Below are 55711 nucleotides of genomic sequence, written 5' to 3'. Positions count from 1 at the left end.
CCTCCTCTATCCAGTTGCAGTTTCTCTCTACGCCTACAGAACCCCCGTCCTCGTTTCGGTCATAGCCATCGGCTCCGCCTACTACGAGAGCGCAAGGGAGCGGGGCGAACTCGACCTCAAAAGGCTCGCGGGAATCCTTGCGGGAGGTATTGCACTTTTCCTGCTCATAACCTTCCTCAGAGGAAACGCGCTCTCAAGCCTCTGGGTTCGCTTTCAGAGTACGGTGTCGGCGCTCGACGTGATAGTCTGGCGCGGGGACTGGAGCGGGACATACAGGGGAGCACTCCAGTGGGCGGGAATTGCCTCGTATCTATGGGGCGGATACTCGCCGAGGGGCCTCATCGCAAAGTTCCTCTACGTCCACACAGGCTCAACGATAACTGCAACCCTGCTCGGGGGGATGTACCTGGACTTTGGAGTCTTTGCAATAGTCGAGGGCTTTCTCCTCGGGCTTTACTACGGGGCCATTTCGAACGCAACTCACCCGACGACGAAGGCACTCTATTACTCAACCCTCGCATACGGGATAGTCGGCGTTGAGACCGGAATTCTCGACCTGCCCGTCTACGTCCTGTTTCTCCTCGGGGCGTACGCTGTTTACAGAGGGTGGAAGGTGATGAGGAAGGGTGAAACCCCGTGAAATCTTCGCCCTAACTGCAGGGGCATATCTCTCAATGGCGTGGCTCGGAAAGCTCCTCTACTTCAACGGGATAGAGGCGCTTCCTGCCCTTTACGCCCTGACCTTCCTTGCCCTTCTATTCACGGGTTGGAGCCTTGATGTAAAAGTGCCCGATTGGACATTTCTCCTGGCGTTTCTCCTGCTCATTCCACTCGGGCCGGGGTATCTAATCGGCGGACTCCTCAGCTTTGCGTTCCTGTTCATAGCGATGAGAAAAGACCTCCTTGAGAAGGCCGTTCCCTTCGCAGTCCTTCTGGCGGTTGTTCTAACGACCATCGCCTGTGCCATGTGGGGGATTCCCCTGCTGAAGCCGGAGCTAAGGTACACTACTGCAAGTGTGCCTTTTCTCGTAGCTGGAGACCTGCTCATTGGAGCCATCGCTGTTTTTCCGGACTTCAGGCTTCTGCTCCTTGGCGAGATGATTGCACTCATCGGAGCTTCGAGGACGGTTGGGCTCGGCATAGCCGTGGCGTACATCCTGAGATTGGCATACGACGGGAGGATAAACACGGGAGAAATCAAGAAACACCGAACTCAACTCGTACTCGGTGCAGTCCTTCTCCTGGCGGTGTTCCTGGCGAGGTACTACGTTACGGTAAGCGAGTATCCCACCTGGAAACTCGGCTTTTTCGGAAGCCTTCTTTACAGGCCCGCCTCATCGTACACCGTCTACGAGAGGCTCTTCCACTTGGGAATGCCACTCGGGAACCGGGCGCTTCTCTTCAACCCGGACCCCACCGGCTACGTTGGGAGGCTTTTTGGGAAGGAAATCGGATACACGTACACTCTCTTTGGACAGCCGGTCTACGACTTTGGGATTCTCGGGCTAATTGAGGCCTTAATCCTTGGGCTCGCCCTGGGAAGGGCTTCGAAGAACCCATTCACGGGAACCTTCGCGCTCACCGTTGCAATCATTGCCCTCGACATTGGAATTGAGGGACAGTTCCTCGTTGCAATCCTCCTGATGGCGTACCTTGCAGGGGTGAAGAGAAATGGATAAGAGAACCCTAACCCGGAAAGTCCTGCCAGGAATACTCTTCCTTTTCGCACTGGGCGTTGAACTCGCCACTTTTCCACCCTGGGACACCCTGAGCTACGACGGAGCGCTTTACATTGACATCGCGAGGAACCTCGCTGTCAGCCCAACCAACTTCACATACCAGGGCGTCTACGTTATGTATCGCCCCCCGCTTTATCCGTACACGCTCTCCCTCTTCTACCACTTCGTTCACGAACCCCTTAGCCAGCTAAGGGTTGCAAGGCTCGTGTCGGTCGTTTTCTTCGCCCTGACGGCGGTTCTAGTTTACCTGTTAACCCTGGAGCTCTTTGAAAGGTTCGTCAAGGGGATCCTTGCCTCGGCCTTCTTCATCTTCAACGCCCTTGCCTTCACAATGGGGACCAGGGAGCTCGTCCACAGCGAGTTTACGTTCTTCTACACCCTGGCCATCTACCTCCTCTACACCGGAAGAAAACGCGGAAGCCCCACGAGGATTTATCTCGCCTTCGTTTCGGCCGGCCTCGCGATACTGACGCGCTATACCGGGCTCTCAATAATAGCGGTTTTCGTCGCTTACCTCTGGCTCACCGAGTACTGGAACTGGGTCAAAAAGAGGGAATATTGGATTGGCTTCGCCCTGCTCCTCCTCACCGTTAGTCCCTGGCTCTACCTAGGCCACCTTCACTACGGGGGGGTGCTGAAGCCGTTTGAAATAGCGAGCAGGACGGTAACGGCAGACAGGCCGGTCTCGGTTTCAACGTTTCTCAAATGGCTTGTTGATGACATCGGAGCTGTACTCCCTGCCCTTGCACTCCTCGGGTTCGTTAGGCAGAAGCAGGACGAAAAAGGATGGCTCCTGATAAGCTGGGCCCTCATCGGGTTTGCCATGATAATGACGGTCACCCACAAGGAGACGCGCTTCATAACGTTCCTCGCCCCGGTGATGGGAATACTCGCCGTTGAGGGGGTTTCCCTAATCGTGGACGGGATTGAAAAAGCCCTTGAACTCGCTGGACGGCCAATAAAGCCGTGGAAGAAGGCCATCACAATAGGCCTCGCACTTCTCCTCCTCATCCCGGTGGGGGGAAGTGCGTTCCATCTGAAGGAACGGTGGAACACGACTGGAAAATGCGAATCACACACCCTCCGCTACGCAAGCGAGAGGTACAGTGCCAGAACTCTGCTCGTCTCTCCGACGCTCTACACGATAGCTGGCTTTTACTACCCCAGAGCCAGAGTGGACGCCATAACCAGCAGGATAAACGTCGAGGATAGGCTCAAACATGGGTACTACGACATGGTCATAACAAAGACAGAGTCAGAGGAGCACCTTGTTGAGGAGAGCGGAGGGTACCGTCAGGTGGGGGAGTTCTGCGGAAGGTTCAAAATCTTTATAAAGGAAGGTTTCGGGGCGAATTAGGGCGCCCTATTTCCAAATGAACACATCCCCTCTCTTTTTCAACCTTATACACTGAGGAACAGGCCTGGATAGTTAATTTTAAAAGCGACCTTTCGATATATCACCCGCAGTAATTAAACGGAGGGAATTGCCATGAGCGAATACAGGTTTATAAGGTGGTTCGAGGAGCTCAGCAAGAAGGATGTCCCCCTTGTCGGAGGCAAGGGCGCCAACCTTGGTGAGCTTACCAACGCCGGAATACCGGTTCCGCCCGGATTCTGTGTCACCGCTGAGGCCTACAAGTACTTTGTTGAGAACGTTAAGGTTGAGGACGGTAGGACCCTTCAGGAGTGGATTATGGACATCATAAGCAAGACCAACGTTGATGACTCCAAGCAGCTCCAGGAGAACACCGCCAAGATTAGAGAGAAGATAATGTCCATGGAGATGCCCGAGGAGATTGCCAAGGAGATTGAGGACGCCTACAAGAAGCTCAGCCAGAGGTTCAACAAGGATGCCGTTTACGTCGCCGTTCGCTCTTCTGCCACCGCCGAGGACCTTCCGGAGGCTTCCTTCGCCGGCCAGCAGGAGACCTACCTCGACGTCTACGGTGTTGAGGACGTCATAGACAAGGTCAAGAAGTGCTGGGCCTCACTCTGGACCGCGAGGGCTACCTTCTACAGGGCCAAGCAGGGCTTCGACCACAGCAAGGTTTACCTCAGCGCCGTCGTTCAGAAGATGGTCAACAGCGAGAAGAGCGGTGTCATGTTCACCGCCAACCCGGTCACCAACGACAGGAACGAGATAATGATTAACGCCAGCTGGGGCCTCGGTGAGGCCGTCGTCAGCGGAAGCGTCACCCCTGACGAGTACATCGTCGAGAAGGGCACCTGGAAGATAAAGGAGAAGTTCATCGCCAAGAAGGAAGTTATGGTCGTCAGGAACCCCGAGACCGGCAAGGGCACCGTCTACGTCAAGGTCGCCGAGTACCTCGGCCCCGAGTGGGTTGAGAAGCAGGTTCTCACCGACGACCAGATTGTTGAAGTTGCGAAGCTCGGTGCCAAGATTGAGGAGCACTACGGCTGGCCACAGGACATCGAGTGGGCCTACGACAAGGACGACGGCAAGCTCTACATCGTCCAGAGCAGGCCGATTACCACCCTCAAGGAGGCCAAGAGCGAGGAGGGCGCCGAGGTTACTGAAGAGGCCGAGGTCATCCTCAAGGGTCTCGGTGCCTCACCGGGCATCGGTGCCGGTAGGGTCGTCGTCATCTTCGACGCCAGCGAGATTGACAAGGTCAAGGAGGGCGACGTTCTCGTCACCACCATGACCAACCCGGACATGGTCCCGGCCATGAAGAGGGCCAGCGCCATCATCACCGATGAGGGTGGAAGGACCAGCCACGCCGCCATCGTTAGTAGGGAGCTCGGTATCCCGGCCGTCGTCGGTACCAAGGAGGCCACCAAGAAGCTCAAGACCGGCGACTACGTCACCGTTGACGGTACCCGCGGTGTCGTCTACAAGGGTATAGTTAAGAGCCTCGTCGAGAAGAAGGAGGAAGAGAAGACCGCCGGAGGGCAGGTCGTCGTTGCCGGTGCCCCGCTCGTCACCGCCACCAAGGTCAAGGTCAACGTCTCCATGCCCGAGGTCGCCGAGAGGGCCGCTGCCACCGGCGCCGACGGTGTCGGCCTCCTCCGCGCTGAGCACATGATACTCAGCATCGGCCAGCACCCGGTCAAGTTCATCAAGGAGGGCAAGGAGGAGGAGCTCGTCGAGAAGCTCGCCGACGGAATAAGGACCGTCGCAGCTGCCTTCTACCCGAGGCCGGTCTGGTACAGGACCCTTGACGCCCCGACCAACGAGTTCAAGGAGATGCCCGGTGGAGAGGACGAGCCGGACGAGAGGAACCCGATGCTCGGCTGGCGCGGAATCAGGAGGAGCCTTGACCAGGTCGAGCTCCTCAAGGCCGAGTTCAAGGCCATCAAGAAGGTCGTCGAGGAGGGCTACGACAACATCGGCGTCATGCTCCCGCTCGTCGCCAACCCCGAGCAGATAAGGAAGGCCAAGGAGATAGCCCGCTCAGTTGGCCTCGAGCCACACAAGGACGTCGAGTGGGGAATCATGGTCGAGGTTCCCGCGGCCGCGCTCATCATCGAGGACCTCATCAAGGAGGGCCTTGACTTCGTCAGCTTCGGTACCAACGACCTCACCCAGTACACCCTCGCCATCGACAGGGACAACGACAGGATTGCCTACCTCTACGACGAGAAGCACCCGGCCGTTCTCAAGCTCATCGAGAACGTCATCAAGGTCGCCAAGAAGTACGGCGTCGAGACCAGCATCTGCGGACAGGCCGGAAGCGACCCGAAGATGGCCAGGATTCTCGTCAGGCTCGGCATCGACAGCATCAGCGCCAACCCCGATGCCGTCGAGCTCATCAGGAAGACCGTTGCCCAGGAGGAGCAGAAGATACTCCTCGAGGCGGCCAGGAAGAAGCTCCTTGAGTGAGTTCTCTTCCCCTTTTCTACTTAGTTTTGCGATAAGGCCTTCTACCACTAACCCAGAGAGCCCAGCAGACTGGCCCTTTTATCCATCTCAAAGTTTTTATACTAACGCTTCGATGGTAATCTGATTGCTATGTCCATCGAGCGGGCCAGGGAGGAAATTCTGCACGGGCCGATTGAGAGAACACTTCTCAGGTTAGCGGGCCCGCTTATAGTCAGCAACATGGTTCAGGTCCTCTACAACCTCATAGACACGTTCTGGCTCGGGAAGCTCGGCAGGGAGGAGCTCTCGGCACCCGGAGCCAGCTGGCCCTTCATAGCCACCCTCATGAGCCTCGGAATGGGGTTCGCCATAGCCGGCTTCGCCTTCGTGACGCAGTACATAGGCGCGAAGGACTTCAAGATGGCGAACCGCTCGGCCGGGGCGCTCTACTCGCTGAGCCTGCTCTTCTCCGTGGCTGTGGCGGTTATAGGTTCGCTCTCGGCCCCTTACGTTCTGAAGCTCATGGACGTCTCACCCGATGTCTACCCCTACGCGCTCAACTACACCCTCGTCATATTCATCGGAATACCCTTCGCCTTCACCTACTACGCCTTCACGTTCCTCCTGAGGGCCGTTGGCGACACGAAGACGCCCATGGTGATAAGCTTCTTCACCGTCGGCCTCAACACCCTCCTCGACCCGGTTCTAATCTTCGGACTCGGGCCGTTTCCAGAGCTTGGAGTTGTTGGAGCGGCGATAGCGACGATGTTCTCGAACAGCGTGGGTTCGGTCATCGGGGCATATTACCTCATCACGGGCAAGAAGGGGATAAAGTTCACCCGGGAGGACCTCAGGCCCGACCTTGAGTTCTACAGGAAAATCTTCCGCGTTGGCCTGCCCTCAGCGCTCGGCCAGTCCCTCAACGCCTTCGGCTTCATGGTTCTGACAAGGATAATCTTCCAGTTCGGAACCGTGGCGTTCGCCGCTTATGCGATAGCCAACAGGCTGACCAACTTCATGTTCGCGATAGCCAACGGCATAGCTCAGGCGATGGGCACGATGGTCGGGCAGAACATTGGGGCGGGAAACTTCGAGAGGGCGAAGAAAATAGCGGAGAGGACGATGCTCATAAACCTCGCCGTCCTGACCGCGGGAACCGCCTTCATAGTAGTCTTCAACCAGCCCGTGTTCAGGGCGTTCATAGACGACCCCGCGGTCCTTCACGAGGCCTCGCTCGTGGCGAAGTACTTCCTCACGTCCCTGCCCTTCTTCGGGATATTCTCCGTCGTCACCGGCGTCTTCCAGACCGCTGGGAAGACCAAGGTCAGCATGACCCTCGGACTGATAAGGCTCTGGGGCCTCAGGATTCCTCTGAGCTACGCACTCGGCCTCATTGTCGGGGCGAGCTGGGGTGTCTATCTCGGCATGGGATTGAGCAACGTCCTGTCGGCCATTGTGGCGCTGGCGTGGTTCCTCAGGGGAGGCTGGATGGAGAAGCTCATAGAGGAGTAGCTTTATATAGGAACCTTTCGACGGCGGTCTGATAGGCAATGAAGCTCTCGGAGATGAGGGAAGAAATCATCAACGGGCCGATAGAGAGAACCTTACTCAAGTTAGCGGGGCCTCTCGTGGTGAACAACCTCGTCCAGGTCGTTTACAACATAACCGACACGTTCTGGCTTGGAAAACTCGGGAGGGAAGCCCTCTCAGCTCCGGGAGTGGTGTGGCCCATCATCGGAACCCTCATGGCCCTCGGCATGGGTTTTGCAACCGCGGGTTTCGCCTACGTCGGCCAGTACATCGGCGCAGGAAACTTTGAGAAGGCCAACCGCTCGGCGGGGGCGCTCTACTCCCTCATGCTGTTCTTCTCCGCAATTACGGCCATCGTGAGCGTTCTAATCCTCCCCTATGCGCTCCGCTTCATGAAGGTCACGCCGACTCTCTATCCCTACGCGAAGACCTACGCGACCATAGTGTTCCTCGGCGTCCCCTTCGCGTTCACCTACATGGCCTTTTCCGCCCTGATGAGAGCAAGTGGTGACACCAAAACGCCGATGAAGATAACCCTGCTCACGGTATCCCTCAACATAGTCCTCGACCCGATTCTAATCTTCGGGCTCGGACCCTTCCCAAGGCTCGGCGTTGCGGGCGCGGCTCTGGCAACGGTCATTGCGAACGCCACGGGGGCAGTAATCGGGTTCTACCTGATGTTCTCTGGAAAGGTGGCGTTAAAGCTTGGCCTCTCAAGCCTCAAACCGGACTTTGAGTTCTACAAGAGGCTCTTCCGCGTTGGATTGCCGTCGAGCATCGGCCAGTCGGCGAACAGCTTCGGCTTCATAGTGCTCACGAGGATTATAATGGGCTTCGGCGACGTCACCTACGCGGCCTACGTCATAACAACCCGCCTCGTCAACTTTCTGACGAGCATCTCGCGCGGTATAAGCATGGCGATGGGCACGATGATAGCTCAGAACGTTGGAGCTGGCAAGTTCGAGAGGGCCAAGAGGATAGCCGAGAGAACGATGCTCGTCAACTTCACGATAGCGAGTTTAGCCGTTCTAATCATCGGAATCTTCCGCGTTCCCATTTTCCGCGTCTTCCTTGACGACCCGAAGGTCATAGCCGAGAGCAAAATCGTCCTCGAGTACTTCCTAATCTCGGTGCCCTTCTTCAACGGAATCTTCATAGTCGTCAACAGAACATTCAGCTCGGCCGGACACACGAAGAAGACGATGCTACTCGGCATAATCCGCCTGTGGGGCCTCAGGATTCCGCTGAGCTATGCCTTCGGCTACGTCGGTGCGATAACGCTCCTCAGCCTCACGATTCCCCTCGCCCAGCTGTTCGACTTCACGAGCAGGGGAGTTTTCTTCGGCATGGGACTGAGCAACTTCATTGGCGCGCTGATAGCCCTCGCCTGGTTCCTCCGCGGTAGCTGGATGAAGGCGATAATCGAAAAAACGCCCAAAGAGAGTGGAAAGTCGGGCCAGGTTAGACATCCGGAAGGCTAATAAAGGCTCGCCCCGAGTGGCGGGCGGTGAGAGCATGAAGGCCGAAAGGTGGGAAGGTGTTTATTCCTTTGAAGACAGCCCGTTTTTGATGGAGATTCTGACGGAGCTTCGCGATGAGAGAACCGGACCGATAGCCTTCAGGAAGGGCCTCGTCAAGCTCGGCCGTTACATGGCCTACGAGCTGACGAAGACGATGGAAACCGAAAGGGTTCCCGTTAAGACCCCACTTGAAGAAACCGAGGGCGTAATCGTCAGGGACAGACGAAACGTGGTCATAATAACCGTTCTCCGCGCGGCGATTCCGCTGATGGAGGGCCTCATCAAGGTGCTCGACCATGCGCGCGTCGGCATCGTCTCGGCATCGCGCGGAAAAGCTCCAAAGTTCGAGATTGAGATGAATTACGTCAAGATTCCGGAGATAAGGCCAGAAGATACTGTCATCGTTGCCGACCCGATGATAGCTACCGGCTCGACGCTGATTAAGGTTCTCGACGAGGTCAAGCGCTACGGGAAGCCAAAGCGCCTGATTGTCGTTGGAGTCCTCGCGGCTCCCGAGGGAATAGAGAGAATAAAGGGTAAGCACCCCGAGGTCGAGATATTCGTTGCCAAGGTCGACAGGGAGCTGAACGACAAGGGCTACATTCTGCCGGGCCTCGGAGATGCCGGCGACAGGGCCTTTGGCGCGCCCATAAAGCTTCAGTAAAGCTTCCCTCCCTCTTCCCTCAGCTTCTCTTTCTCCTTTTCGAGCTTCTTGTCATCCTCCAAGAGCTTGGAGCGGTTTATGAAGGAAAGCCTGCTCGAAAGCTGAAGGCTCGTGTTCATGAACTTCCCAGCGTAGGCTCCGATTATCGAGGCACCCACAAGGAGTGCAATGAAAAAGCCCGCCTCATCCCATGTATACCTGCCCAGTGTGTGGAGACTGTAACCGAGGGCACCCAAAATAAAGGCAAAGGTTCCTATAATCCACACCACGAGTAAAATCTTATATCCATAACGCTCCATGAAGAGGGCAAAGTCCATGCCCATCACCTGATTAAATTTTGAGAAGAACAACTTTTACGCTTTTCGGTTGGGGTCGGCCAGTGCCAGTCTCTTCATCCGGTAGCAATCCGACCGGTAAACGCTCCTCATCCCCCGGGCTCAATTCTCCAGTGCCTTTTTAAACCCTGTGGCGAACAAGCCTCGGCCGATGACGAGCGTTAGCCACGCTGACGGTGATGAGAAGAGGGTTAGCCGAGGCCACTTTTTGAAACGAACTCCAAAAACTCCCTCAGGAACTCAATTCCCGGTCTGTTGTTCACCGCCTTCGGGTGGATTGAGAGGAAGAACGTCCCGTTTGTGTTAACGTAGGCGCTCTCGGCACTGGTTAGCTGGTACGGGAGAAGGAAAGAGGGCACGTACCACGTGTATTCCCTGTTGTAAATCGGCTCAACGGTTCCGTTCGGGAAGTAGATGAAATTCCTTCCAATGACGGTGATGTTGTGGTCGAGCAGAACCTCGAGCGCCCCGTTGGAAAGGGCGTAGCGCGGGGCGATGAAGTATTCGGGGGTGACATTGAGATACGACAGGGCCCTGAGCCCGAGCTCAAGCTTTTTCTCGGCGACAGTCGCGTTGCAGTCGAACTCATCGCCGATGTGGGTGTAGCCGTGAAGCTCGATGTGGTAGCCCTCGCGCTCGAGCTTCGCAAGGAACTCCATGAAGTCCCTGTACTTCCAGACGGGCATCTCACCCCCGTGGTCCGGAATCACGAAGAGATAGGTCTCGTTCTGGAGGCCGTACTCATCGATAACGGCCGTTATCTGCCGTAGCTGTGGAAGGTAACCGGGGCTGACGTCGTGGACGAGTATCGCAAAGCGCCCGAAGGCTGGAACGTAAGCCGGACTGGAGATGGAGCTCGAGGAGAGCAGTACGAGAAAGAGCACGGCGAAGGTGAGTGGCCTCTTCATCGAAGAAAGGGGGAAAGAATGCGTAAAAACCTTTCTAAAGGTGTTTCCTGAGAAAGTCCCTAACCCGGGCCTTCCACTCCTCCGGGTGGAACTTCAGCGTTCTGACGTGGGGCGCGTCGCTGACCCAAAGCTCGACGTCCGGGTTCACCTTTTTGTTCCGCTCGTAGAACTCCCTCACTTCTTCGGGCCTCACAAGGGGGTCCTTCTCTCCGGCTATGAGAAGGAGGGGCTTTCTAACCCTATCAGCGTATCCCAGAACGTCGATGTCCTTGGCCCCGCTGAAGAGGACCGTGAACGGCTTGACGAAGGTGTAGAGCCACTCCGGGAGGTTCGCGAAGTACTTCAGGCCCCTCGCGCCGGTTTTGTCAAGGTAAATCGGGGGCGAATCCGCGACACCACAGGTTATTCTGTCATCTTCGGCGAGGGCCCTTATGGTGACGACCGCACCCATTGAGAAGCCGATGAGACCTATCTTCTCGGCCTTCTCGGGGTGGTTCTTCTTCAGCCAGTCAACTGCAGAGAGAACATCAATCAGCTCCCTGTCGCCGACGGTGGTGAACTTCCCCTCGCTCTTCCCGTGGGCGCGGAAGTCGAAGACGAGAACGCTGTAGCCCTCGTTGAGAAGGAACTCGGTGGTCTGCTTCATGTAAACCTCGTCCCACCTGCTCCTCGTGTAGCCGTGGAGGGGCATCACGACGGGGCCCTCGTTGGGAACCCACCAGGCGCTGAGCTTCAGCCCATCTCTCGTCTCAATTGTCACGTCCTCGTAGTCGTAGCCCAAGTCCTTCGGCGTCCATTCACCGACGAAGCGCGGGGGCTTCACCATCTTGTAGCCGACGAAGGCCGAAAAGGCCAGGAACAGAAGGAGGAGAAAAATCAAAACGCCCCAGAGCACGTCTCATACCCCCATCTCGGTCTCTTCTATGGCCTCGACTTTTGGCTTCTCCTTGGATATCTCGTCGAGGTTCTTCATGCCCCAGATGAGGGGCAGGGCGATTATGACGAAGATTGCGCCGACCGGGAACAGGACCTTGTAGTTGCCACCGGCGAGCTGGACTATCGCTCCACCAACGAGGCCCGCGATGAGTATCGGGAAGGACTTGGTGGCCTCGAAGAAGCCGTAGTAACGGCCGTTGAAGGCCTCGCGCTCGTACTTGGTGAGCAGGTCGCCGATGACGGGCCACGAGGTCGACATGAGCATTCCCCAGCCGATTCCTGCGAAGCCTATCAGCGCGGTTATCTGAAGCTTGGTGTGGACAAACCAGCCGGCAAGGAAGGGCATCAGGAATATGAGGCCACCGAGGATTATTGACTTCCTCCTGCCCATCCTGTCGTAGAGCACTCCACCTACAACCGCACCGACGAGCACGAGAACGTTGAACAGGGCCATTATGGCGTTTCCGAGGGCGGTAACGTCCTTGGTTCCAAGAACGGACTCGAGGATTCCGAACATGAAAACCGCCACGAACTCAAAGCTCATCCACCACAGTATCTGGGCCGAGTAGAACTTGAGGAAGTCCCTGTCGGCGACTATCGAGCGCAGGTAGTCGGTGAGGCCCTCCTCGGGCATCTCCTCGGGGAAAGCCGGTTCCTTGACCTTGGCGTATACTATGAAGGCAGACAGCATCAGAAATCCGGCAACGACGGCGAAGGGAATCCACATATAGCCGGCCTTTATGAGGGCCTCAATCTCGTTGTCGATGCCAGTAACCTTGGTGGCCTTGATTATGAGGAATGCGAGGCTTCCGAAGAGGAAGAGGTTGCCCGCCCACTCGAAGAGCGTTATTATACCGCTGGCCCTTCCGCGCTCACCGCTCGGAATCACGTCGGGCATGAGAGAGCGGTACTGGGCGACGTAGAAGTACATAGCGAAGTAGAACAGCGCCAGCATCGTTGCAAAGGCGAGCAGTGGAACCCGTGCGATGTAGCTGAAGTAGACCCCGAGAACGACGAGACCGGCGAAGATGCCACCGGCGAGTATGAACGGGGTCCTCCTGCCCCTTCCAAAGCGACTGGTATCGCTGTAATAGCCCATAACGATGGGCACGAAGATTCCCATAAGGCCCTGGAGCGAGAGCACGGCGCCGATTATAAACGCTGAGTTTGTGTAGCCGTTCTGAAGCAGTTTAAAGGACAGACCCTTGTTCAAGGCCCACCCGGTGCTCATGCTGAAGCCAAGTAACGCCAAACCAAGAACCGTTCCCCAGTTAAACTTTTTCTCCATATTACACCACCTCTGTCGATGGGGTCACAAGGTACATCCGGGGTTCCGAAGACAGCATTACCAACGTCCCCTGGCGTGAACTCCATTCTCCCCACTCAAATAGTGGTAGGAAGTTTGCTCGGAGGGGCTTTTAAGGATTTTGAGTTCATGTATGAGCGGTAGTAAAGATGACATATTCGGACAATGAGATTACTCTCATATTATACAGCACTTTGAACTTCAAAACGTTCTTTAAGCCCCTTAGGAGATGGGAAAACCATGGACAGGTGGACCATTGCAACAGTGGCGGTAGTCCTTGCGATATTAATCACGGGGCTGGCCTGTTATGAAGTGTCGGAAATACAAACCGGCTGGAAACCCTAGGGAAACCCAACGTGGAGCGGGGATGGGATTAAAATCAAACTCAGGTGTGTCAACCCCAGAGTAAAGTTCGGGAATACGTTGATGTGCGTCGCAACGGTCAAGCTGACAACGCCCAACGTGACGAAAACGATAAAGGTTACAGAAGTTCTCCTTGATGGACGGCCAGTTTGGCCATGTAATATCGATGGGCGGAAGGCCAGTACAAACCCTTACGTCGTCACTCCTGTTATAAAGCTCAAACCAACGAACGTTTATGAGGACACCACCATCACCATGACCTTAAACGATAACTTCGAGGTGTACTACTTCGGGCACGACTACCTAAGAGAGGCCATCTGCGGGGAGTTGAGGCGGGGAACGCACCTGATAACGGTCATCTTTGACAACAACGCCTCTATCAGCGAAACGTTTGAAATAAAAGGGTAAAAATCAGTCCATGTCCGGAACGTAGTCCAAGGCATCCCCCTTCGAGCGGACGACGTCGCCCCTCCTGACGAACTGCATCGCCAGCACCGCGAGGGCGAAGAATGCCACCGCAAAGGGGAGCAACGTTTTGTAGCCGATGAGGTCGAGGAAGACTCCCGCCAAAGGAGGTGCGAGCAGGTTCGCGGCCTGGCTAAAGAAGTAATAGAGACCTGTGTAGCCACCGAGCTTCTCCTCGGTCGTCATGTCGACTACCATCGGCAGGGAGTTCACGTTGACCATCGCCCAGCCGATTCCACCGAGGAAGAACAGCCCCATGAAGGTCATCACAACCGGGTCGCTCAGCGAACTTGACTGCGGGCGGGAGCCCTCGCCGACGATGTAAGCTCCGAGGAGTATCGCAATAACGAGTATGAGGCCAATCGTTATCGTTCTCTTCCTGCCAATCCTCGCCCCTAGGAAGCCAGCTGGAATTGCGAAGAGCATGAAGCTGAGCGAGAACAGGCCGAGCATGAAGGCACCTGTGCTCTCCTCGATGCCGAGGTAGTACTTGGCGTAGCTCGTGAAGAAGGTTTCGAGGGAGTTGAAGGCCACGAACCAGAAGAACACCGCGAGGAGTATCGCTAAAAGGCTCCTCTCGTGGCTGGCAAAGACGTCCTTGAGGTTCTCCTTGAGTTCTCCGAAGCTCTTGTGAGAGGTTTCAGCCAGCAGTTTCTTCAGGCTGAGCTTCTTTCCAGGCTTCCGGTATTCCTCAGGCTCGGGAACCGCGAGAACGACGAGCAGGTTTGCGAGGAGCATTATGACCGCGCCGAAGTAGAAGGGGTAGGCATAGTTCATGTCGTAGAGTACCTTTCCGCCGAAGTAAGCAAGAAGCGCCCCGAGACCGCCCATGAAGTTGATTATACCGTTGGCCTGGCTCCTCTTCTCGCTCGGGGTTATGTCCGGCATGAAGGCAACGACCGGCGAGCGGAAGAGTGCCATGAAGAAGTTCATGAGGATTATCGTTCCCATGAAGAGGGCAAGGTTCTCGTGCTCCCTTGCAACGGGAATCAGGGCGAACATCAGGGCGGCTGAAGGTGCACCGAGGAGTATATAGGGTTTTCTCCTGCCGAGCCTCGTCCGGGTCATGTCGCTGAGCGCGCCGAGGAACGGGAGCAGTAGAACCGCGAAGAGGTTGTCAATGGTCATAATGAAGCCCGTAACCGTCTTGCTGAGGTGGAAAGTGTCCTGAAGGAAAATCGGAATGTAGGCGTTGTAGAGGGCCCAGATAATGCTGATGCCGAAGAAGCCAAAGCCGAGGATGAATATCCTGCTGTATTTAAACTCCATCTCCCTCCCCCCGTATGCATCAATATAGGCTTATAGTGTTGGGAGGGAGACTTTTAAGGCTTGTGAGTGCATCTTTGGTCGGTAGTGGAGATGCCAATTTCGAACAATGATGCCAGTTTCATCTTACTGGGACACCGTGGGGTTAGGGGCCCGCTGGAGAACACCATCCCTGCATTCAGGCGAGCTCTAAGGCACGCTGACGGAATAGAACTCGACGTTAGGATAACCGCGGACGGAAGGTTGGTGGTGCTCCACGACGGAGAGTTCAGAGCGGGCAGGGAAAAGTACCTGGTTCGTGAGCTAACCTACGGGGAGCTGGTAAAACTCCATCCGCTTGGACGGCTCGTTCCAACGTTCAACCGCGTTCTGAAGCTCTCTCCCGGAGTTCTGAACGTGGACATCAAGGAGATGGAGACACTCGAGTCAATAATCGGTGTTCTTGAGCGTACAGGATACCTTGAGCGCGCCGTGATTTCCGCGGACGACCCGGAATGGGTAAGAACCATTGTCAAGGAATGCCCGAACTGCCGTGTGGGGTTCTCGATAACCTGCGCCAGAAACGCGGTGATGAGCCTGAAACCACCAGAGGGAGTCTATTCAATCCACGTCCCCCTTGACCTCGCCGGTTACATCGGGTTTAACGGGTTAATTTCCCTCCTGAGGTTTTACCGCAGGAAAAGAGTTCGAACGTGGCTGTGGAATTACAGAATGAACGAGCTGTCATTTGTGCCAAAACTCACGTCTCTGGTGGACGCTGTAATCTCGGACGACCCTGCGAGGCTGAAAAGGTTTATATCCTTCGGGAGCATCAAAGTTGAGGCGACCTGCCATGTGGGAAAAGGACGGAGTTATAGTTCTCGGCCATAGGGGTTGCATGGGAAAGTTCCCAGAGAACAGCATACTGGCCTTTAAGAAGGCAGTTGAAGCCGGAGCAGATGGCGTCGAACTCGACGTATGGCTGACCAAGGATGGAAAGGTCGTCGTTATACACGACGAGACCATCGACAGGACGAGCGACATGAGCGGAAGGCAGAAGGACATGACCCTTGAGGAGCTGAAGAAGGCAGACATAGGCATGGGCGAAAGGATACCCACCCTTGAGGAAGTGTTCGAGGCCCTCCCTGAGAATGCGCTTATCAACGTCGAGCTCAAGGACAGGGACGCCGTTGAAGAAGTGGCTAAAATCGTCAAGGGGAACAATCCCGATAGGGTTCTTATCTCGTCCTTTGATGTCGAGGCCCTGAAAGAGTACAGAAAATACGATAAGGACACGAGAATGGGACTTTTAATCAACAGGGAGGAAGCCGTCGCACTCATACCCAAGCTCAAGGAGGAGCTTAACCTCTGGTCAATTAACATCCCGATGGAAGCGATACCCCTGCTTGGCTTCGAGAAAACGGTTCAGGCCATCGGCTGGGCCCGCTCCCTCGGGCTCAAGGTCGTCCTCTGGACAGAAAACGACGAGCTGTTCTACAAGGACGACAACCTGCTGAAGCTCAAGGGGCTCTTCGAGGTCGTGATAGCGAACGACGTCGAGAGGATGCTCTCCTACCTCCAGGACGCTGGACTCAGGTAAACTTTTTAAGGTTTTTTATTTTACTTCTCCTGGTGGGGTACGTGAGAAAGGCCGATTGGCTACTCCTTGTAATCACAGCGCTTCTCACGGTTTCCCTCACGATTCCCTCTTACACGTACTCCCCACCTTACGCGGGCTTCTTTAAGGGCACCATTGAAACTTATGATGGACCACCGAGGTGGGTTGGCTACGTTGAGTGCACCGCGGACACGAGTTCCTACTACAGCTACGTAGTGAACTGGACACTGAGCTATCCACACGACTACGGCGTCTCCAAACCTGGGATGTTCAAAACAACGGTTCTCGTGAGGAACTGGAGCAGATTTTTTGAGGAGATACCCTCGGGGTGCTACGTCCTCGGACGGGACTCACTCAGTTACGATGACAAGCTTTACAGGGCGTCGGAGAGGCTTAAGAACTTAACCGCAGGCACGCCAGACTACGAAAAGCTTGAGCCGTTCTTTGACTTTGCGGGTTCTCCGGAAACCCCTGTCAACGTGACGTGGGTTAAGGTTACGGTCTTTTTCACAGGGATGATGGAACCCGTGAAGCTACCGTTCGTAGCCATTTGGCTTGGGATTCTTATCGTGAGCGTTGCAGGGATTATAGTGAGCCACAGGAGAAGCAAAGCTCTCCTTGCGGTCTTCTTAATTACCCTTCTCCTGAGCGCCCTTTTTCTCAGGGATTATCTACAGATGGAGAGAAAAATCTCCGGAACGGCGGAGGCGTTTAACGAGCTACTGGCCCTAAACTCCACCGGCGGATGGTGCACCGAGATAGGAGGTGCTCAAGGAGATTTCAGCTCCCGCGAAGATGTCAACTGGTTCCTCAAAACAGTAAAGGAGAACAACGCGACGATTGGCTCTGTCAGGTGGGAGGACACGGTCCTGAGAATCCACGTTAAGGTGAATATGAACAACTACAAGAGAATCATTGATGCGTTTAAAGAGAGGGGCTGGGAGACCTCAGTGATTGACTCTGAATCCCTCAATGCCCTCCTGGAGGAGAGACACGGGACACGGGAGATAAACGAGACACTAACGACGCTTGAAAAATATCTGCCGTACCTAACCCCCGACGAGAGGAAAGCCGTCGAGGATTATATGGCCGACCTAAAAGAGACACTTCACCAGGATAGAGACCAGAAGAACTTATGCATAGCCGTTTTTGCCACCAGCCCCGAGGCGATAATTCCAGACTACGGAGGCTACTCCGATTTCCTTGCCAAATTCGCCCTCGTTGCCGTGTTTGTGGGACTCGCGCTGGGGAGGCGCCGGGGCAATGAAACACGATAAAACCATCTTCATCTGCATCGTTGCCCTTTTGTTCATAGTGCTCGCGACAGCCATCCCACCGGAGAGATACCCAGGTCCAGGCGACCGTTTCATCCCCACCAACGGTGAATTCAACGAAGTCCTCCGCTCGTTCAACACCACGAGTCTCTGGAACTGCACCCCCCGGGCCTTGATGACAGTCGAGTGCAGGGCCTACACCAATGATGAGCTCAACGGAACGCTGTCGTTCTTCGAAAGTCTACCTCACAATAACATCGCCCTGTACGCCGGGGATGGGGGCTCGTTCAATGTTCTACTCACCAACGAGACCGGATTTGAGAAACGGCTTCCCCGAAATTGCATTATCACAGACTACAAGGAAACGAGAGTCGCCTTCAGCAGGGAGGAGCAGGAGAAACTCAGGAGGGAACTTCAGGCCTTTAAGGAGCTTGAGAGCGTTATTCAAGACCCGGAAGAAAGGGCAGTTATCCACAACAAAACCGTTGACCTAACCATTACCCTGGAGTATGCCCTCGGCCTGCGGAGCAAGGGCAAACCCTGCAACATCACCCTCGCCACCGTCAATATAAACTATCCAAAGCCCGAGAGCAACGTTCCGTTCATGGTCCTCCTCTGGGCCGGTGCGGGAGTTTTAGCCCTTGTTGGGGTTATTTTAAGCAGGAGCAGGGACAAAAAGCTCGTCTTCGGTGTCCTCATTGCCCTCTCGATAATTTTCGTTGGCACCTATGTCTACGATTCGTGGGTTCAGTGGAATTCAGGGAGGGCCATTTCAATAATCGAAGCGCTCAACCAGAGCAACGCAACCCTAAAAGATTCGAGCAACTTGGTCTTTCTCCATGTTACACTCGACGACCCCGAAAAGGCGAGAAAACTCGCGGAGCTCCTCAAAGAGTTCAACGTTAGCGTCCGGGTCAGACGGGACGGGCCCAAAACCCTCAGGCTCGACGGAACACTGCCTCTTCGGGAGCTGGGGGCTTTTAAAAACGCTTCCGGAGAAGTTGGCTATCTCTTAGTCGACAATGAAAGCCATTTTTATGAAGAGTTCATAAGGAAATACGAGCTTGAAGACAAGATAATCGAGGAATACCTAAACGAGGTATCCCCGGAAAGCAGGGAAGTGCTGAGGGAAGTCATTCGAGAAAACCAGCAGGCCATTAAAAACCTAAGAACGGCCATGTACGACCGGGCTCAGCTGGTAATCTTGGTTTATCTTCCATATACTGCCTCACCGGAGGCCTACCATGACCTCTCCTCAAAGCTAGCATTCGTCGGTGTTTTTCTTGGCCTCGGTTGCATCCTCACCGGCATTACAGGGAACGAGCGAAACCGTTAATACCCCTTAAAACATTTTTAATTCTGGTGGTGGTATGGAGAGGTTCGTACTATCGCTCGACGAGGGAACCACTTCCGCGAGAGCGATAATCTTCGACAGGGAGAGCAACATCATCGGCCTCGGTCAGTACGAGTTCCCCCAGCACTACCCAAAGCCCGGCTGGGTGGAGCACAACCCGGAGGAAATCTGGGACGCGCAGTTCAGGGCCATAAAGACAGCCCTTGAGAGGGCAAAAATAGAACCGGACCAGATAGCGGCGATAGGCGTTACGAACCAGAGAGAAACTACTATAGTCTTTGACCGCGACGGAAAACCGCTCTACAACGCGATAGTCTGGCAGTGCAGGAGAACGGCCGAGATGGTGGAGGAGATAAAGCGCGAATACGGGGACGTGATAAAGCAGAAGACCGGCCTCGTTCCCGATGCTTATTTCTCCGCGAGCAAGCTCAAGTGGCTCCTCGACAACGTTCCAGGCTTAAGGGAGAAGGCGGAGAAGGGCGAAGTTCTCTTCGGAACCGTCGATACGTTCCTAATCTACCGCCTCACCGGAGAGCACGTAACCGATTACTCCAACGCCTCAAGGACGATGCTCTTCAACATAAAGAGGCTTGACTGGGACGACGAGTTGCTCGAAATCTTCGGGATTCCGGAGGAGGTTCTGCCGGAAGTGAAGGAGTCGAGCGAGGTCTACGGCTACACCAAGAAAGAACTCCTTGGGGCAGAGATTCCGGTGAGCGGTGACGCTGGTGACCAGCAGGCGGCGCTGTTCGGACAGGCAGGGTTCGAGACGGGAATGGTAAAGGCTACCTACGGAACGGGAAGCTTTATCCTTGCCAACACGGGAAAAACAGTCCGCTACTCCAACAACCTGCTCACGACGATAGCCTGGGGACTCAACGGAAAGGTCAGCTATGCCCTCGAGGGAAGCGTTTTCATAACCGGGGCAGCGGTTCAGTGGCTCCGCGACGGGATAAAGATTATCAAACACGCCTCCGAAACGGAAGAACTCGCGAGGAAGCTCGAGAGCAACGAAGGAGTTTATTTTGTCCCGGCTTTCGTCGGCCTTGGAGCACCGTACTGGGACCAGTTCGCGAGGGGGCTGATAATCGGCATAACGCGCGGAACCGGCAGGGAACACCTCGCGAGGGCAACTCTGGAGGCGATAGCTTACCTGACGCGCGACGTCATAGAGGAGATGGAGAAGCTCGTCGGGATAAAGGAGCTCCGCGTTGACAGTGGAGCAACGGCGAACGACTTCCTGATGCAGTTCCAGGCAGACATACTGAACAGGCGCGTCGTCAGGCCCGTAGTCAAGGAAACCACCGCGCTCGGCGCGGCGTATCTGGCTGGACTGGCCGTCGATTACTGGGAGAGCCTTGAGGAGATAGAGAGCCTCTGGAAGGCGGAGAAGGTGTTCGAGCCGGGAATGGATGAGGAAACGCGGAGAAAGCTCTACCACGGCTGGAAGGAGGCGGTGAAGAGGGCCATGGGCTGGGCGAAGGTTGTCGGAGGATAATTTACTATTCTTCAATTCCCCATTACATTTTTACTCATAAGAAGGACAATTAGGGGGGAAATCATGAGGAAGAAACTCGTCGTTATCTGGGTGCTTGCAGTTCTCTTAATTCTCGGCTACGCCCTGAAGGGGGATACTAACGGGAAATACAACACCTCCACCTTATCCCAAACAATATCCACTGAGGAAAACATTACACAAACAGTCGGGGAGAAGGCACCGTCAATCACTCAAGTACTGGTCAAACTGGGCTCTTATGAATCCTTCTGCTGGTCAATGAAGGGAACGTCGCTTTCAGTCCTCAGCGTTCCCGCTGAGAGTTTAAAGGCCTGCATAAACTACTCAAACGGCTCCGCCCTTTACTGGATTAACACAACGGACGGGAGAAGCTTTCCTTATGTGGTAAACTCTACTTCGAATGACCTTGATTGGTCAATAATTACTCACACATATTCCCCAGAACTCAATATCATGAACTTCCTTTGGTGGATTTTAGAAAACGGAAATGTCACAGATGTCAAAAGAATAGGAAATCACTATGCGTTCCACATATCCCTAAAATATGAGGAGGAATCAAACGCTGGGACAATTGAGAATCCGTACCTCGTGAGGGTAATTAGAATGTGGAACGTTACACTAATTGTAACCGCCGATGGAAAACCAATCGGAGGGCACTTAGTGGGGAGGAGTCACGGCCCCTCCAACGTTGTGGGCGCTAACTGGTTCAAAGAGGGAAACTTTACGCTCCTCGGTGAATGGAGACAATGAACATCTTCGCCCATTCGAACCCTGTCCTCCCCTGTCCTTTTTTCTAATGCGCTTAAGAGTTCTTTCCTCGCCTTTTCGCCAAACTAAAGGTTAAGGAAAGCTTTAAAACATCCAAAACCCTTTCTCAAGTTAAATCGAGGTGAAGGTTATGAAGACGAAAGTCGCTATAATAGGGGCAGGAATTAGCGGGGCGAGCATAGCGAGGGTTCTCAGCAGGTACGAGAACCTCGAAGTCCACCTGATAGAAAAAGCTCCAGACGTCGGCTGGGGAGTGAGCAAGGCCAACACAGCGTTAATTCACGGTGGCTACGACGACGACCCCGAGAAGTATCCGACGAGAGCCAAGCTGTGCATAAGGGGAAACAGGCTCTGGCACCAGTGGGTCAAGGAGCTTGAGATTCCGCACGTCTGGAACGGGGCATTGATAGTCGCGACGAAGGATGAGGACTTTGACGAGCTTGAGAGGCTTTTGGAGCGCGGGAGGAAAAACGGCGTTCCTGAAATGAGAATCGTCGATAGGGACGAACTCTTCCACCTTGAGCCCAACCTCACGAGGGAAGCGATTGGAGCGTTATGGGTTCCAATAGTGGGCCAGATTGGACCGATTCCGGCCGTTATCGCGATAACCGAGAACGCCGTTGCGAACGGCGTGAAGACGCACCTTGAGACGGAAGTTACGGGCATAAAGGTCGAGAACGGCGAGGTTAAGGGTGTAGAGACGAACAACGGCTTCATCGAGGCGGACATCGTTATCAATGCAGCGGGTCTTTACGCGGACAAAATAGCGAGAATGGCAGGTATAGACTACTTCGAAATCCACCCGAGGAAGGGTGAGTACTGGATTTTTGACGATGACGTTCCCGGGCCGAAGCGCGTCCTCTTCCCGACGCCGACGCCGATAAGCAAGGGAATAGTCGTGACCACCGAGATTTCCGGCCATCTGATGATAGGGCCGAACGCCCAGGATTTACCGCCCGAGGAGAAGGAGAACCTCGCCACGACCAAGGAAGGCCTTGAGCAGGTCTGGGAAGGGGCCAAGAAGCTCTGGCCACAACTGCCCCCGAGGAGCAAGGTAATCAGAACCTTTGCCGGTCTGAGGCCCGAGCCGACGGGAGGGGACTTCATAATCAAAGCCGAGGAAGAGGTCTGGGGCTTCATCAACGTCGCTGGAATACGCTCACCAGGCCTGACGAGCGCCCCTGCGATAGCCTACGAGGTTGCTGAAATAATCGAGCGCGACCTTGGAATCGAGCTGAAGGAAAAGGAGAAGTGGAACCCCTACCGGAAGGAAATCAGCCACTTCTTCATGATGACGCCCGAGCAGGTGAACGAGGCCGTGAAGAAGAACCCCGCCTACGGAAAAATAGTGTGTCGGTGTAACTCCGTCAGCGAGGGCGACATTCTGGAGGCGATTGAGAGGATGAAGTTCATAGGCGTTAAAACGCCGAGCGTTGATTCCGTCAAGTTCAGGACCAAAGCCACAACGGGAACCTGTCAGGGAAGCTTCTGCAGGCCGAAGATAGTCCAGCTTTTGGCGAAGGAATACGGAGTGGAGCCGTGGGAGGTTACGCTGAAGGGTAAGGGAAGCGAGATTGGAATAGGAGACGTCAAGGTTCTCCTCAGGGGGGATGCCTGATGTTCCCGAGGATTCCGATGCTGAGCTACGACGTCGTTGTCATCGGTGGCGGTCCGGCCGGAATGGCGGCCGCGATTAGGGCCAAGGAGCTGGGTCTAAAGGTTTTGCTCCTCGACGAGAACGACTACCTTGGAGGAATACTTCCCCAGTGCATTCACCCCGGCTTCGGCCTGCACTATTACAAAGAAGAGCTGACCGGGCCTGAGTTTGCCTCGCGCCTCGCGAAGAGGCTGGTTGAGCTTGGCGTGGAGTATAAAACCGCCACGAGGGTTCTCGAGATTAAAAACTACTCCGACCTCGAGAAGGTCGTAATCTTCACCTCGCCGAGCGGGGCTTATCAGGCCTGGGCGAAGGCAGTAATCTACGCCGCCGGCGCTCGCGAGAGGCACGCCTTCGAGATTGGAATCGTCGGCGACAGGGTTTCGGGAATCTACACAGCAGGGGAGGCCCAGACGCTGATGGACATCTACGGGATAATGCCCGGCAAGGAGATAGTCATCGTGGGTTCCGGCGACGTTGGCTTGATAATGGCGCGCCGGTTCGCCCTTGAAGGCGCGAAGGTCAAGGCCGTTGTCGAGCTGATGCCCTATCCGGGAGGACTTGCGAGAAACGTGATGATTCTCAGGGACTTCAACATACCCCTCTACCTCAGTCACAAAGTCGTGGAAGTCCGCGGAAAGGGTCGCGTTGAGCGGGTAAAGGTTGTCAGGGTTGATGAGAACCTCAACGAAATCCCCGGAAGCGAGTTCTGGATTGAGGCCGACACCCTGATAATATCGGCCGGCCTCGTCCCGAGCGTTAAAAAATTGAAAGCCATAGGCGTTGAGATTGACCCGGCAACGGGCGGACCGGTCGTGAACGACAGACTGGAAACCAGCGTCCCGGGAATATTCGTCGCCGGGAACTCGCTCCTGATAAACGACCTCGTTGACTACGTCGCGGAGCAGGGCGAACTGGCGGCGGAGGGAGCCAAAGAGTTCATCGAGAACGGGGGAATCGAGAGCAGGAAGTGGGTTAAGGTAGAGAAGGGTGAAAACGTCCGTCTGCTGGTCCCTCACTACCTCAGTGGAGATAGAGACGTCTACCTCTACCTGCGCGTATCTAAGCCGATGGAGGACGTCGAGCTCAGAATTCCGGAGATAGGCAAGAGAATGAAGCTCCCGGTTGTCAAGCCGGCCGAGATGCTGAGGATAAAGCTCAGAGCGGAGGAAATCAGAAAGGCCAAGAAGCTCACCGTGGAGGTGGTGAAGGCATGATTTACCGCTTCACATGCATCGTCTGCCCCCTCGGCTGTTCAATCGAGGTCGAGATGGAGGACGGAAAGGTCAAGGAAGTTCGCGGTTGCACCTGCCCGCGCGGGAAGGAGTGGGCTATTCAGGAGGTCACCAATCCGAAGAGGGTCGTGATGAGCGTCGTGCCGGTTGAAGGAGGGGCCCTGCCCACGGTGAGCGTCAAGACGGCCGAGCCGGTGCCTAAGGAGAAGATACCCGAGCTAATGAAGTTCCTCTCAAAGCTGAAGCTCAAAGCCCCGGTGAAGGTCGGAGAAACGGTTGCGGAGTGGGAGGGAATAAAAATAGTGGCAACGAGGGGAGCTTAGCTCCAGAGTCCCTCAAAACGTGGGGCGTTTTCCACCCCTTTCGGCTTTTCTATTACCACGGGCTCGTTAATCTTGTTAAGGGCCTCGCTGTCGTGAACTATCACGTGGACTGGAATCGTGTCGTTGGTGAGTGGATGGGGGATATTGAGGGTGAGGTCAAAGTAAGTCTCGATGTAGTATGGAGTGCCATCCTTCTTGAGCTTCACGAGAACCCATCCCTCGTGAGTCTCGACGGTGCCGTTTATCTCGAAGAGTCTGTCCAAGGCATAGGTTCTCCCCGTGGCGTTGGCGAACTGCTCGAAGGTAACGTTGAGCTTGAACTGGTAACCGCCATCAACGGGCATTATGCTCACGTTGGTCGAGTTGAGGATTGCCCGTATCGCGTCGAGGTTGTAAGAACCGGAGCCGGTTTCCTGGCGGTCGGTCGCGTTGTACCACTTGCCGTCAACCTTGAGGTATGTGCCGTTGCCTTCGATGTAAAGTGGCCAGTTGAACGTCATGTTAAGACCACTATAGTAAACCCAACCGGTGTAGTTGCCAAGGGCCTTTTTATTCACGCGGTCCATCATGGCGTTTATCCTGAAGTGCATGGTCATGTTGACGGTGGTATTGTCGTCAGGTATCGTGAAGTCCATGGCCATCGTGAAGTTCTCATCATAGTGGGCCGTTTTTATGTTCTTTATGGCATTGATGACCTTCTCTTCGGTTAGGCCGGTGCTCTTACCAACGCATCCAGCGGCGAGGACAACAATCGCAACGAGGAACAGAGAGAGCGCAACCTTCCTCATCACTACTACCTCCACTCGTTTTCATAGGGGAAAGGAGAATCGAGTTTAAATACTTTTTGATTGAGGAAAAATTGAAAATCATACTGGATAAAACACCCTCATTGTAAGTGGTTACAACCAGGGAATATCGTTCTTGAGAGAGAAGGAGGTTAACTCCACTCCCCGAGAACCGTAAAGTTGCCCGTCAACAGGCCCTCACTTCCCCCAGCGGAAGTGCAAGTTCTCTCCTCAAAACCACCTCAAGAGGTCTCCCTTTGGAATCCACACCAAGAGCAAGCCTCATACACGGTTGAAGGCCAAATCTCTGAGAAAAGTAAAGCTCATACAGGCATAAATCGATTTGTTTGCAGTCCAGTAGATGGAATCGGGACTGTAGCTGGTGAGTGCTTCAAGAACCCCCAGAAGTGCGTCAAGTTGTGAAAGGGGCTGGGACAGTACAAAAGAGATGGAAGAAGCGTAGGGAGAAAAACAACAAAAACTGCCAGAGAACGCGTCTCATCAGTTACCCTCTGAACTTCTGGAGGAAAATCTTCAAATCCGTTTTGAAGGGCTCTTCCGCCCGCTGGAGTTCCTCGTTCAGAAGCTGGAGGAAGTTCTCCTCATCGGTCGCCTCCTCCCAGAGTCTCCTAACAAGGTTCTCCAGCCTGTCCCAGTACTCCACGTAGGGGCGGGCTTCAAAGAGAGCCCTTTCAAGCTTTTCGTCGTTCTTCACCGCCATCCCCTCCTGACGAGGTAATACCAGAACCTCTGCCTGTCTTCTTCCTCCCCCAGGAGGAGGAAATAGCGGAGGATTGAGAGGTTCACGAGGAGGAGGAATATCAGCATTATGTTGTAGGCCGGAACAGTCACACTCAGGAAGGCGAAGTAGTCCCAGGTGAAGTGCAGGAGTATTGCAAGGGCGTAGAACTGGGCGAGGGAATCAACCTTCCCCTCAGCTTTTAGGCCGTAACCAACACCGATTATGGCCGTCCAGGTGCCGTGAGCAAAGGGCGTCAGGAATGCCCTCGTCAGCGTTACTGCGACGCCCCAGCCGAGGCCGTAGAGGAAGTTTTCGGTGGCGGCGAAGCCGAGACCCGCGGCGACTCCGTAGACGAGGCCGTCCATTATGCCGTCCATCTGGCCAGCCTTGTAGGGGAACCTGACCGCGAGGGCTTTGGCCGGCTCCTCGACGAGACCGGCAACGAGGGCAACGTAGAAGGCCGTCGTTGGAAGGATTGGCTGTATGAGTCCGCCGACGGTGAGGATACTCTCAAGTATGTAGGCGATGCCAACCGAGAGCGTTGCGCCGAGCAGGAAAGTCATTATAACGTAGCGCTTCGGTTCTGGCTCGTATTTATCCTTGTGATAGAAGTACCAGAGTATCGCGAGTGCCGGAGCGTAGGCGAAGAACAAGAGTGTTGTCAGCACGTCCATCGCTATCACCCATGAGGGTAATCCAGGGAGGGTTTAAATCTTTCGTTATAACCGTGAGAGAACCTCCCGAAGCCGGGACAGTCTGCCGAAGTTGAGGAGTTCATTATCAAGGGGCACCAGGACCGTAAAATCCTCCGTATAGAAACGCAGAAATGGCGAGACGATTTCCCTGAGGACGTCGTTGCCGTAGGCCCAGGGGCTGAACGCGGGCAGGACGATGAGTTTCTCGCCGAGGAGGAAGGCCGGAACCTTGACGATGGCACCGACCTCGTCCCTCAGCCTTATCGCTGGGTGCTCGTGGCCGATTATGAAGCGCTCGCCCTCGACGACCTTGTGTCCGTGAACAAGCTTCCACTTGCCGAGATCAAGCTCGTCAACGACCTCAACACCGAGCTCTCTAAGCCACAGCGTCCCAACGTCGTGGTTTCCCCTGACGAGGACAACCTCATCGACGAGCGGGACAATCTCCTCAAAGAATGCCTTGAGCTCCGCCCTCTCACGCCACTCCGGAATGAAGGAGTGCTTCAGGTCGCCGTTTATGATTAGCCTCTTCGGCCCCTCGCGCTTTATCAGTTCCTTTAAATCTCCGACGACCTCGTGAAAAACCCTTGGGAGGTAGAACCCCTCCCTGGCCATCGCTATCTCGTAGCCGAGGTGCAGGTCGGCTATGATGAGATTTCTTCCCATGAGCAGTGCCTTCTCCGGAAGGGGCTTTGGTTCCATGGTTGTAGGTTCGTTTAAATGCTTTTAAACTTTGTTAGGAGAACCGAAAAGGTTTTAAGTCCGCCCATCAAGGTAACAATGGTGAGTAAAAATGGCCTATATTGGGTTTGCGAGGAGTCCGCACGGGCCCGCAAAGACCTACGAATTAATCCTTGAAGAACTCAAGAAGAGAGGTTTCACAGTGGAGTTTTCAAAGCATCACTGGATGGGGGACGTTCCATTTGGGCTCGTCATCGCGGAAACGGATAACGGAAAAATAGCGGTCAGATGGAATCTTGGACAGGAATTCGGTCTCAAAATCGAAGAGGTAAGCGACGAGGACTGGGACGAGTTCGTGGAGGACACCCTGGAATACCTCAGCGGCGATTGATGTAGTGAATTCCGGTCTGGTTCACCATTTTTCTAACCGCTTCGAGGTCAAGAAGCATGTAGTTCTTGTTCACGGGTGGGGCGATGTAGCCTATGTACGAGCCGTTTACGAACTTCCAGCTACCGAGCTCGACGAAGTAAACCTCGTTTCCACTCGAGGAGCTCTTACTTGTCCACACCACTATTGAGAGGGTATCGAGCTTCTGCGTGAAGTTAACTGCCAGGTAACCGTAGCCGAGACTGCCCTCGCACTCGGTATAGTTCGTGGTGAAACCCAGGGCCTTCAGAGTCCCCGCGTCTATCTCGTACACCGTCAGGACGCCGGTGGGTGTAAAGTTGTACACGTATGCCACGGCACACTCGTCGAGCAGGCGGTCTTCAACGGTAAACTGCCACTTACCCCCGGGGGGCACTGAACCAAGGTATATCGCGCTAACGTTGGGCGGTGTGGGAGTTATGTCCCCCATGAGGTTTTTCCACCACGGACCCACTGAGAGAGCAAGGATTACAGCGAAAGCCACCAGCGACAGTATCACTACCCTGCTCTTGAAGGGACTCTTCATGGGCATCCTCCAAAGGTAGTTGGAAAACATCCTAAAAATAGTTTATCCTTCTGTAAGTTTTCTCTTCTTGACGTTCTCAATCACATCGAACAGGCTCCACAGGTCCCTTATGACGTGAAGGTGCGGAATTAGGGCCAACTTCTCCCGGTTACCCTCAACGAACTTGGCCGTGAACGGGAAGTAATACCACACGAACTCCGTGTTCTCATCCCCACGCCCGATGAAGCGCCAGGGCTTGTCGTCCACCCAGATGAAGGTCTCGTTCCCATACTTCTCGCGGACGAGCTGAAAGGCCTCGTCGAGCGTCATGGTTCTGCCAAAGACGATTACATCATCAAAGAGGTTATAGATGCCGGCCATCTTCAGCCGTTTGACCTTCATACCGTCTATGAAATCCTCGGCCGAGAATGAGATAACCGTGTGACCCTCTTCCTTGAGCTTTTTAAGTAGCTCGGGGGCATCGTCTATGGGTCTGCTCAGCTTCGCCCTCTCGATGAACCACGTCTCGAAGAACTTAGTCCTCAGGAAGAACGGCGGTTTGTGGGTCTTCTTGTGGCCACCAAGGCTCGGCCTCTCGAACTGGAGCTCGATTTTGGTGAGCAGTTTCGCCCACAGGGACTTTCCAGGGAGCCAGCGATAGCGCTTCTCAAGTGCCCTCTTGAAGGCCTCCTCTATGCAGGAGTAGCTGTCCACGAGCGTTCCGTCGAAGTCGAAGCCGATTATCACCTTTGCTCCCCCTTATCGGGGATTTTAGAACCATTTAAAGTTTATCCTCGAGGAACGTTTTGCGATGCCCCAGTTAACGTGTGTAAGTTTATAATCCCTTCATATAACTATTGTCACTCGAAAAATTTTTATCATTGGTTTCCCCATCCACAATCCCATCAGGAGGGTTGAACCATGAGAAAGGCTCTAATCGTGGTGTTTGCCATCGTCTCCCTGATGGTGTTCAGCACCTACGCCTCGGCTTGGCCCACCAACGGACCGAGCCTCGACGATAAAATGAACGTCCACCAGAGGCTGACCTACATGGCAATAAAGGCGGTCTACAACGACGACCCCCAGCTCGGTGAGATTCTAATGAAGTACCAGAACCAGCTTCTGTACGGCGCCTACGACGAGGACTGGCGCGGTGGAAGCGTTACCGTCGGCGGAAAGACCTACACCCTCGAGAGCCAGTACCACTTCATAGACCCGATGGACCATGCGGGCCTCTTCGTCACGGACATTGCAACCGGCCACGACGTCTCGGCAGCGGATAAAGCCCAGGAGCTCTACGAGAAGGCAGTCCAGCTCTGGAAAGAGGGCAATTACACCGGGGCCATGCTATACCTTGGCAGGACCGTTCACATCCTTGAGGACGCCTCGATGATTATCGCCCACAACACGCCCCACCTCTTCGAGGTCCTCGAGGAGTTCAAGTACGCCGAAGATGCTCACGACTTTGTTGAGAACAACGTCTCGCCGATAGTCGCTGACGACATACTCAACGGTAGGGTTCCGCTCAACCTGACCCCGATTAAGTGGTGGCAGATTCCCCAGGAGAAGGAGAAGTTCATTCAGGGCGAGGACATCTACCGCGGGCCCCACGAGAACGGGCACATGAGCCTCGCCAACGGCGTCGCCTGGGCCTACGTTGACCTTGCCGCCCACAACTCCTGGCGCTACATGGCCTACGCCACCGGAAAGGACATCAACCTCTGGGGACCGCTCGGGCACCTCGGACCCTACTTCTGGACTAAGGAGCTCAAGAAAGGCGACTGGAGCGTCCTCAAGCTTCAGTTCCTCGGTGCAAGCTCGATAACTCTCGTGTTCTACGACATAGACATGCAGAACTCCTACTTCAAGACCCTCGGCTACGTGGAAATCTACGACAAGGACCACAACCTCATAGCCAAGTACTCCCAGGACCCGAACCTCATCGGTCCTACGGAAGTCACCGTTCCGGGCGATACCGTCTACATATACACCCACGTTGACAAGAGCGACTGGCTCGACAGCACCGTTGACGGCTGGTCGATGAGGAACATAATAGTCCACGCCGACTTTGACCCCAACTCACCGAGCAACTTCAAGACCCTCGACGGCAGGACCTACACCAAGGTCCAGTGGGCGGTCTACGAGACCATGCAGTACGATATTAGACTCGTCGCCGGGCTCATGGAGCGGTTCTTCCAGGACGTCGGCGTTACCGGCTGACTTCTTCTTTTTTCCCTTCCCATACAGCACAAAGCATATATTCCACCCGGCCAACTTTTAAACGACCGTCTTAACCTTTCGAGGTGATTGCCATGGGAAAGCACTACCTTCCCAACCTCGCCCAGAGGGATGAAATGCTGAAGGAAATCGGCTTCAACTCGATTGACGAGCTCTTCTCCGATGTTCCCGAGGGAATGGTCAAGGAGTTCAACCTCCCGGAGGGAAAGAGCGAGTACGAGGTCTTCATTGAGCTCAACGAGGTTCTCTCGAAGAACAAAACCGTTCTCGAGATGCCGAGCTTCCTCGGAGCTGGAACCTACTTCCACTACGTCCCGGCTCACGTTAAGTACCTCATCGAGAGAAGCGAGTTTCTAACCGCCTACACCCCCTACCAGCCCGAGATAAGCCAGGGAATGCTTCAGGCGCTCTTCGAGTACCAGAGCATGATGGCCGAGCTCTACGGCCTGCCGGTCGTCAACTCCTCGATGTACGACTGGGGGACGGCGATAGCTGAGGCCGCTTTGATGACAGTCAGACTCCACAGGGGCAAGAGGAGGCGCTTCGTGATTCCGAAGGCGATAAGCCCGGAGAAGAGGGCCGTCATCGAGACCTACACGCGCGGTGCGAACCTTGAGATAGTCGAGGTTCCCTGGGACGAGAGCGGTAGGCTCGACATCGAGAAGCTAAAGGAAGCCGTTAATGACTCCGCCGGAGTTTACGTCGAGATGACCAACTTCTTCGGTCTCGTTGAGGAGAACGTGAGGGAGATAGGCGAGATAGCCAAGGAAGCAGGAGCCTACTTCGTCGTTGGGGCCGACCCCACGATGCTCGGAATCTTTGAAGCACCGGGCGAGCTTGGGGCGGACATAGCGGTCGGCGAGGCTTCGTACCTCGGCAACCCCATAAACTTCGGCGGGCCGAGGGCAGGGGTTTTCGCGGTGAGGGACGACAAGAAACTCATCCGCCAGATGCCGGGCAGGATAATCGGAATGACGAAAGATGCCGAAGGAAAGAGGGCCTTCGTCATGACGCTCCAGACGAGGGAACAGCACATCAGGCGCGCTAAAGCTACGTCGAACATCTGCTCCAACGAGGCACTCGTTGCCGTTGCTTCCGCCATACATCTGGCCAGCCTCGGGCCGAAGGGCCTGGCTGAGCTCGGCGAGGTCATACTCAAGAACACCGCCCACTTAAAGAAGAGGCTGAGCGAGGTTGTCGAGATTCCCTTTGAGGGCCTCTACTTCAAGGACGTTCCCGCTCGCTTCGAAAAGCCATACAGCGAGATACACGAGGCCCTTCTCACGAGGGGAATCCACGGTGGCTACTACATCGGTAAGCACTTCCCGGAGCTTGGCGAGACCGCGCTCTTCTCTGCAACCGAGACGACGAGGAAGGAATGGGTTGATGCCCTTATCGAGGCCCTCAAGGAGGTGGCCTGAATGTTCCGCCAGGCTAAGTGGGACGAACCCCTCATCTTTGAGCTCTCCCGCGAGGGGCGGGTCGGCTATACGTTGCCGAAGCCGATTGAGGATGTTGATGTCGAAATCCCAGAGAAGCTCAAAAGGAAGAGCACCCTCAACCTCCCGGAGCTGAGCGAGCCGGGGGTAGTGAAGCACTACACTCGCTTAAGCGAGATGAACTACGGCGTCGATTCCGGAATCTATCCGCTCGGCTCGTGTACCATGAAGTACAACCCCAAGATAAACGAGGAGATTGCCGGTCACCCCGGAGTCGCCTACGTCCACCCCTACCAGGACGAGAGAACCGTCCAGGGCGCGCTTAGGATAATGTGGGAGCTGGAGCAGTGGTTGAAAGAGATAACCGGAATGGACCGCTTCACCCTTCAGCCGGCAGCTGGAGCAAACGGCGAATTCACCGGGGTTTCCATAATAAGGGCTTACCACCTCGACAACGGCGAGCCGCAGAGGGACGAGATGCTGGTTGCCGATTCCGCCCACGGAACGAACCCAGCCAGCGCGGCGATGGCCGGCTTCAAGGTCATCGAGATTCCCTCGACGGAAGAGGGGACGATGGACTTAGAGGCCCTTGAGAACGCCGTGGGTGAAAGGACAGCGGGATTAATGCTCACCAACCCCAACACCCTCGGCATCTTCGAGGACGAGATACTCGAGATAGCGAAGATAGTCCACAAGGCCGGTGGACTTCTCTACTACGACGGGGCAAACCTCAACGCAGTCCTCGGAAAGGTCAGACCTGGAGACATGGGCTTTGACGTCGTTCACCTCAACCTGCACAAGACGTTCTCAACACCGCACGGCGGAGGCGGGCCGGGAAGCGGACCGGTTGGAGTTAAGGACTTCCTCAAGGACTACCTGCCCGTTCCGCTGGTGGGCTACGACGAGGAGAACGACCGCTACTACCTCGACTACAACGTGCCCAAGAGCATAGGAAAGGTGAAGGAGCTCTACGGCAACTTCGCGGTGATGGTGAGGGCCCTGGTTTACCTCAAGGTCATGGGCAGGGACGGGCTGAAGAACGCGAGCGAGATAGCTGTTCTCAACGCCAACTACCTGACGAGGAAGCTTCTGGGAACGAGAGGCTACGAGTTACCCGGCAAAAAGCTTAGAAAGCACGAGACCGTCTTTTCAGCAGAGCCTATGAAGAAGGAAACCGGCGTTACCGCGATGGACGTGGCGAAGAGGTTGCTCGACTTCGGACTGCACGCGCCAACGGTTTACTTCCCGCTGATTGTGCACGAGGCCCTGATGATTGAGCCGACCGAGACGGTCAGCAGGGAGGAGATTGATGCGTACGTCGAGGCGCTGAAGAGGATAAGCGAGGAGGCCTACACCAACCCCGAGGCCGTCAAGAGCGCTCCCCACAATACCGCCGTGAGGCGCGTTGATGATGTCTTGGCTGCCAAGAAGCCAGTTCTCAGCTGGAGGATGTACCTTGAGCTGAAGGAGAAGGGCGAAGTGGACTACTGAACTGCCCTTTTCTACCCATTTTTGCCCAGAAAGGTTTTTAAAGTTAAAGAGGAAATATGTAATAGAAAACTTACACATGGGTGATTCGTATGACAGTTGGGGTCGGACGTGTTGAAAACACCGGATATGATGTGGGGTTTGATGAATACGTGGTCCCAGTGAGGGGCTTTCTGCTTCAGAGAGGCAAGCTAGCCGGGATATACGTGAAGGACGGAATAATCCCAGTCACGGAAGAGCTCCCAAAAGAGGTCCACAAGGCCGTAGTGAAGGGGCGCGTGAAGAAGGAGATAACTGTAAGGGAGATACGCTACGGAGAGGAGGACGTCCTTGAGGTTCTCATCGAGGCTGACTACCAGAGCTGGACCGTCTTCACGACGAGCTAAAGGCTCCCAACCCTCTGATGTTAGTTTGAGGTTGACCTGCTCGAAAGCAACTGGAGGTTCTCCTTACTCAAACCTCCGCGGGTAACGAGAAAACCCAAAAATAATCTAAAATCCTTTTCAACTTCCACCAAACCTCAGCGGGCTTTTACAGGCCGGGAGAGTCCCCACTTCTTTCCAGCGAGTCTCGCGCGGGATGTAATTATGCAAGCTACAACTTTTGGAAAACCTGTTCTGTTAAACACCTCACACGCTCCGGCGAAAAACTTAATAAGGGATTTCGTGATGCACCTACCGCGAGGGGCCGTAGGGTAGCTTGGCCCATCCTGCGGGCTTTGGGAGCCCGTGACCCGGGTTCAAATCCCGGCGGCCCCACCAGTTACAAACTTCGCCTGCGCGAAGTTTGACCAAGGTTCGTGATTCTTCCCCAAAAAAATGAGATTTCTAAGAAGTTTGCGTTTATACTCTTAAAAGACAGTGTTATCAGAAGAATTCTCTTCAAAGGAGCCATTTGGAAGGAGTTCCTCCAAGAAGCGCTCCTTTGGAGCGCGGGTAAATGGAACCCGCGTGAGAAAGCTTCCAAAATCTAAGAATTCGCATTCTATAAGAGTCCATTAAAAGCGCAAACACTCCAAAAGAAACCCTTGATGGAAGAATCACAAACTTTGATGAAACTTTGCCAACAGCCATTGGGAAAGGCTGGCGAAAAGCTATTTTTCCACCAACGAGCAAGAAGTCAGTCGTGCACTAACCAAAGAGCAAATCCCCAGAGGGTTTAACACTACAACAAACCCCTGAGAGAGTTTCAGCTTCCTATCAGCACCCTTCGGGCGCCTTCTTAGAGAGAAACTCTTCCCCCAAGAGCACATGAAAGAGAAACCAACTCTCAAATGGACACCTTAAGAATCAGCACACTACATTCCGCCAGCGCTTTCGTCAGAAAGGGCTGTAATGGTGGGCCCGGGGGGCTTTGAACCCCCGACCACGCGGTTATGAGCCGCGCGCTCTGACCAGGCTGAGCTACGGGCCCACTGATGGCGCCGCCGCCCGGATTCGAACCGGGGACCGCCGGATTAACAGTCCGGCGCTCTACCGACTAAGCTACGGCGGCTCGACCCAATGTAGGGGATACAGGGGACGTTTATAAATTTTGCGGTTGGGGAGGGGAAAAGGTTTATAACTCCCAAGGGAGTCCCCTAAAGCGAGTCTGCCCCGGTAGCCTAGCCTGGCGGGGCGGCGGACTTGTAATCCGCCGGTCGCGGGTTCAAATCCCGCCCGGGGCTCCAAAATGTCAATTTCATTTCTCGAGCAGAGCCTCAACAAGGGCAACAATCTGCCCGTGAACGCCTTCAACGTCCTCCAGCGCGTTAACGATTTTAATCTCGGGAAAGCGCTCCGCAAGCTTCAGATAGTTCTCACGAACCTTCTTCTGGAGTTCAACTATCTTATCGAACTCGCTTTTTATGCTCCTCGTCTTTATGCGTTTCATGCTCTCCTTAACGGGTAGGTCGAGGAGCAGAACAAGGTCGGGTCTTATTGCAAAGCGGTTGAGGTCTATCAGCCACTCAAGGTCGAGTCCCCTCGCCCACTGGTATGCAAGGGAGGAGTAGAAGTAGCGGTCTGAAATCACAACCTTTCCGGATTCGAGCGCGGGTTTTATGAGCTTGTCAACATGCTCGGCCCTGTCCGCCGCGAAGAGTAAAGCCTCGGCCTCGTGGCTTATTTTAGCCCCGTCAATGATGCCCTCCCTTCCACCCGTCAAAACGAGTTTTCTGATAAGCTTTCCGAAGGGAGTGTCCGTCGGTTCCTTGGTGAGAACGACCTCGTAGCCTTTTTCCTCAAACCACAGCTTGAGCAACTTTGCCTGGGTTGACTTTCCAGCGCCGTCTATGCCCTCAAGCACAATGAATATCCCCAAGCCCGTCACCCCCAAAATGGAAGAACGTGTAAACCCCTCGGCGAGGGGCTTATAAAACTGCCGTTATACCGAGAGCCTCTTCATGTAGTCAAAGAGTGACCACATGCTCACGAACTCCTTCTGCTCGTCCCCTTTGTAGAACTCGACGACACCATCTGGCCTGAAGCGCATTCCAAAGTCGTAGTCGCCCTTGTTCAACTTGTGAAGGAAGACCTCCTTGGGCTTCGGTGGCAGGTAGCTGGTCATCATGTCGTTCATGAGCTCGACCTCAAAGCCGAAGTGCTCGTTCATCCTCGGGAAGAAGAGCACCGCAGGGGTGTTCATTGCATCAACGAGGGCTTTTCCCTCAAGCTTGAAGTTGTAGTGCTTGAAGACGTCGTGCATGAAGTCGTCAAGGGCGTTGGGGTAGTAGACCGTCGCACCAATGTCGTTGGGCTGGGCCTCGATGAAGCTCCTGCTCTCGAGGATGGCGTTTATCTCGTCGACGTCGATTCCGCTGACGTAAACCCTAACGCCCCCGTAGTAGTAGACGTAAGCGAGCGGGAGACCCTTCTTGTGGGCGAAGTCCTTGAGGGCTATGAGCGGAATCAGGCGGACGTCCATTATCGTTGAACCGGTGCTGACTATGCCAACGACCATAGCCCTCTTTCCGTAGCGCGAGATGGCCCTTCCGTCCCTGCCCACTATTATCGTTCCGTGGGAAACTGTTCCTATGGCCCTTCCAAGGAGGGCAAGCTCCTCGGGATTAAACCTCTGCGAATAATACACTTCCACTTCCACCACCTCAATCTGGGAGTATTATACTCTCCCGGCCAATCCTTGACTCAACCCAAATCTTCACGTTCGAACCTATCTTGCTGAAGTCCTCGATGAGCGTGTTGTCGCCGATGACACTACCGGGCTGGATGACGACGCCCTTACCTATGTGAACGTTTTCCCCTATGATGGCCTCCTTAATCTCGGCCCCGTCCTCGATGGTCACACCTGAAAATATTACCGAACGTTCAATTTTAACGTTTCTGCCTATCTCCACATCGTCGCCTATAACGGCGAAGCCCCTGATTTCCGGCTTCCGCAGAACGCAACGCCTGCCCGTGTAAAGCGCTCCCCCGTGCTCAAGGTTACCTTTAAGGCTTTCGGTCTTCACCTGAGGCAGAATGAGCCGTCCGAGGAACACGTCTTCCGTCGCCTGAAGGTAGCTCGACGGCCTTCCCACGTCGTTCCAGTACTCCTTGAAGGGGAACCCGTAGAGCGGAAGGTCGTTTTCGAGCATCCTCGGAAAGAGGTCCTTGGAGAAGTCGAAGTTCTTGTTCTTGGGGACGTGGTCAAACGCTTCGGGCTCAAAGACGTAGATGCCAGCGTTGACGAGGTTGCTGAAGACCTCCTCGGGCCTTGGCTTCTCCTTGAATTGCTGAATCCTGCCGTCCTCGTCTATTATCGCTATGCCATACTGCGTCGGGTCGTCGACCTCGGAAAGCGCTATCGTGGCGAGGGCCTTCTTCTTTCTGTGGTACTCGTAGAGCGCCCGCAGGTCAAGGTTGGTGAGAACGTCGCTCGAGACAACGAAGAACGTATCGTCCATGTGCTTGACGACCTTCTTGGTGGCGCCGGCGGTTCCCAGCTTTATGTTGTCCTTGTTGGAGTAGTGAATCTCTATTCCCCACTCGCTTCCGTCACCGAAGTAGTCAATTATACGCTCCTTAAGGTAGCCGACGAGAACGTAAACCTCGTCGACCCCGGCCTTAATGAGGCTCTGAAGGGCGTACTCCATAAGGGGCCTGTTGAAGAAGGGTATCATTGGCTTTGGCCTGTAAACCGTCAGCGGGAGAAGCCTCGTTCCCTTGCCTCCGGCCAAAATCACTGCCTTCATCTTGCACCGCACCGCTCTATTGTATCACTCCCAGTTAAAATACTTTGCGCCCGTCGTCGTTTATTCACATGAATGCGTGCATGGGCCCATCGATGACCATTACTCGGTTCAGTAGTTGACAACTCTACCCAAAAAATTCGACGTTACATCAGACGATGGCCGTTTAATCGCCCAGTTGATGGTCACAACGACGAAGGAACTTTAAATAGGTAAGACGCACACATCCGATGGAGGCGACAAAAATGGACGCCCTTGAAAAGCTTAGGGAACTCCTCCCCGAGGAACAGTTCGAGAAGGTTAAGGCGATAGACAACCCCGAGCTTCACGCTTTTTTGGCGGAGTGGATTGAGTGGCTCGAGCCGAGCAAGGTTTTCGTTTGCACCGACAGCGAAGAGGACGAGCAGTACGTCCGCTGGAAGGCCCTCTACTACGGCGAGGAGAAGATGCTCGAAACGCCGAACCACACCGTCCACTACGACAACTACTACGACCAGGCCAGGGACAAGGCCAACACCAAGCTCCTCGTTCCAGGAGGAAAGGAGATTCCCTTCCTCAACACCAAGGACCGCGACGAGGGCCTGAAGGAGATAAGGAAGCTCATGAAGGGCGTCATGCGCGGAAAAGAGCTGTTCATCTGCTTCTTCGTTCTCGGTCCAAAGAACTCGATATTCACCATTCCGGCAGTTCAGCTCACCGACTCGGCCTACGTCGCCCACTCCGAGTTCATACTCTACAGGAAGGGCTACGAGGAGTTCAAGCGCCTTGGAAGGAACGCGAAGTTCTTCCGCTTCGTCCACTCGGCGGGAGAACTTGACGAGAGGAAGACGAGCAAGAATCTGGACAAGAGGAGGATTTACATCGATTTGATGGACGATACCGTTTACTCGGTCAACACCCAGTACGGAGGAAACACCATCGGCCTGAAGAAGCTCGCCTTCAGGCTCACCATTCAGAAAGCGGTTAAAGAGGGCTGGCTCAGCGAGCACATGTTCCTGATGCGCGTAAACGGCCCTAACGGCAGGAAGACCTACTTCACCGGTGCATATCCAAGCATGTGCGGTAAGACCTCAACTGCCATGATTCCCTGGGAGAACATCGTTGGAGACGACCTAACGTTCATCCTCCCGGTCAACGGTGTAGCGCGCGGTGCCAACGTCGAGAAAGGTGTCTTCGGCATAATCCAGGGCGTCAACCCGGAGGACGACCCGATAATCTGGAAGGTCCTCCACTCGCCGGTCGAGATAATCTTCTCGAACGTCCTCGTCAAGGACGGAAAGCCCTACTGGAACGAGATGGGCGTTGAGATTCCTGAAGAAGGCGAGAACCACAGCGGAAAGTGGTGGAAGGGCAAGAAGGACGCGGAAGGAAACGAGATACCGCCGAGCCACAAGAACGCGCGCTTCACAGTTTCGCTCGAGCACTTCCCGAACGTTGACCTCGAGGCGCTCCACCACCCATGTGGCGTCGAGGTCGGCGGAATGATTTTCGGTGGCAGAGATAAGGACACCTGGCCCCCGGTGAGGGAGGCCTTCGACTGGAAGCACGGAGTGGTAACGATGGGGGCATCACTTGAGAGCGAGACGACGGCGGCGACGCTCGGAAAAGAAGGTGTTAGAGCCTTTAACCCGATGGCCATACTCGACTTCATGAGCGTCCCGCTCGGCGAGTACATCGAGAACTACCTGAGGTTCGGCGAGAAGCTGAGGAAAACGCCGAAGATATTCGCCGTCAACTACTTCCTCCGCGACGAGAACGGCAACTGGCTCAACCACAAGCTCGACAAAGCCGTCTGGCTCAAGTGGATGGAGCTCCGCGTGCACGGGGACGTCGATGCAATCGAGACGCCGATAGGCTACATTCCAAAGTACGAGGACCTGGCAAGGCTCTTCAAGGAAGTCCTCAACAAGGACTACAGCAGGGAAGCCTACGAGAAGCAGTTCACGATAAGGGTTCCGGAACTTCTCGCGAAGATTGAGCGCATCGAGAAAATCTACCGCGAGAAGGTTAAGGAAGTCCCCGAGGAGCTCTTCCGGGTTCTTGAGGAGGAGAGGAAGAGACTCCTTGAGGTCAGAGAGAAGTACGGCGACTACATAAGTCCGTTCGCGCTTGAGGGCGCGTGACTTCTTTTTTCTCCTTTCGTTGAACCCGCTGAACGTCGAGCGACAGGGTTTTTAAGGTTGCGATGAGAAGTATCACCATCGGTGGTTTCTATGGCTAAAGTTGACGAGTGCACTTACGAGACGATTCGTGAGAGACTCCCGAGTCCGCTCAGGGGACTCGCTGATTTGGCCTACAATTACTGGTGGAGCTGGAACAGGAGGGCGACGAAGCTCTGGGAGAAGATAGACCCCGAGCACTGGGCCGAATACAAGAACCCGGTGAAGCTACTCCTTGACACTCCGGAGAGCAGGTTCCGCGAGCTCCTCCGCGATGACGATTTCATGAACCTCTACGAGCTCGTCATGGAGCAGTTCGAGGACTACATGAACCCGGACTCAACCTGGTTCTCGACCAACTACCCCAAGTGGGACAAGCCGATTGTGTATCTCTGCATGGAGTACGGCATAAGCAAGAGCCTGCCGATTTATTCGGGTGGGCTCGGTATCTTGGCTGGCGACCACGTCAAGACCGCGAGCGACCTTGGCTTGCCATTCATAGCCGTCGGCCTGCTCTACAAGCACGGCTATTTCAGGCAGGAGATAGACGAGAACGGCAACCAGATTGAGGTTTTCCCGGAGTACAGACCCGAGGAAATGCCGATAAAGCCCGTCCTCGACAGGAACGGTGAAAGGCTCCTGATAGAGGTGCCGATAGAGGACAGGACTGTCTACGCAAGGGCCTTCGAGGTTCAGGTCGGCAGGGTGAGAATTTACCTCCTCGACACGGACGTCCCCGAGAACAGCCCTGATGACAGGACAATTTGCGACTACCTCTACAACGCCGAGATGGACAAGAGGATAAAGCAGGAAATCCTCCTCGGCATCGGCGGAATGAGATTGCTAAGGGCTTTGGGAATAGAGCCAGGCGTCGTCCACCTCAACGAGGGGCACCCGGCCTTCGCGAACCTCCAGAGGATTGCGTGGCTCATGGAGGAGGGCCTCACGTTCACCGAGGCCCTGAGCATCGTAAGGGGAACAACGGTGTTCACGACCCACACGCCGGTTCCGGCTGGCCACGACAGGTTCCCGGTTGAGGAAGTTCGGAAAAGGCTCGCCAGGTTCCTTGAGGGAAGGGAGGAGCTCCTCGACCTCGGACGGGAGGGCGACCACCTCAACATGACCCTGCTCGCGATTAGGACGTCAAGCTACGTGAACGGCGTCAGCAAGTTGCACGCGGAAGTGAGCAGGAGGATGTGGCAGGGTCTCTGGCCCGGCGTTCCGCTCGACGAGATACCAATAGAGGCCATAACCAACGGCGTCCACACCATGACGTGGGTTCACAACGAGATGAGGAAGCTCTTCGACCGCTACATCGGCAAGGTCTGGCGCGAGCACACGAATCTTGAGGGAATCTGGTACGCCGTCGAGAGAATTCCCGATGAAGAGCTCTGGGAGGCCCACCTCGAGGCCAAGAGGCAGTTCATCGAGCTCCTCAGGCGGAAGGCCATAGAGCGGAACAAACGCTTAGGAATAGACGACCCGATTCCATCTATAGACGAGAACGCCTTTATAATCGGCTTCGCAAGGCGCTTCGCGACCTACAAGCGCGCGGTTCTTCTTCTGACTGACCTCGACAGGCTCAGAAAGCTCCTGAACGACCCGACGAGGCCAGTCTATATCGTCTTCGGCGGAAAGGCCCACCCCAACGACCCGGGAGGAAAGGAGTTCCTGAGGAGGATTTACGAGGTAAGCAGGATGCCCGAGTTCAGGGGCAAGATATTCGTCATGGAGAACTACGACATGGGGAGCGCGAGGCTCATGGTTGCAGGTGTCGACGTCTGGCTGAACACGCCGAGACGGCCCCTGGAAGCCAGCGGGACGAGCGGAATGAAGGCCGGGCTGAACGGGGTTTTGAACGCGAGCATCTTCGATGGCTGGTGGGTCGAGGGCTACAACGGAAAGAACGGTTGGGTGATAGGCGAGGAGAGCACAGAGCCCGAGAGCGAGGCCGACGACGTGAAGGACGTCCAGGCCCTCTACGACCTCCTTGAGAGGGAGATAATCCCAACCTACTACGGCAACAGGCCGAAGTGGATTTACATGATGAAGGAGAGCATAAAGAGCATCGCCCCGCGGTTCAGTACGCACAGAATGGTCAAGGAGTACATGGACAAGTTCTACTCCAAGGCCATGAGCAACCACATATGGCTCACGAGGGAAAACTACCGGGGCGCGAGGGAGATAGCCGGGTGGAAGGACCGCGTAACCGAGTCGTGGTCAAAGGTTGGCTTCCGTGAGGTGAGGGTTTTCGACGACCGCTCCGGCCTCGAGGTAACTGTGGACCTCGACGGACTGAACCCGGAGGACGTCCGCGTCGAGCTCTACTACGGGGTCAGGGCCGAGGGATACCACATAGAGAAGCCCCACATCGTTGAGCTCAGGCACCCAAAGGAGCTCGAGGGTGGAAAGTGGCTCTACACCTACCGCGGAAGCGCGCTGAGGCACCTCGGCGACCCCTGCTGGCACTACGCCCTGAGGGTTTACCCGCACCATGAGAAGCTTCCCCACAAGTTCCTGCTCGGTCTCGTTAAGTGGATTGGATTGGACTGAAGTGTTTAAACGCAGGTTGTAAATTCGAACAAAAATTTCAAATTTCTAAATTTTTAAGGACGTGTGCACGGTAAAACTTTTAATTTTCAAATGTTTACTCAAAAGGACAACTCTATAGGGTGGTTAGCATGGATGAAATAAGGAAATGGACCCTCTACCTGATGTTCCTGGTTGCCGGATTCGCCACGGGCATAGGAACGATTGGACTGTTCCCGCAGTTCTGGATGAAATACGGACTGACGGGACTGGCAGTGCACCTCGTTTTCCTGGCAGTGTTCACGTACGTGGCGATAATGGAGGCAGAGAAAGTCATCAAGTCGGGCTACTACTTCGTCGAGCTATACAACAAGGTCCTGCGAAAGCCTGCGATAATGCTATCGATACTCGTTATGGTGGTCATATTCCTGTCCTACTACACCGCCAACACGATGCTTGTTCTCTTGTCGCCCATCGTCGGAACTGGAACGACCGGAAGGCTGATAGCAAAGGTTCTAATGATAGCAATAGTGTTCATAGTCCTCACGAGGGCCAAGGAGAAGACCTTCACAATAATGGCCGGCGGTTCTATGGTTCTCGTTATTTCGGTCGTCGTAACGACTATAGCGTTCGTCTCAAAGATACCCCCAACCGCGGCTTTCCTCGGTATGGCAAAGCACATGATAGTAAGCAGACACCCGATAACTATAAACCTCGTAATGGCGGCAATCGAGAGGGCACTCTACGCGGTAGGTCTTGGATTTGCCTTCTACCTGATGCTCGGCAGTTTCATGAACGAGCGCTTCAACGCCAAGCTCATCATCAGCACTGGTATCATAATACAGACAATAATAGGAATTCTCGCCACGATAACCATGATTTACGCCATAGCTCCCTCAACCCCTGCCGACCTTCTCAAGTACGTGTACGGTGGAGAAGAGGGTGCCATCTACCTGATGGGACAGTTACCCACCATCCTTGCTGACTACAAAGGACTGCTGGCGCTGATAGCGCTGTCGATATTCTTTGCGGGCGTCACGAGCATACTCCCCGTCTCAGAGGTTGGTCTGCAGATAATAGAGTTCAACATGAGGGTGGGCAGGAACAGGGCCGCGGCATACCTGCTCGCGATGGCACTGTTCATAGGCATCCCCGATTCCGTGCCAAGCCTTGCCCAGGCCCTACTGCTTGGAGTCTCGACGGCAATATTCTTCACGGCACTCTTCGAGTACCTGCCAGTGATTTCCAGCGCCGTTGAGAGGGTAACGGGACTCTCACCTGAGCCGTCACACAAAATCGCAGGGGCAGTGCTCTTCCTGGCGCTCGTGCCGATGGGATTGTACTCACTTTACACCACCGTCAAAGACGGTGGCGTCAACTGGATTGGCGCACTGGTGGCAGTGATAATAGTGGCGTTTGGACTCTTCGGAAACGGAATATTTGAAAAGAAAGAGTGAATCACTTGTGGGCGAAAATCGCCCGAACCTTTCCATCTTTTACCTCGTCTATTCTCACGAAGCCAAAGCGCTCGAACTGAACCACGTCATCGACCTTAACGTCGGCGTCGCTTTCAAGGAGTCCTTCCCTGATGATTAGCTCTTCTCCTTCGGGAACCCAGACCTCGCAGGGCTTGCCCTCGGTTACCCAGTGAACCATTCTCCACCTGTTCTTTCTCGCTATCTCGTAGTCCACACTGTGGAACCTCGCCTTAATGCCCTCCTCGCTCACCTCAAGGATTTCGACGTTAAACAGGTCCTTAAGGCGAACGAAGTTGCCTGGCTTGAAGAGCTCCATGTCGTCCTTGGAAACGTAGACCGGCTTTCCGGGGACGAATTTGAGTCTCCTAACGCCCCTCTCCGGGTGGTCGGGATGGAGCGGAATCTCGGCCACGAACTCCTTGGCTCCCTCTATGTACATCGGAACCGGGTCGGCGACGAAGAAGTAGCGGTTCGCTATCGGCTCGATTATGCGCCTGTTTATCGCCGCGAGGTTGTCCCAGCTAACTGTGGTATCGCTCCTCTTCAGGCCGACTTCAATGATTAGCTCCCTTATCGCCTCGGGCCGTATTCCACGCCTCCTCAGGGCCCTAATAGTTCCGAGCCTCGGGTCGTCCCAGCCGAGGTATTTACCTTCCTCGATACCCTTCCTCGTCTTGGACTTGCTGAGGATAACACCCTCGATGCTCAGCCTGCCGTGGTGAACGGTAACAGGGTACTCCCAGCCGAGGTACTCGTAAACGTACCTCTGCCTCGTCTCGTTCTCGGCGTGCTCCTGCCCGCGGAAGATATGCGTAACGCCGAGCTCGTGGTCGTCTATAGCCGAGGCGAAGTTGTAGAGGGGCCAGACACGGTACTTGTTGCCGGTCCTCGGGTGGTTGGGGTTGTCTATTATTCTCAAAGCGGGCCAGTCCCTAACGGCGGGATTCGGGTGATTGAGGTCGGTCTTTATTCTGACGACAGCTTCGCCCTCCCTGTACTCGCCGTTCAGCATCTTCCTCCAGCGTTCGAGCTGAACCTCGACCGGCTCGTCCCTGTGGGGGCAGGCGATTCCCTTGTCTCTCAGTTCGCGGAACTTCTCCGGCGGGCAGGTGCAGACGTATGCCTTGCCCATCTTTATCAGCTTCTCGGCGTAGTCGTAGTATATCTCGAGCCTGTCGCTCGCTATGTGTATCTCGTCAATCTTGAAGCCGAGCCACTCCAAGTCTTCTTTAATCCACTCGTAGAAAATCGGCTCCGGCCTCTTGACCTTGGGGTCTGTGTCATCGAAGCGGAGTATGAACTTGCCGTCGTACATCCTCGCGTACTCGTGGCTCAGAATAGCTGCCCTCGCGTTTCCGAGATGGAAGGCACCGTCGGGGTTGGGTGCGAAGCGGGTAACGACCTTCCCCTTCTCCGCCTTGGGAAGCGGGGGAAGACCCTTTTTCTCCTCCTTCTTGGTCTTCTTCTCCTCGAAAAACTCGGGGTAAATCTCCCTCAGCTTCGCTTCCTGCTCCTCAAGGGAGAGGGCGTTTACCTTCTCGACTATCTCGTTCACGAGAGGGATTATCTCCTTCGCCCTCGGCCTCAGCTCGGGGTTCTCGCCGAGAACCTTTCCGATTACTGCCTTGGGGTTAGCCTTTCCCTTGTGGGTGTAGGCGTTGATGAGCGCGTACTTCCAGATTAGCTCCTCCACCATCTTTAACCACCTGTGGGGGAATGGGGAAAGCGGTTATAAAGGTTAGTCCAAAAATACAAAAGAGAGATAAACCTAAACGTTAAAATTTAATTTACGAGTATCACGGTGGGGGTAAGAATGGAGCTACTAAGCACTGGAATCAGGAAACTTGACCGTGCAATCGGGGGAGGCCTGATTCCAAACGGGAACCTCCTTATAATCCACAACACTTACTCGACGGGCTGGACCATAGCCTTCGAGATTATGAGAAACCGGCTGGAGATGGGGGACTTCGGCGTCGTCACGAACACGGTTCTGCCACTTTCTACGCTGGAAATCGAGCTCGTTCCGTCAGGGGTCAACCTGAGGTCCCTTGGTGAGAGTGGAAACCTCGCGGTCATAGATGTTTTTGGCTCACTCCACGGGATAAAGTACGGGGAGGACTTCGTTTATTCCGCCGAGAACATATCGGCAGACACTTTCGTCCCGAAGTACTCAATGCTCTTCAAAAAAATTGAAGAGGAAACGATGGGAAATCGGCGGGTTGTCCGCGTGGATTTCACCCTTGACGGTTTTGCCTTCTTCCTCGGGGAGAGAAACACGCTGAGGATATTCCAGAGGTTTATGGCCCTAAGCGAAGTGGACGGAAGGGAATCGATAAACCTGTGGGTTCTCAACAGGGACAGAACCTCTGAAAAGTTCTTGTCGTGGTTCTCACTTTACGCCCACTACGTCGTTGAAGTCGTTTCCAGGGAGGGCATGGGAGAGAGACTGTACGTGAGAAAAAGTCCCCTGGTGTACACTCCAAAGGAGAAGGGAATGTCCATAGAAAGGGGAAGAAAAGGAGTAATCCTCCGCTAATCACTCGGCGAAGGTTATTATCTTGAGCTGAACGGGCCTTCTCACGACGTTGTACTTCCTCGCGCCGATTAGGTAGCGAACGCCGGTTTCGCTGACGGTGTCGATGAGCCTCTGGGTGATGACGCCGTTGAAGACGACCGCGTAAACGTCCTTGCGCTCCTTGAGCTGGTTGGTGAGCTCCCTAACCGGTATTTCGGCTATGACGTTCTTGTTCTCGTCGAGGAGGAGTGCTATTCCGTCCTTCTTAACGCGCTCGATGAACTCGCCGAACTCCTCAAGCTCGGGAACGCGGGCCTTCTCGATGGGCTTGACTATCTTCTCCTCCTTGGGCTCAGGCCTCTCGACTTTCTCAACCTTCTCCGGCTTTTTCTCCTCGACCTTGGCGGGGACTACCCTCGGCTCCCTTGGCTCGACCTTCCTGGGCTCGGGCTTCTCCTGCCTCTCCCTTATTAGCTCGTAGAAGCTCTTGCCCTTGTTGAACATCTCGTTGATGACCTGCTCGGCCGGAACCTTGCTCCTGAGGGACTTCACTATCTCCTTCTTGGTGAGTTCCTCGACTTCCTTGCCCTCCGGGGCGCGGGCTACGTAGTCCACATCGGCAACCTGGAGGAGCTCCTTGAGGATGAGCTCTCCACCGCGGTCGCCGTCGGTGAAGGCGGTAACTATTCTCTCCTTGCTGAGCTTGATTATGGTTTCAGGAATCGAGGTTCCCTCTACCGCTATCGCGTTCTTTATGCCGTGCTTGAGCAGGTTGAGGACGTCGGCCCTTCCTTCAACGACGATGATTGAGTCGGAGAACGGAACGTGAGGCCCTGCTGGAAGCTTCTCCGGCCCGTACTCGATGAGCTCCTTAGCCCTGACCGCCTTCTTTACCTCCTCGGTGAGCTCCTGGGTCTCGGGAATCTCCTGCTCCATAAGGGTTTCGAGTATCTCCTTGGCCCTCTCGATGATGTACTTCCTCTTGGTTGCCCTGACGTCCTCTATGCGGAGGACCCTTATCTTGGCCTCGGCCGGACCAACGCGGTCGATGGTTTCAAGTGCCGCGGCGAGGATAGCCGTCTCGACCCTGTCAAGGCTCGACGGAACGGTTATGGTTCCGTAGGTCTTGCCGGCCTTGTTGTGAACCTCGACGCGAATCCTGCCAATCCTTCCGGTCTTCTGGAGCTCCCTCAGGTCGAGGTCGTCTCCGAGAAGACCTTCAGTCTGTCCGAAAATAGCACCAACAACGTCGGGCCTTTCAACGATGCCGTTAGCCTCAAACTCGGCGTAGATGACGTATTTGGTCGTTCCGAACTCGTCCTTTCCTGACATGAAACCACCCTCTTTAGCCTTTTTTCGTTTTTCAGCCAAAACCTGCTGGAGTATCGTCTTCTTTCTCTTCATCGAATCCCCTCCAGCCGGGGGTCAGAAACGGAGATTACCTTCAAATAGAGGCCGTAGAGGTCTTCAATGCCCTTGATGTCCTTTTTGACCAGCTTCTTGAGCTCCTTCCGGGTTTCTGCGTCCACCCTGCAGGGGTAGCCGGCCAGGTAGCGAAGGAGCTTTTTGGCCAGCTCCTCCCCCTTTCTGTCAAAGTCCGTGAGTATCTTGACTTCGCCGTAGGATGAGGCGATGAGCGCGACCTCTGGTAGAGGCAGGCGGGAGAGCCTGATTATCTCCGCTCTGACCCCCAGATTCCTCAGAGCCACCTCGTCTCGCATGCCCTCAACGATGAGGGCGCCTTCAAACTCTCGCAGTTCGTCTATAAGCTCCAGGAATCTTTTATAGTTTTCGGCGTACATAACGCCCTCGCTCTCCAATACTCCGTGAAGTTAAAAGCTTTTGGGTCAGGGACTCAGCAAGAACCAGAGGTGGTAGTTGCTTTTCCTGCCGAGTAAAATCGCAATCACCGGACCGATTACGAGCAACGAAATCAGCGCGTCGCTTCCAATCTTGGAGTCCCTGAATACAGTTACGCCGAGGACGATTGCCAGTACAAAGCCCGCCAAGAACCCGATGAGACCGTACAGGAGTGGACCACCCAGTGCTGGTTTGATGGAAATCACGTAAAGAAACCCCGCCATTAACAGGATTATTCCGGACAACGTGAGGTCACCGGTAATTGCATAGATGAAGATGGCAGACACCACAACGGCCAAGGCAGGACCCACGTTTCTCATGCCCATCATACAGAGAATCGGCGTTAGGTTACAAAACCCTTTCGTCAGCAGACCGGGTTTATACTACCATAATAGCTCATCGGCTCTTCGTAGAACTCCTCGATGAGCCTCTGTAATTTTCTTGAGAGCTCTATCTGGACGCCCCACGAGCCCTCGATTTTACCCCTTGCCGCCATCCTGCCGAGGAACTTCTTCATCTCCTCGCTCAGCGGACTCGGTTTGCACCGCGCCCAAGGGGTTCCGGGAAGGGGCATGAAGTAGTGTGCCCTAACCTTTCCGCCCTTCCTCATAATCCACTTCATCAGCTCGATGCTCCTCCTCTGGCTCTCCTCGCTCTCGTTGGGCAGGCCAACGATGAAGTCAACCACAGGCTCAAAGCCGTACTCGAGCATGTACTCAACGGCTCGCTGAACGTGTTCGACTCTGTGGAGTCTGTGCATGGCCTTTAGCATCGCATCGTCTCCACTCTGGGCCCCAATGGCAAGCCTCCTGTTGTCGGCGTAGTCAATGAGCAACTCGAGCGTCTCAGGAAGGACAAACTCCGGCCGAACCTCGCTCGGAAACGTCCCGTAGAATAGCCTCCTGCCCTCTTTCCTGAGGGGCTGGAGGGCCTTGAGAAGGGCCTCAAGCTTGTTGAGTTTCAGTATCGCACCCGGACTTCCGTAGGCAAAGGCGTTCGGTGTTATGTAGCGCATGTCTTTCATTCTCCTCGAGTACTTCACAATCTGGTCTATGGGCCTGTGCCTCATGCGGAAGCCCTTGATGTAGGGGGTTTGACAGTAGTAACACCGGAAGGGACAGCCCCTGCTTATCTCTATCGGAGAAATCAGACGAACGCTCTCTGGATACGGCGGAAAGCGCCAGAAGTCCTCGACCTTCGCGAAGCCGGTAAAGGTGAACTCGCCGTTTAGATAGAAGGCGAGACCCCTTACCTTGGCGAGTTCGGGGGTTATTCTGTAGTTTGTTCTTTTCAGGGTCGTTAGAAGCTGGTATATCACTTCCTCGCCCTCCCCGATGACTGCGATGTCAAAGCCGAGGACGTTGAGCGTGTGTTTGGGCATCGCTATCGCATGATAGCCTCCCGCCACGAGAAGCGCGCCGTTCTCCTTCAAAATCCGGACTTCTCTCGGAAGGTTGCCCCAGATTTCCTCCGTGAAGAAGGAGTAGAGAACAACCTTTGGCCGGGCTTTGAGAATCTCGTTGAAGTCCTTCGTTATGAGAAGCTCGCCCAAATCGAAGCCCTGACTCTCAAGGGCTCCAAGGAGGTGGACGAAGGCGTTGTGGTTGCGCCTGGTCATTCGAACGGCTATTTCAGGCATGGTTGAAAGCGCGAGAAGAGGCTTAAAACGCTAACGGTCAGAAAGGGATGGAAAAGCCAAAAAGGCCATCAGGCCTTGATGGCGAGCTTGATGTCCTCGGCCTTGACGGTCTTCCTGCCGGCGTGCCTGGCGAACTCGTTGGCCTTCTTGGCGAGCTCGATGGCGTACTCCTCGAGGTACTCGGCGAGAACCTTGGCGGCCTCCTCGCTGACCCTCTCAGCACCGGCCTTCCTAATAAGCCTGTCAATCGGGGCAATTGGAAGCTCGGCCATTCACAACACCTCCGTAAAAGCTTTTTCGGTATTTTTTAAGCAATTCGAGGTATATAAAGCTTTCGGTAAAAACGGCCTCTGGGGCCCCTAAATCGGGTGTACACCTAAGTATCGATGTCGTTTTGTCACGGGGAAACTCTACCGGGTGCTGAGCACCATAGGATTTACGACAATTGTTAAAAGGGAATAAAAAGACACCACCCAGATACGGCCCCTAAATCCAGATGATAGCCCGGAAATTATACCTTTCGACACTTCCAGACAAATGGATTCAATTCATCCAAGTTTCTTGGTCCTGCGCTTTGAGAGGGCAATTCCGGCACTTCCCTGATACCTTCCACGATATGGATTCCTCGCAGGCCCTTCAAGGCGAACGAAGGCTATCTGAACAAACCGCTCTCCGTATGATAGCTCAACAGGCTCGTCTGAGGCGTTGTAGATGCCAAGGGTCAGCTTTCCGTCCCAGCCCGGGTCAACCCAAGCAAAGGAGCCTATCAACCCTTCCCTCGCGAGACTGCTCCTGAGTTTCATGTCCCCCATGACGTCATCAGGAAGCTTGATTCTCTCAAGAGTCAAAACGAGAGCGTATGTTTTAGGGGGGATTACGAAGGTTCCGAGCTCTTTAACGTTCAGGATTTCACCGTTGAGGTAAGCCTCATCACCAACACGGAGGTCGTAGCCAGCAGGTTGCAGGGATTCCTCAGAGAATGGCTCGATTAAAATCTCCTTTCTTATCTTCCAATCGGGGAGCATCATACCAACCACCGCTGGGGATTTAAGGCGGTGGTATAAAAATAATCCGGCCGATGATGAGCGGTTGGCCCGGCACCGAGGGGTGCGGAGGGCCACCACTCCTGAGGCCAGCAAGCTTTGCTTGCGCAAAGCTTGACCAAAATGGTTTAACTGTCCAAAAGGGCAAAAAGAAAAGTCGCATGCATTATTAAACAGTCAATAGATTTGGGGTTAAACTTACAATATCCCCTGGAGAAGGTATTCAACTTAAAAGGGCGCCCAAAGGGCGCTAATGGAGTAAAACACGCTTAAAACAGGAGAGTTTTGAAGCAAACCCCTAAAGAATGAACTCTTTTAAAAAGCATGCTAACTTTGATGAAACTTTTCCCCAGAAAAGTTTCTCCGCCAGCGCTGAAGCTTTTGAAAAAAGCTTCACCAAAAGCTCGTGATTCCTCGTTAAAGCCCCCTCTGTAAGGGGATTTCAAAATCAAGCCCTCCATTGAAAAGTTTGAATTCATTGGATTAAGGTCTTCCACGCGGGTTCTACTAAAACCGCGCTCCAAAGGAGCGCAAAAAGGCTTAAACCCCTTTAAAAGGTGCTTTTAAATGAATTCACTCTCAAAAAAGAGCAACTCAAAAAGAAATCCACTTAAAAACTGTTCCTCAAAAGGGAATCACAAACTTTTGATGAAACTTTTGCCAAGCAAAAGTTTCGATGGCGGGCCGGGCGGGATTCGAACCCGCGACCTTCGGCTCCGAAGGCCGACGCTCTATCCAGGCTAAGCCACCGGCCCACCCGTGATGGTTCCGATGGGTTAAACATAAACCTTGCGGTTCGCGAAAACCTTTTAGGTTACCTCGGCCAATGTTAATCCGGGGAAAAGGATGAGAAGAAGCACAAAAGTGCTCCTCGTAAGTGGGGTCGCCATCGCGGGCTTTTTCGCACTGGCACCGGCACTCCCACTGTATCATGAGTTAGTGGAAAGATACGGTGCCAAAGCGATAGATACCCTGACGGCGATTTTGGGGCTCGTTGGCCTTATCACCCTAATCGTTGGGGTGGCGCTCCGGAAGTTCGAGAGCCTTCCGAGAAACGTTGCCCTGTACGAGACCCTGGAATTCCTGATGCTTGGAACCTTCGGTATAGCCTGGATAAACGCACTCAACGGCCTCAGGGACATCGTCGAAAAGGTCACCGTTTCCATCGTCTTCTTTGTAGCTTACGTGGTCCTCATGGAACTGCTGAGGAGAAAGCTCAACCCCGAGCGGTACAGGAGGACGTGGAAACTGGTTGTTGTCTTCAAAAAGCGTTGAGAAAAGTTTTGAAAAAGCCCGCCCGAAGGCGGACAAAAGGGAAGAGGAATTCAGCCGAAGAGGGCGCCGAGGCCGGCGAGGGCGTCCTCCTCGCTGACCTCCTCCTCTTCCTCCTCTTCCTCTTCCTGGGCCTGCTCGGCACCGCCCTCAGCGGGAGCCGGAGCGGCGGCAACCGCGACCGGAGCGGCGACCGGCATGGCGGCCTTCTCGATGACCTCGTCGATGTTGACGCCCTCGAGAGCGGCGACGAGGGCCTTTATCCTGGCCTCATCCGGAGTAACTCCGGCGGCCTCGAGCACCTTCTTGAGGTTCTCCTCGTTTATCTCCTTACCAGCGGCGTGGAGCAGCAGAGCGGCATACACGTACTCCATTTTTTCACACCTCCAATCATCTTCATTCCTTTATTCACACGTGTGCGAGGGAAAGTAATTCAGCCGAAGAGGGCGCCCAGTCCGGCGAGCGCATCCTCCTCGGATGCCTCCTCTTCTTCCTCTTCCTCCTCGGCCTCCTCAACCTTCTCCTCTGTTGGCTGAGGAGCCGCGGCAACGGCCACTTGGGCCTGAGCGTTTAAAAGCTCTTTGGTCTTCTCGTCGAGCAACTCCTCGGGCAGGTTCTGCGCTATGAGCAGGACGGCACGGAGAGCCCTGCCAAAGATGTCCTCGACGGTCTCAGGCGTGATGTAGCCGGCCTCAACTGCAACGTTCTTGGCTCCGAGGTAGGCCTTCTGGATGATAGCCTCGATGGTCTCCTTGGTCGGATAGGCGGTGTTAACTGACAGGTTGAAGGCGTGCATGTACGCCTGCTGGAGCATGTTGATGTACTCCTGCTCGTCTATCGCGAGGACGTCCGGGGTGTAAACGATGCCGTCCTCGTAAGCGGCGAGCAGGTTGAGACCGACCTCAAGGGGCTCGATACCAAGGGCGTTGAGGATTCTCGCGAGCTGTTCGGTTATAACCTCACCCGCCTTGAGAACGGTGTAGTCCTTCTGAATGCTAACCTTACCCTTCTCAATCCTCGCGGGGATTCCAAGGGCCTGCATCTCACCGACGAGCGGGCCCGGTGGAATCGAGGTCGGTCCGGCTGGAATAACGACGTCCTTGGGAACGACTGCTCCGGGCTTGGCAGGGGCCGGAGTCTTGCTCTCCTCGAGGAGCTTGTAGAGCTTGAAGGGATTCATCTCGGTGGCGAGTATCGCCGCTCCTCCCTCGATGTAGTCGGCGAGCTTCTCCAGGTCAGGCTTGTTGAGTTCCTGGGCGGCCCTCTTTATGGCCAGCTCAATGAGGGTGTTCCTGCTGACCCTGAGAAGGGCCTTCCCGCGAAGCTTGTCACGCATCTTGCTGAGCGGATAAGCGGGGACACCGGCCACGTCAACGAGGGCAATCACTGGGTGGCTCTTGATAATCTTGGTGAGTTCCTCAACTTCCTTCTTCTTCCACTCGGCTACGTGGGCCATCTCCCTCACCTCTCAACCTTAACGGCCGGGCCCATTGTGGTCTTCACGTACACTGACTTCACCTGGTTCTCTCCACGCTCGAGCTTGTTGATGATGGCGTTGAGAACTGCCTCGGCATTCTCAGCGAGCTTCTCGTCGTCCATGTCCTCGGTGCCTATCGGGGCGTGGACAACCGGGTTGTTCTTGAGCTGTATTCTGACGGTTCTCTTGAGCCTGTTGACTATGGGCTCGAGGTTGGTCATGGTCGGTGGAACGACCTGGGGCATCTTGTTCCTTGGACCGAGGTACCTACCGAGGTACTTACCTATCTTGGGCATCAGCGGAGCCGCGGCAATGAAGAAGTCGTAGCGCTTCGCCAGCTTCCTCGCTTCCCTCGGGCTCTTTGCTATCTCCTCAAGCTGTTCTCCACTAATCACATCAAGCCCGAGCTTTTTAGCCGCCTCAGCCACGGCACCATCAGCGATGACCGCGATTTTTGGCTCCTTCCCACGACCGTGGGGCAGTACAACCTCAAGCTTGAACCTGTTCTCCGGCTTGCGGAGGTCGATATCCTTGAGGTTGACTGCTATCTCGACGGTCTGTGTGAAGTTGCGCGGCTTAGCCCGGGCCTTCGCCTCCTTCACCGCTTCCACGAGTTTCTGCCTGTCGAAGGCCATTTACAGCCCTCCCTTTCGTTTTCGATTTGAGCCGAAAAAGTCAAAGATGCGTAAAAGGAGGGATTTTTAAAGTTTTCCCTCACTCCTCGGCTTTCTCAAAAATCTCGTCGTAGAGTCCTTCGTCAATCTCCCTCTGAACTTCCCTCGGGTCCTTGCCTTCAACTGTAACGCCCATGCTGAGAGCCGTTCCGATGACTTCCTTCGCCGCTGCCTTGATGGTCGGGGCGAGCATCTGGTCAATCTTCATCTTGGCTATCTTGACGACCTGCTCCATGGTGAGGTTTCCGACCGGGTTGTGGACTGGCTCGCTCGAGCCCTTCGGAATGCCGAGCTCTTTCTTGATGAGCTGGCTGGTCGGGGGGATACCGACCTCAATCCTGAAGGTCTTCTTCTTGGGGTCCTCAACGATAATCTTGACGGGGACCTGCATTCCCTCGAATTCCTTGGTGGCCTTGTTTATCTCGTCAACGACCTGCTTAACGTTCAGTCCAAGGGGACCGATGGCCGGACCGAGCGGGGGTCCGGGTGTGGCCTTTCCACCTTCAACGAGGACTTCGACAACCTGTGGCATTCATCTCACCACCTTTACTTTTGTCTCGGGCCTGTCACTCCTTCTGGCGTTTGCTTATAAGTCTAACGTATTCGCCCCTCACCGTGACCGGTATCGGGACGATTGAGCCAATGAGCTCCACAACGATTTCGTCCTTGCTCTCGTCAACCCTGACGACCTTGGCCTTCTCGCCCTTGAACGGGCCGGCTATGAGTTCGACGATGTCGCCGGGCTCGAAGCCACTAACCGCTGGCTTCTCCTCGAGGAAGTGCTCTATCTCGTGGAAGGGAATCTCGCCGGGGAGAACGCGCTTCGCGTGGCGGATTCCCCTTATGGCTTCATCAACGGCGCTCTTGTTTGGGGCCTCTACGAATATGTATCCCTTGACCTTGCTTGGTGCAAGGATGGCCTGGATTGGGATGTCATATGTCTTGGCCTTGCTGTAAACGAGGTTCGCGGTCGTTGTTTCCTGACCTACGGTAACGCTGACGGTGAATATCTTTCCCTCGCTCATGGTGCAACCCTCACGAGCCGGTGATGAAGTAACCGACCATCCTGATGAGCATTCCAATGAGGCCTATGATAATCATTCCAAGGCCGGTAATTTTGACGGCCAGCTTGAACTCCTTCATTCCCGGCTTTCTCGTAACGAGGAGTACCCTCTTGGACTCTGAGAGGAACGTTCTAATCTTCTCGATGGTGCTCGCCACTTCCTTCACCCCTCTAAAAGTTTAAAGGATTCAAAGCTCGTCGAGGTCGAGCTTGATGGTTCTCTTCTCTTCTTCGCCGAAGTAGGACTTCTCCTCT

The 55711-nt window shown here is 54.8% G+C and carries 55 protein-coding genes and 5 tRNA genes (2 of these 60 only partly in view); 29 read left to right on the top strand and 31 right to left on the bottom strand.

The genetic code is table 11. The annotated features are described in order from the left end of the window. From E3E28_RS07130 to upp, 7 genes are all read left to right on the top strand, one after another. A protein-coding gene (locus E3E28_RS07130) for a hypothetical protein (protein ID WP_167914558.1) crosses the window boundary here: on the top strand, nt 1–640 show its 3' portion. It extends 353 nt beyond the left edge of the window; 640 of the gene's 993 nt are visible here — the last part of the coding sequence; the start codon falls outside the window, past its left edge; the stop codon is at nt 638–640. Further along, a complete protein-coding gene (locus E3E28_RS07125; RefSeq protein WP_167914557.1) occupies nt 627–1679 on the top strand; it encodes a hypothetical protein in 1053 nt (350 codons plus the stop codon). Before E3E28_RS07130 ends, E3E28_RS07125 begins: the two co-directional genes overlap by 14 nt. Beyond that, entirely contained in the window at nt 1672–3096 is a 1425-nt protein-coding gene (locus E3E28_RS07120; protein ID WP_167914556.1) for a glycosyltransferase family 39 protein, read from the top strand. Before E3E28_RS07125 ends, E3E28_RS07120 begins: the two co-directional genes overlap by 8 nt. A 132-nt stretch (nt 3097–3228) precedes the next feature. Continuing rightward, a complete protein-coding gene (ppsA, locus tag E3E28_RS07115; RefSeq protein ID WP_167914555.1) occupies nt 3229–5583 on the top strand; it encodes a phosphoenolpyruvate synthase in 2355 nt (784 codons plus the stop codon). 129 nt (nt 5584–5712) lie between these two features. Then, complete coding sequence (locus E3E28_RS07110) at nt 5713–7074, top strand: MATE family efflux transporter (RefSeq protein ID WP_167914554.1); 1362 nt, start codon at nt 5713–5715, stop codon at nt 7072–7074. Between the two features lie 38 nt (nt 7075–7112). After that, a complete protein-coding gene (locus E3E28_RS07105; RefSeq protein WP_240921661.1) occupies nt 7113–8573 on the top strand; it encodes an MATE family efflux transporter in 1461 nt (486 codons plus the stop codon). A 34-nt stretch (nt 8574–8607) separates the two neighbouring features. Beyond that, on the top strand, nt 8608–9276 hold the full coding sequence (gene upp, locus E3E28_RS07100; protein WP_167914553.1) for a uracil phosphoribosyltransferase: 669 nt from the start codon (nt 8608–8610) through the stop codon (nt 9274–9276). Here the strand turns inward: upp and E3E28_RS07095 are convergent. The 4 genes from E3E28_RS07095 to E3E28_RS07080 form a co-directional block, all read right to left on the bottom strand. Further along, complete coding sequence (locus tag E3E28_RS07095) at nt 9270–9599, bottom strand: hypothetical protein (RefSeq protein ID WP_167913540.1); 330 nt, start codon at nt 9597–9599, stop codon at nt 9270–9272. The two genes, upp and E3E28_RS07095, sit on opposite strands and share 7 nt — an antisense overlap. 203 nt (nt 9600–9802) lie before the next feature. Then, a complete protein-coding gene (locus E3E28_RS07090) occupies nt 9803–10519 on the bottom strand; it encodes a DUF2334 domain-containing protein (RefSeq protein WP_167914552.1) in 717 nt (238 codons plus the stop codon). Between the two features lie 34 nt (nt 10520–10553). Continuing rightward, nucleotides 10554–11414, bottom strand: coding sequence for an alpha/beta fold hydrolase (locus tag E3E28_RS07085; protein ID WP_167914551.1), 861 nt, complete (start codon nt 11412–11414; stop codon nt 10554–10556). A 3-nt stretch (nt 11415–11417) separates the two neighbouring features. Further along, complete coding sequence (locus tag E3E28_RS07080) at nt 11418–12743, bottom strand: MFS transporter (protein ID WP_167914550.1); 1326 nt, start codon at nt 12741–12743, stop codon at nt 11418–11420. A gap of 444 nt (nt 12744–13187) precedes the next feature. On the opposite strand from E3E28_RS07080, the gene E3E28_RS07075 reads away from it, so the two are divergent. After that, entirely contained in the window at nt 13188–13532 is a 345-nt protein-coding gene (locus E3E28_RS07075) for a hypothetical protein (protein WP_167914549.1), read from the top strand. A gap of 3 nt (nt 13533–13535) precedes the next feature. Here the strand turns inward: E3E28_RS07075 and E3E28_RS07070 are convergent, their stop codons facing one another. Beyond that, nucleotides 13536–14858, bottom strand: a complete 1323-nt coding sequence (locus tag E3E28_RS07070; RefSeq protein ID WP_167914548.1) for an SLC45 family MFS transporter — start codon at nt 14856–14858, stop codon at nt 13536–13538. A 90-nt stretch (nt 14859–14948) separates the two neighbouring features. Between E3E28_RS07070 and E3E28_RS07065 the strand changes: the two genes are divergently transcribed. From E3E28_RS07065 to E3E28_RS07025, 9 genes are all read left to right on the top strand, one after another. Further along, nucleotides 14949–15725: a glycerophosphodiester phosphodiesterase family protein gene (locus tag E3E28_RS07065; RefSeq protein WP_167915293.1), complete on the top strand. Its 777-nt coding sequence runs from the start codon at nt 14949–14951 to the stop codon at nt 15723–15725. After that, entirely contained in the window at nt 15688–16434 is a 747-nt protein-coding gene (locus tag E3E28_RS07060) for a glycerophosphodiester phosphodiesterase family protein (protein WP_167914547.1), read from the top strand. Before E3E28_RS07065 ends, E3E28_RS07060 begins: the two co-directional genes overlap by 38 nt. A 32-nt stretch (nt 16435–16466) precedes the next feature. Beyond that, nucleotides 16467–17729 carry a hypothetical protein gene (locus tag E3E28_RS07055; RefSeq protein ID WP_167914546.1) on the top strand — a complete coding sequence of 421 codons (1263 nt, stop codon included), beginning with the start codon at nt 16467–16469 and terminating at the stop codon, nt 17727–17729. Further along, nucleotides 17716–19062: a hypothetical protein gene (locus E3E28_RS07050; protein WP_167914545.1), complete on the top strand. Its 1347-nt coding sequence runs from the start codon at nt 17716–17718 to the stop codon at nt 19060–19062. Before E3E28_RS07055 ends, E3E28_RS07050 begins: the two co-directional genes overlap by 14 nt. Before the next feature lie 34 nt (nt 19063–19096). Beyond that, the gene (glpK, locus tag E3E28_RS07045; RefSeq protein ID WP_167914544.1) at nt 19097–20578 is read left to right on the top strand and encodes a glycerol kinase GlpK; all 1482 of its coding nucleotides are present in this window, start codon (nt 19097–19099) and stop codon (nt 20576–20578) included. A 63-nt stretch (nt 20579–20641) separates the two neighbouring features. Next, entirely contained in the window at nt 20642–21346 is a 705-nt protein-coding gene (locus tag E3E28_RS07040; protein WP_167914543.1) for a hypothetical protein, read from the top strand. Between the two features lie 148 nt (nt 21347–21494). Further along, nucleotides 21495–22982 carry an NAD(P)/FAD-dependent oxidoreductase gene (locus tag E3E28_RS07035; RefSeq protein ID WP_167914542.1) on the top strand — a complete coding sequence of 496 codons (1488 nt, stop codon included), beginning with the start codon at nt 21495–21497 and terminating at the stop codon, nt 22980–22982. Next, nucleotides 22982–24238, top strand: a complete 1257-nt coding sequence (locus E3E28_RS07030; protein WP_167914541.1) for an NAD(P)/FAD-dependent oxidoreductase — start codon at nt 22982–22984, stop codon at nt 24236–24238. Before E3E28_RS07035 ends, E3E28_RS07030 begins: the two co-directional genes overlap by 1 nt. Then, nucleotides 24235–24579 carry a DUF1667 domain-containing protein gene (locus E3E28_RS07025; protein ID WP_167914540.1) on the top strand — a complete coding sequence of 115 codons (345 nt, stop codon included), beginning with the start codon at nt 24235–24237 and terminating at the stop codon, nt 24577–24579. Before E3E28_RS07030 ends, E3E28_RS07025 begins: the two co-directional genes overlap by 4 nt. Here the strand turns inward: E3E28_RS07025 and E3E28_RS07020 are convergent. From E3E28_RS07020 to E3E28_RS07005, 4 genes are all read right to left on the bottom strand, one after another. Further along, on the bottom strand, nt 24576–25367 hold the full coding sequence (locus E3E28_RS07020) for a hypothetical protein (protein WP_167914539.1): 792 nt from the start codon (nt 25365–25367) through the stop codon (nt 24576–24578). The two genes, E3E28_RS07025 and E3E28_RS07020, sit on opposite strands and share 4 nt — an antisense overlap. Before the next feature lie 502 nt (nt 25368–25869). After that, nucleotides 25870–26085 carry a hypothetical protein gene (locus E3E28_RS07015; protein ID WP_167914538.1) on the bottom strand — a complete coding sequence of 72 codons (216 nt, stop codon included), beginning with the start codon at nt 26083–26085 and terminating at the stop codon, nt 25870–25872. Beyond that, on the bottom strand, nt 26076–26780 hold the full coding sequence (locus tag E3E28_RS07010) for a PrsW family intramembrane metalloprotease (RefSeq protein ID WP_167915292.1): 705 nt from the start codon (nt 26778–26780) through the stop codon (nt 26076–26078). Before E3E28_RS07010 ends, E3E28_RS07015 begins: the two co-directional genes overlap by 10 nt. Before the next feature lie 45 nt (nt 26781–26825). Beyond that, nucleotides 26826–27503: a metallophosphoesterase gene (locus E3E28_RS07005; RefSeq protein WP_167914537.1), complete on the bottom strand. Its 678-nt coding sequence runs from the start codon at nt 27501–27503 to the stop codon at nt 26826–26828. Nucleotides 27504–27594: 91 nt separating this feature from the next. On the opposite strand from E3E28_RS07005, the gene E3E28_RS07000 reads away from it, so the two are divergent. Further along, nucleotides 27595–27873, top strand: a complete 279-nt coding sequence (locus E3E28_RS07000; RefSeq protein ID WP_167914536.1) for a hypothetical protein — start codon at nt 27595–27597, stop codon at nt 27871–27873. On the opposite strand, the gene E3E28_RS06995 is transcribed toward E3E28_RS07000, so the two are convergent. Then, nucleotides 27860–28441: a hypothetical protein gene (locus E3E28_RS06995; RefSeq protein ID WP_167914535.1), complete on the bottom strand. Its 582-nt coding sequence runs from the start codon at nt 28439–28441 to the stop codon at nt 27860–27862. The two genes, E3E28_RS07000 and E3E28_RS06995, sit on opposite strands and share 14 nt — an antisense overlap. Before the next feature lie 36 nt (nt 28442–28477). Continuing rightward, nucleotides 28478–29161: an HAD family hydrolase gene (locus tag E3E28_RS06990; RefSeq protein WP_167914534.1), complete on the bottom strand. Its 684-nt coding sequence runs from the start codon at nt 29159–29161 to the stop codon at nt 28478–28480. A gap of 174 nt (nt 29162–29335) precedes the next feature. On the opposite strand from E3E28_RS06990, the gene E3E28_RS06985 reads away from it, so the two are divergent. From E3E28_RS06985 to E3E28_RS06965, 5 genes are all read left to right on the top strand, one after another. Beyond that, nucleotides 29336–30634, top strand: coding sequence for a phospholipase (locus tag E3E28_RS06985; RefSeq protein ID WP_342764477.1), 1299 nt, complete (start codon nt 29336–29338; stop codon nt 30632–30634). A gap of 92 nt (nt 30635–30726) precedes the next feature. Continuing rightward, entirely contained in the window at nt 30727–32073 is a 1347-nt protein-coding gene (gene gcvPA, locus E3E28_RS06980; protein ID WP_167915290.1) for an aminomethyl-transferring glycine dehydrogenase subunit GcvPA, read from the top strand. Continuing rightward, nucleotides 32074–33582, top strand: a complete 1509-nt coding sequence (gcvPB, locus tag E3E28_RS06975) for an aminomethyl-transferring glycine dehydrogenase subunit GcvPB (RefSeq protein WP_167914533.1) — start codon at nt 32074–32076, stop codon at nt 33580–33582. Nucleotides 33583–33671: 89 nt separating this feature from the next. Next, entirely contained in the window at nt 33672–33965 is a 294-nt protein-coding gene (locus tag E3E28_RS06970) for a hypothetical protein (protein WP_167914532.1), read from the top strand. A 297-nt stretch (nt 33966–34262) separates the two neighbouring features. Then, a tRNA-Pro gene (locus tag E3E28_RS06965) sits at nt 34263–34340 on the top strand. 574 nt (nt 34341–34914) lie between these two features. Here E3E28_RS06965 and E3E28_RS06960 read toward each other — a convergent pair. Continuing rightward, nucleotides 34915–34992 (bottom strand) — tRNA-Ile (locus E3E28_RS06960). Between the two features lie 5 nt (nt 34993–34997). After that, nucleotides 34998–35073, bottom strand: a tRNA-Asn gene (locus tag E3E28_RS06955). 98 nt (nt 35074–35171) lie between these two features. Between E3E28_RS06955 and E3E28_RS06950 the strand changes: the two genes are divergently transcribed. Beyond that, nucleotides 35172–35248: transfer RNA gene (locus tag E3E28_RS06950), tRNA-Thr, on the top strand. An 11-nt stretch (nt 35249–35259) separates the two neighbouring features. On the opposite strand, the gene tmk is transcribed toward E3E28_RS06950, so the two are convergent. From tmk to E3E28_RS06935, 3 genes are all read right to left on the bottom strand, one after another. Next, entirely contained in the window at nt 35260–35880 is a 621-nt protein-coding gene (tmk, locus tag E3E28_RS06945) for a dTMP kinase (protein WP_167914531.1), read from the bottom strand. A gap of 63 nt (nt 35881–35943) precedes the next feature. Then, nucleotides 35944–36654 (bottom strand): phospho-sugar mutase, encoded by a 711-nt coding sequence (locus E3E28_RS06940; protein WP_042688667.1) that lies wholly within the window; start codon nt 36652–36654, stop codon nt 35944–35946. A 10-nt stretch (nt 36655–36664) separates the two neighbouring features. After that, nucleotides 36665–37750: an NDP-sugar synthase gene (locus tag E3E28_RS06935; RefSeq protein WP_167915289.1), complete on the bottom strand. Its 1086-nt coding sequence runs from the start codon at nt 37748–37750 to the stop codon at nt 36665–36667. Between the two features lie 242 nt (nt 37751–37992). Between E3E28_RS06935 and E3E28_RS06930 the strand changes: the two genes are divergently transcribed. From E3E28_RS06930 to E3E28_RS06920, 3 genes are all read left to right on the top strand, one after another. Beyond that, entirely contained in the window at nt 37993–39870 is a 1878-nt protein-coding gene (locus tag E3E28_RS06930; protein ID WP_167915288.1) for a phosphoenolpyruvate carboxykinase (GTP), read from the top strand. A 90-nt stretch (nt 39871–39960) separates the two neighbouring features. Beyond that, nucleotides 39961–42459: a maltodextrin phosphorylase gene (gene malP / locus E3E28_RS06925; RefSeq protein WP_167915287.1), complete on the top strand. Its 2499-nt coding sequence runs from the start codon at nt 39961–39963 to the stop codon at nt 42457–42459. 128 nt (nt 42460–42587) lie between these two features. Further along, nucleotides 42588–43892 (top strand): sodium-dependent transporter, encoded by a 1305-nt coding sequence (locus tag E3E28_RS06920; protein WP_167914530.1) that lies wholly within the window; start codon nt 42588–42590, stop codon nt 43890–43892. Between the two features lies 1 nt (nt 43893). Here E3E28_RS06920 and E3E28_RS06915 read toward each other — a convergent pair whose 3' ends face one another. Further along, complete coding sequence (locus E3E28_RS06915) at nt 43894–45609, bottom strand: glutamate--tRNA ligase (RefSeq protein WP_167914529.1); 1716 nt, start codon at nt 45607–45609, stop codon at nt 43894–43896. A gap of 117 nt (nt 45610–45726) precedes the next feature. Between E3E28_RS06915 and E3E28_RS06910 the strand changes: the two genes are divergently transcribed. After that, nucleotides 45727–46449: a hypothetical protein gene (locus E3E28_RS06910; protein WP_167914528.1), complete on the top strand. Its 723-nt coding sequence runs from the start codon at nt 45727–45729 to the stop codon at nt 46447–46449. On the opposite strand, the gene dnaG is transcribed toward E3E28_RS06910, so the two are convergent. The 7 genes from dnaG to E3E28_RS06875 form a co-directional block, all read right to left on the bottom strand. Continuing rightward, entirely contained in the window at nt 46450–47832 is a 1383-nt protein-coding gene (dnaG, locus tag E3E28_RS06905; protein ID WP_167914527.1) for a DNA primase DnaG, read from the bottom strand. After that, nucleotides 47829–48230 carry a toprim domain-containing protein gene (locus tag E3E28_RS06900; protein ID WP_099210109.1) on the bottom strand — a complete coding sequence of 134 codons (402 nt, stop codon included), beginning with the start codon at nt 48228–48230 and terminating at the stop codon, nt 47829–47831. Before E3E28_RS06900 ends, dnaG begins: the two co-directional genes overlap by 4 nt. A 45-nt stretch (nt 48231–48275) precedes the next feature. Then, nucleotides 48276–48614 carry a hypothetical protein gene (locus E3E28_RS06895; protein ID WP_167914526.1) on the bottom strand — a complete coding sequence of 113 codons (339 nt, stop codon included), beginning with the start codon at nt 48612–48614 and terminating at the stop codon, nt 48276–48278. A gap of 38 nt (nt 48615–48652) precedes the next feature. After that, on the bottom strand, nt 48653–49927 hold the full coding sequence (locus E3E28_RS06890) for a TIGR04013 family B12-binding domain/radical SAM domain-containing protein (protein ID WP_167914525.1): 1275 nt from the start codon (nt 49925–49927) through the stop codon (nt 48653–48655). 68 nt (nt 49928–49995) lie between these two features. After that, nucleotides 49996–50199, bottom strand: a complete 204-nt coding sequence (gene hpkA, locus E3E28_RS06885) for an archaeal histone HpkA (RefSeq protein WP_042688694.1) — start codon at nt 50197–50199, stop codon at nt 49996–49998. 276 nt (nt 50200–50475) lie between these two features. Next, the gene (gene dcd / locus E3E28_RS06880; protein WP_167914524.1) at nt 50476–50955 is read right to left on the bottom strand and encodes a dCTP deaminase; all 480 of its coding nucleotides are present in this window, start codon (nt 50953–50955) and stop codon (nt 50476–50478) included. Nucleotides 50956–51647: 692 nt separating this feature from the next. Continuing rightward, nucleotides 51648–51725: transfer RNA gene (locus E3E28_RS06875), tRNA-Arg, on the bottom strand. A gap of 91 nt (nt 51726–51816) precedes the next feature. On the opposite strand from E3E28_RS06875, the gene E3E28_RS06870 reads away from it, so the two are divergent. Beyond that, nucleotides 51817–52245 (top strand): hypothetical protein, encoded by a 429-nt coding sequence (locus E3E28_RS06870; RefSeq protein ID WP_167914523.1) that lies wholly within the window; start codon nt 51817–51819, stop codon nt 52243–52245. A gap of 50 nt (nt 52246–52295) precedes the next feature. Here E3E28_RS06870 and rpl12p read toward each other — a convergent pair whose 3' ends face one another. The 7 genes from rpl12p to ftsZ all read right to left on the bottom strand — a co-directional run. Further along, nucleotides 52296–52616, bottom strand: a complete 321-nt coding sequence (gene rpl12p, locus E3E28_RS06865; protein WP_167914522.1) for a 50S ribosomal protein P1 — start codon at nt 52614–52616, stop codon at nt 52296–52298. Between the two features lie 59 nt (nt 52617–52675). Continuing rightward, nucleotides 52676–53698 carry a 50S ribosomal protein L10 gene (locus tag E3E28_RS06860; RefSeq protein ID WP_099209918.1) on the bottom strand — a complete coding sequence of 341 codons (1023 nt, stop codon included), beginning with the start codon at nt 53696–53698 and terminating at the stop codon, nt 52676–52678. 5 nt (nt 53699–53703) lie between these two features. Next, a complete protein-coding gene (locus E3E28_RS06855) occupies nt 53704–54354 on the bottom strand; it encodes a 50S ribosomal protein L1 (protein WP_167914521.1) in 651 nt (216 codons plus the stop codon). Between the two features lie 79 nt (nt 54355–54433). Next, nucleotides 54434–54925: a 50S ribosomal protein L11 gene (locus E3E28_RS06850; protein WP_167914520.1), complete on the bottom strand. Its 492-nt coding sequence runs from the start codon at nt 54923–54925 to the stop codon at nt 54434–54436. 34 nt (nt 54926–54959) lie between these two features. Continuing rightward, nucleotides 54960–55418, bottom strand: a complete 459-nt coding sequence (locus tag E3E28_RS06845; protein WP_167914519.1) for a transcription elongation factor Spt5 — start codon at nt 55416–55418, stop codon at nt 54960–54962. 10 nt (nt 55419–55428) lie between these two features. Continuing rightward, a complete protein-coding gene (locus tag E3E28_RS06840) occupies nt 55429–55614 on the bottom strand; it encodes a protein translocase SEC61 complex subunit gamma (RefSeq protein WP_167914518.1) in 186 nt (61 codons plus the stop codon). Nucleotides 55615–55644: 30 nt separating this feature from the next. Further along, on the bottom strand, nt 55645–55711 hold the end of the coding sequence (gene ftsZ / locus E3E28_RS06835; RefSeq protein ID WP_042688716.1) for a cell division protein FtsZ. 1055 nt of this gene lie beyond the right edge of the window; the window shows 67 of its 1122 coding nt (coding positions 1056–1122); its start codon lies beyond the right edge, outside the window; the stop codon is at nt 55645–55647.

It is taken from the genome of Thermococcus sp. 21S9, from assembly GCF_012027635.1.
GTDB lineage: Archaea > Methanobacteriota_B > Thermococci > Thermococcales > Thermococcaceae > Thermococcus.
The sequence above is the reverse complement of the archived record's forward strand: the minus strand, read 5'-3'. Positions and strand labels throughout refer to the sequence as shown.

What these genes read in the sequence shown, in the direction of transcription:
- E3E28_RS07120 (WP_167914556.1), top strand. Translation starts at nt 1,672, where the DNA reads ATGGATAAGAGAACCCTAACCCGGAAAGTCCTGCCAGGAATACTCTTC.
- ppsA (WP_167914555.1), top strand. Translation starts at nt 3,229, where the DNA reads ATGAGCGAATACAGGTTTATAAGGTGGTTCGAGGAGCTCAGCAAGAAG.
- E3E28_RS07110 (WP_167914554.1), top strand. Translation starts at nt 5,713, where the DNA reads ATGTCCATCGAGCGGGCCAGGGAGGAAATTCTGCACGGGCCGATTGAG.
- E3E28_RS07105 (WP_240921661.1), top strand. Translation starts at nt 7,113, where the DNA reads ATGAAGCTCTCGGAGATGAGGGAAGAAATCATCAACGGGCCGATAGAG.
- upp (WP_167914553.1), top strand. Translation starts at nt 8,608, where the DNA reads ATGAAGGCCGAAAGGTGGGAAGGTGTTTATTCCTTTGAAGACAGCCCG.
- E3E28_RS07095 (WP_167913540.1), bottom strand. Translation starts at nt 9,599, where the DNA reads ATGGGCATGGACTTTGCCCTCTTCATGGAGCGTTATGGATATAAGATT.
- E3E28_RS07090 (WP_167914552.1), bottom strand. Translation starts at nt 10,519, where the DNA reads ATGAAGAGGCCACTCACCTTCGCCGTGCTCTTTCTCGTACTGCTCTCC.
- E3E28_RS07080 (WP_167914550.1), bottom strand. Translation starts at nt 12,743, where the DNA reads ATGGAGAAAAAGTTTAACTGGGGAACGGTTCTTGGTTTGGCGTTACTT.
- E3E28_RS07075 (WP_167914549.1), top strand. Translation starts at nt 13,188, where the DNA reads ATGTGCGTCGCAACGGTCAAGCTGACAACGCCCAACGTGACGAAAACG.
- E3E28_RS07070 (WP_167914548.1), bottom strand. Translation starts at nt 14,858, where the DNA reads ATGGAGTTTAAATACAGCAGGATATTCATCCTCGGCTTTGGCTTCTTC.
- E3E28_RS07065 (WP_167915293.1), top strand. Translation starts at nt 14,949, where the DNA reads ATGCCAATTTCGAACAATGATGCCAGTTTCATCTTACTGGGACACCGT.
- E3E28_RS07060 (WP_167914547.1), top strand. Translation starts at nt 15,688, where the DNA reads ATGTGGGAAAAGGACGGAGTTATAGTTCTCGGCCATAGGGGTTGCATG.
- E3E28_RS07050 (WP_167914545.1), top strand. Translation starts at nt 17,716, where the DNA reads ATGAAACACGATAAAACCATCTTCATCTGCATCGTTGCCCTTTTGTTC.
- glpK (WP_167914544.1), top strand. Translation starts at nt 19,097, where the DNA reads ATGGAGAGGTTCGTACTATCGCTCGACGAGGGAACCACTTCCGCGAGA.
- E3E28_RS07040 (WP_167914543.1), top strand. Translation starts at nt 20,642, where the DNA reads ATGAGGAAGAAACTCGTCGTTATCTGGGTGCTTGCAGTTCTCTTAATT.
- E3E28_RS07035 (WP_167914542.1), top strand. Translation starts at nt 21,495, where the DNA reads ATGAAGACGAAAGTCGCTATAATAGGGGCAGGAATTAGCGGGGCGAGC.
- E3E28_RS07030 (WP_167914541.1), top strand. Translation starts at nt 22,982, where the DNA reads ATGTTCCCGAGGATTCCGATGCTGAGCTACGACGTCGTTGTCATCGGT.
- E3E28_RS07025 (WP_167914540.1), top strand. Translation starts at nt 24,235, where the DNA reads ATGATTTACCGCTTCACATGCATCGTCTGCCCCCTCGGCTGTTCAATC.
- E3E28_RS07020 (WP_167914539.1), bottom strand. Translation starts at nt 25,367, where the DNA reads ATGAGGAAGGTTGCGCTCTCTCTGTTCCTCGTTGCGATTGTTGTCCTC.
- E3E28_RS07015 (WP_167914538.1), bottom strand. Translation starts at nt 26,085, where the DNA reads ATGGCGGTGAAGAACGACGAAAAGCTTGAAAGGGCTCTCTTTGAAGCC.
- E3E28_RS07010 (WP_167915292.1), bottom strand. Translation starts at nt 26,780, where the DNA reads ATGGACGTGCTGACAACACTCTTGTTCTTCGCCTACGCTCCGGCACTC.
- E3E28_RS07005 (WP_167914537.1), bottom strand. Translation starts at nt 27,503, where the DNA reads ATGGAACCAAAGCCCCTTCCGGAGAAGGCACTGCTCATGGGAAGAAAT.
- E3E28_RS07000 (WP_167914536.1), top strand. Translation starts at nt 27,595, where the DNA reads ATGGCCTATATTGGGTTTGCGAGGAGTCCGCACGGGCCCGCAAAGACC.
- E3E28_RS06995 (WP_167914535.1), bottom strand. Translation starts at nt 28,441, where the DNA reads ATGCCCATGAAGAGTCCCTTCAAGAGCAGGGTAGTGATACTGTCGCTG.
- E3E28_RS06985 (WP_342764477.1), top strand. Translation starts at nt 29,336, where the DNA reads ATGAGAAAGGCTCTAATCGTGGTGTTTGCCATCGTCTCCCTGATGGTG.
- gcvPA (WP_167915290.1), top strand. Translation starts at nt 30,727, where the DNA reads ATGGGAAAGCACTACCTTCCCAACCTCGCCCAGAGGGATGAAATGCTG.
- gcvPB (WP_167914533.1), top strand. Translation starts at nt 32,074, where the DNA reads ATGTTCCGCCAGGCTAAGTGGGACGAACCCCTCATCTTTGAGCTCTCC.
- E3E28_RS06970 (WP_167914532.1), top strand. Translation starts at nt 33,672, where the DNA reads ATGACAGTTGGGGTCGGACGTGTTGAAAACACCGGATATGATGTGGGG.
- E3E28_RS06935 (WP_167915289.1), bottom strand. Translation starts at nt 37,750, where the DNA reads ATGAAGGCAGTGATTTTGGCCGGAGGCAAGGGAACGAGGCTTCTCCCG.
- E3E28_RS06930 (WP_167915288.1), top strand. Translation starts at nt 37,993, where the DNA reads ATGGACGCCCTTGAAAAGCTTAGGGAACTCCTCCCCGAGGAACAGTTC.
- malP (WP_167915287.1), top strand. Translation starts at nt 39,961, where the DNA reads ATGGCTAAAGTTGACGAGTGCACTTACGAGACGATTCGTGAGAGACTC.
- E3E28_RS06920 (WP_167914530.1), top strand. Translation starts at nt 42,588, where the DNA reads ATGGATGAAATAAGGAAATGGACCCTCTACCTGATGTTCCTGGTTGCC.
- E3E28_RS06915 (WP_167914529.1), bottom strand. Translation starts at nt 45,609, where the DNA reads ATGGTGGAGGAGCTAATCTGGAAGTACGCGCTCATCAACGCCTACACC.
- E3E28_RS06910 (WP_167914528.1), top strand. Translation starts at nt 45,727, where the DNA reads ATGGAGCTACTAAGCACTGGAATCAGGAAACTTGACCGTGCAATCGGG.
- dnaG (WP_167914527.1), bottom strand. Translation starts at nt 47,832, where the DNA reads ATGAAGAGAAAGAAGACGATACTCCAGCAGGTTTTGGCTGAAAAACGA.
- E3E28_RS06900 (WP_099210109.1), bottom strand. Translation starts at nt 48,230, where the DNA reads ATGTACGCCGAAAACTATAAAAGATTCCTGGAGCTTATAGACGAACTG.
- E3E28_RS06895 (WP_167914526.1), bottom strand. Translation starts at nt 48,614, where the DNA reads ATGGGCATGAGAAACGTGGGTCCTGCCTTGGCCGTTGTGGTGTCTGCC.
- E3E28_RS06890 (WP_167914525.1), bottom strand. Translation starts at nt 49,927, where the DNA reads ATGCCTGAAATAGCCGTTCGAATGACCAGGCGCAACCACAACGCCTTC.
- hpkA (WP_042688694.1), bottom strand. Translation starts at nt 50,199, where the DNA reads ATGGCCGAGCTTCCAATTGCCCCGATTGACAGGCTTATTAGGAAGGCC.
- dcd (WP_167914524.1), bottom strand. Translation starts at nt 50,955, where the DNA reads ATGATGCTCCCCGATTGGAAGATAAGAAAGGAGATTTTAATCGAGCCA.
- E3E28_RS06870 (WP_167914523.1), top strand. Translation starts at nt 51,817, where the DNA reads ATGAGAAGAAGCACAAAAGTGCTCCTCGTAAGTGGGGTCGCCATCGCG.
- rpl12p (WP_167914522.1), bottom strand. Translation starts at nt 52,616, where the DNA reads ATGGAGTACGTGTATGCCGCTCTGCTGCTCCACGCCGCTGGTAAGGAG.
- E3E28_RS06860 (WP_099209918.1), bottom strand. Translation starts at nt 53,698, where the DNA reads ATGGCCCACGTAGCCGAGTGGAAGAAGAAGGAAGTTGAGGAACTCACC.
- E3E28_RS06855 (WP_167914521.1), bottom strand. Translation starts at nt 54,354, where the DNA reads ATGGCCTTCGACAGGCAGAAACTCGTGGAAGCGGTGAAGGAGGCGAAG.
- E3E28_RS06850 (WP_167914520.1), bottom strand. Translation starts at nt 54,925, where the DNA reads ATGCCACAGGTTGTCGAAGTCCTCGTTGAAGGTGGAAAGGCCACACCC.
- E3E28_RS06845 (WP_167914519.1), bottom strand. Translation starts at nt 55,418, where the DNA reads ATGAGCGAGGGAAAGATATTCACCGTCAGCGTTACCGTAGGTCAGGAA.